Below are 55,070 nucleotides of genomic sequence, written 5' to 3'. Positions count from 1 at the left end.
AACAAAGGTTACGCGCAGTTCTATCGCTCCGGAACTCAACATTAAAAGTGCTCGCCGTTTCGTGGAGTTAATGTCCATGGCGACGATCAGCGATGAAGGCGTGTTCTCTTTGCAAGGCACGGCACTGGCTGAAGCTCTGGCGATCATCGACGAACACAAAACCATTGCTGAGGCTCGCGAAACCTATCGCCTTTCACAGCCAATCCCTACGACAGAGATTATCGGGAAAGTGCTGTATGTGAAGCTAGATGGTAAGGAAATCGGCTCGGCAATAATTTATCGCGGGAAGAACGTCACTCTGGATTTAGGCGATAAAAAAATAATCGCCAGCCAGTCAAAAGCAGTGGCCCACTTCGTTAAGCAATACAAACTACAGCAGGGAAATAATCATGACAGCCACCAATAAACCAATGACCGGCGCTCAGCTTGATGAACTGATGGCTGTCGCTATGCGCATGCAGTCTGACAGTGAAAAGATGGGTGAACGTCCTGTGTCCTTGTTTGCCTATGCGGTTCAGATTGCTGTTTTAGAAATTCTCGAAGTGCGCAGTAAGTACGAAGAACTGCAATCACAAAACGCAGACATGGCAGTACAGCTCGCTAACGCCGAGAGCAAGTGCAGGGAGCTGGCGGCGGAGAATGCTGGGTTGAAAAATGCGCTCGAGTGGCTGTACGAAACGGTATCGTCTGAAAGCGTATCTGTCCCGGATGAGAAATACAGTTCTGTGACAAATGCGGCACAGGTATTGAGCGAAACCCCAGTCACCGACGCTTTCCTGGCTGAAGTGCGGGCCATCGCGCGTAATGAGGGTATCAACTATGCCGCCACTCGTCTCGCTGCTGCATTCAATCATGGTTTCGTTGATAAGCCGCTGGCTGAAGTCTGCGACGTGGTGCGCATGATTCTGGACACCAAAGAAGAACTGGCAAACTCCACGCCGCCAGCTGCTGATGGGATATCTGGCGAGTACGCAGAGAAGTTTCTCGCAGAGTTCGCCGCCCAACTTCGCAAAGGAGCCGCGCTATGAGCAAACCAACCGATGAAGAGATTATCCAAGTGCTTCGCGACCATGGCAATTGCATGACCTATGTGGTCACTCACTGGTTACGCGATAACTACAAGGGAACCAAGACAGCGTATGTGCTGCGCCGCCTGAAAAAGCTTGAGGCTCTCGGTGCAGTGAAGCGAGTGAAAAGCAGTTATGCGGTTCAAATCTGCTGGGAGGCAGCCCAATGAAAGCACTCAACAAACAGGCGCTTCGCCAATTAGCAATCGATGCGCACGAGCTTGGAATCATCAAGCGTTACACAAAAGGCATCGAGGCCAATAAGAGATTCGTTGCCATCGCCACTCCCTTAACCGTGCTGGCGCTGCTGGATGAGCTGGAAGCCGCAGAGAAGCGCAACGCTGAATTACAGAGCGAGAATGCATACATCCGCAATCGGCACAAAGAACTGGACCTGTTAATCGGGAAAAACATTCTAGTCATGCAGGCTGCGATTATCGAATGGCAAGCAACTGGCGACGCGAAGAACGGTTTGGCATGGATTTATAACACGCTGTTTGGGCCCGGTGAATTACCAGACGAAGCAGAGAAAGACGCCCAGGCGTACTTCGACCGTAAATATACCCCGATTGACGAAGAGCTTATGGCGCTTCACAAGTGGTTTTGGGAACAAAGTGAAGCCGAACGTTCCGCCGCTGGCATTGGCGTGAAGGGGGAATGAGATGGATAAATTAATCAAACCTACCACCAAAGGTAAACATGACGGTTCATGTGATTATCTTTGCTCGGACGATGCGCGATTCATCGTTATGCGCGGCGATTATACGGAAGCGGAAATAATTCAGGCTTCTGTGTCCCAAGATGTAATCGACTCGGATGGTGCGGCTGATTTTGCAAGTAGCGCCCGCTATTACCAGTGTTGGTACAAAGTTAGCCCAATAGGTGGTCAGGATGGCTATTCAGGCTGGCATCATCCTCGTGACTCGCCGTGTCGCGGTGCATATTTCGCATCAGTTTTGCAATGGGATTAAGGAGGACTAACCATGGCAACTAACAACCACCCGGCGCACGGTCCTGTATCACTCGATCGACTGCACCAGATACGCGAACACCTGCTGCATGAAACCCGATACTCAAACGGCGGGAACAGAGCCTACATTCTCGCTGATGTATTGAAGGTGATTGATGGGGCTATTGCCCGCGAGCTGGTACTCCGTGAGCATGCAGCGTGGTCACAGGCTACTTTCGGCGATGTCGGTCCAGTTGGTCCGCTGAAGCACCTTTCCAAAGAAGCGCTCGAGGCTGCTGCTGAACCAGGCGACCTTAGCGAATGGGCTGACATGCAATTCCTGTTATGGGATGCGCAACGTCGTGCCGGTATCAGTGACGAGCAGATTACCCAGGCGATGGTGGAAAAGTTGGCGGTTAACAAACAGCGCGAATGGCCTGAGCCGAAAGACGGTGAGCCAAGGCTACATATCAAGGAATCCGACAACTCGTTTGTGGCTCCGGAGGGGACGGCCTGCAAATACTGCGGCGGTACAGGTTATTTCCGTTGGAAAAAATCCGCAAATACCTTCCCGTGTCCATGTATGGGATGCGATTTGCCAGCAGCACCTCTGCAGGAGGTGAAGTGATGCCGCCAGTTAAAGTGGTTGTTATTACCGTGGTGATGCTAGCGATCTGCCAGTTAGTTTCTATGACGGGATATGGCATATGGTGAGCAAGCTAAAACAGCGTCGCATACGCCGACTGAAAGCCGATGTAGCATGGTGGAAATCTGAAGCTGAGTACTGTAAGGCGCGAGTGTTCGAACAGGCAAACGAAATTGCTGAACTAAGAAGCATGGTGATTCGTGTACCAATGCCGGTAATGGTGCCAGTAGAGATACTTCATCAGCTAAATGGGAAGGGATCGAAAGAATATCCATTATGTCGCAATTGCAACGATGGAACCCGTCACGGGTGTTCATCGTGTGCTTACAGAATGAAGTAACCGGGTGCAGCCGGTTTAAGTGGAGAACTAACTATGAGCGGACAAATCCAACGTTTTCTTACTCCAGATGACCTCTATCAATTAACTGGTTATCGTCGCCCTTCCCTACAGTGTAAAGCTCTGAGGGATAGTGGGGTATTTTTTATCCCACGCAAGGACGGAAGGCCAGGAACAACATGGGATCATGTATCAAACCCTGTTGGACTTAAGTTAATAGTGAGCAATCCAGAGGAAGAAGAACCAAACTTTAAGGATATGTAATGTCTAGAGCTCGCAAAAACCCTGAGGATAACTGGATGCCTCCTCGCGTTCGACGGGGAAAATCTGCTTATGAGTTTCGTACAACAGATGGTCGTACCGTCAGGTTGTGCAATCCTGATCTAACAAAATCGCAGGTATGGGCAGCTTACGAAAACTTCATAAACGATTTAAAGGTTGGTACGAACTTCAACGCACTTTGTGAAGAATTCTTTAATTCCGGTGATTTCCACGAGTTAGCAACTGAAACACGTAAAGACTACAGAAAATACGGTTCAAAGGTAAATGTTGTCTTCGGGAAAATGAAGCCGGATAACATCAAGCCAGAGCACATCAGAAAATATATGGATAAACGAGGTGTTAAGAGCAGGGTTCAGGCAAACCGCGAGAAAGCATTTATGTCCAGGGTGTTTCGGTGGGCATACGAACGAGGAAAGGTGAAGATGAATCCTTGCCAGGGCGTAAAGCAATTTAAAGAGCAGGCTCGGACCCGTTATATTAGCGATAGGGAATATGATGCACTTTATAGCGTTGCTTCTATTCCCGTAAAAGTTGCAATGGAGTTGGCATATCTATGTTGCGCCCGCCAGGGAGACATTCTTGACCTCAAAAAGAGTCAATTATTGAGCGAAGGAATTTTAATTCAGCAGAGTAAAACCGCAGTTAGCCAGATCAAGGCCTGGACAAAACGTCTGGAGGATGCCGTTAATCTTGCTGACAGCATTCCTCTTAACAGCGGGATGGTAAGTATTTTTGTCATCCACCAGCCATCAGGTCTGCGATACACACGCGATGCTTTTAATGCGCAATGGATGAAGACTAAAAAACTTGCTGCTGAAAAATATCCAGACCTTGATTTCCAGTTCACTTTTCATGATCTAAAAGCCAAAGGAATTTCTGATCTTGAAGGTACGTTAAGTGAGAAGCAGGAAATTTCAGGTCATAAAAACGCCTCGCAAACAGCGAGATATAATCGAAGAATTTCAGTTGTTCCGGTCGTCGGGGGGCAGTAATGCCCTCTTTTTTATGGCGAAGCTGAATGGCGAAACAATGGTGAATATAGAGCACAAAAACAAAAAAACCACCCGTAGGTGGTTTCACGACACTGCTTATTGCTTTGATTATTCTGTTCTTTCCCATGGTACCCGGAGTGGGACTTGAACCCACACAGCGCGAACGCCGAGGGATTTTAAATCCCTTGTGTCTACCGATTCCACCATCCGGGCTCGGGAAAAAATTGGAGGCGCGTTCCGGAGTCGAACCGGACTAGACGGATTTGCAATCCGCTACATAACCGCTTTGCTAACGCGCCGAAATCTTCTGGCTTTTCAGCCGACATCCGCTATTGCCGATGTCTCTAATTTGGAGCGGGAAACGAGACTCGAACTCGCGACCCCGACCTTGGCAAGGTCGTGCTCTACCAACTGAGCTATTCCCGCATCACCAAGTAACTTTGTTAATCACTTGATTTTGTTATCGTCTGGCAATCAGTGCTGCCGTTCGATGCGTTGCATTCTACTTACCTGACGCAATGAGTCAACGATATTTTTCACCACTAACGATCGTTTGCTGAAATTTGCGTCGAAACGATCACTGATCAAGCAAATCTCCACGTGCAGCGCTCAAATACTGGAACATTGACCACAAAGTCAGTATCGCGGCGACGAAGAAAAGTGCGATCCCAGCATACTCAACCCAGATATTTGGACGCCACAGCAGCCAGGCCAGTGCAGCCATTTGCGAAGTGGTTTTCACTTTACCAATCCAGGATACGGCTACGCTGCTGCGTTTACCCAGTTCGGCCATCCATTCACGTAGTGCAGAGATGATGATTTCACGCGCAATCATTGTTGCAGCGGGGAGCGTCACCCACCAGCTGTGGTAATGCTCTGTCACCAGTACCATCGCAATAGCTACCAGAACTTTATCAGCGACCGGATCGAGGAAGGCGCCAAAACGCGTGCTTTGGTTCCAGCGGCGAGCCAGAAAACCGTCAAACCAGTCTGTGACCGCTGCGATACAGAAGATCAGCGCACAAACAAAGGGAGCCCAGGTGAATGGCAGGTAAAAAGCCAATACAAAGAATGGGATCAGGATGACGCGAAACAGCGTGAGCAACGTAGGGATATTAAATTGCATATGACGGATAACTATCTGTTGTCAGTGAAATTACCCCTATGTTGCTACAGAGGGCCTAATGTTTCAACGAGTAGAAGATCTTTTCTGCCAGAGCTTGCGAAATACCCGGCACTTTTGCAATTTCTTCGATACTTGCATTACGAAGACCTTGCAAACCTCCCATATATTTCAACAACATCTGGCGACGCTTTGGCCCGACACCTTCGATGGTCTCAAGCGTGCTGGTGCTTTTCACTTTCGCCCGCTTTTTACGATGCCCGCTAATCGCATGATCGTGAGATTCATCGCGGATATGCTGGATAACGTGTAATGCAGGCGAATCCGGCGGCAGACTAAAGCCCTCACCTTCCGGCTCAAAGAACAGTGTTTCCAGACCGGCTTTACGATCGGCCCCTTTTGCCACCCCCAGCAAGAGTGGGTGCTGTTTGTCCCAGGGAACGTCCAGTTCAGCAAAAACGGCTTTCGCCTGCCCTAACTGACCTTTACCGCCGTCGATCAATATGACGTCCGGAATCTTACTTTCTTCAATCGCCTTACCATAACGCCGACGTAAGACCTGATTCATCGCCGCATAATCATCACCCGGCGTAATGCCGGTAATATTGTAACGCCGATATTCTGCACGCAGCGGGCCATTGGCATCAAAAACCACGCAGGAGGCTACCGTCTGTTCCCCCATCGTATGGCTAATGTCGAAGCACTCCATACGCTTCACCGCAGGTAACTTCAATACGGAGGCCAGCGCCGTCAGACGTTGCGTAATCGTCGACTGCTGAGAAAGTTTCGTGGTGAGCGCCACTGCCGCGTTGGTCCGCGCCAGCTTCAGATAACGCGCGCGATCCCCTCGCGGTTTCGTCTGCACGTTAATCTTCCGTCCGGCCAGTTCAGACAGAGAGTCTGCCAGCAGGGTTTTATCGCTAAGATTGAAATCGAGCAGGATCTCCCCGGGTAAGGTACGCATCTGGCTCCCCTGCAGATAAAACTGCCCGACAAAGGTTTCGACGACCTCGCCCAGTTCCGTACCACCTGGTACTTTAGGGAAATAGCTGCGGCTGCCCAGCACTTTACCCTGGCGAATAAACAGAACGTGCACACAGGCCATGCCGGCGTCAAACGCCACGCCAATGACATCCAGATCGTCTCCGGTGTTAGAGACAAACTGTTTTTCGGTCACACGGCGTACGGCCTGGATTTGGTCACGAATTCGCGCAGCCTCTTCAAATTCGAGATTTTGGCTGGCCTTTTCCATGCGGGTAATCAGCTGTGTTAACACCTGATCGTCTTTTCCGGACAGGAACAGACGAACATACTCGACCTGCTGAGCATACTCTTCCTCGCTCACCAGACCCGCGACACACGGGCCGAGACAGCGGCCAATCTGATATTGCAGACAAGGTCGAGAACGGTTGCGATAAACGCTGTTTTCGCACTGGCGGATAGGGAATATTTTCTGCAACAGCGCCAGCGTTTCACGCACCGCATAACCGTTAGGGAACGGTCCAAAGTACTCGCCTTTGGCATGCTTTGCCCCACGATGCATCGCCAGACGCGGGTGGGTATCGCCGCTAAGGAATATAAAGGGGTAGGATTTATCATCACGCAGCAATACGTTATAACGCGGCTGATATAGCTTGATGTAGTTGTGCTCAAGCAATAACGCTTCGGTTTCAGTGTGCGTTACCGTGACATCAATCTGCTGGATTTGCGCGACCAGCGCTTCGGTCTTGCGTGACGCAAGATTACTACGGAAGTAGCTGGAAAGCCTTTTTTTCAGGTCTTTCGCTTTCCCGACATAGATAACCGTTCCGGCGGTATCATACATACGATAGACGCCGGGCTGGCTGGTCACGGTTTTCAGGAACGCTTTGGCATCAAACTGATCTGTCACTGGCTTGCTAATGTCTCCGCATTACACAGGCCATGGCGAATTGCCAGGTGAGTCAGCTCTACATCGCCATGAATGTTTAATTTACTGAACATTCGATAGCGATAGCTGTTCACCGTTTTAGGACTAAGATTCAGTTGCTCTGAGATCTCATTAACCTTCTGACCTTTGGTGATCATCAGCATAATCTGCAACTCGCGTTCAGACAAACTGGCAAACGGGGTTTCCGTTTTCTCAGGCTCAATCTGGCTGAGCGCCATTTGCTGAGCGATATCGGAGGCAATATACCGTTGCCCGGAAAAAACCGAACGAATCGCACTCACTACTTCCTGGGGGGCGGCGCCTTTGCTGAGATACCCTGCAGCCCCTGCCTGCATAACTTTTGCAGGTAATGGGTTTTCGGTGTGTACCGTCAACATGATCACTTTAATGTCTGCCGTGGAACGCGCAATTTTGCGGGTTGCTTCCAGACCGCCAATACCGGGCATATTCATATCCATCAGCACAACGTCAACGGAATTTGAGCGGCACCATTTTACCGCATCTTCACCGCAGCACGCTTCGCCGACAACTTTTATGCCTTTTATATCTTCCAGAATGCGTCGTATCCCTGCGCGCACCAGTTCGTGGTCATCAACAAGAAAAACGTTGATCAAAGGAATATCTCCAGAATAGGGATAACGCTACCGATAGTTAATCGGTCCTATGTTAACGGGTTTTATCTCAACTTTGAAATGTAAAAAACGCCCGACTTTCGATTTTGCTCTCGTTTTTGGAAATTAGATTGTACGACGAGTGGAAACTTTCAGTACTGGTAACCTTTTGCCACGGTTATATCTGTGTAGCTGTTTCATAATGGTGACAAAAAGATCATATTCCTTCGCTGAATGCAAACCAGACAGTCAAAGTTGTAACAATAATTAACGAGGAAAATACTCGAAATAAACAACATGTGGAGAAAATATATGCACTGCAACATGTTGTTTATTTTAATGTCCACAACATTGGTCCGCGCAAAAAACAACCACAGATATTTTTAGCCTCGCTTATGGTATACTCCGCCGCCTTAAGATTTGACATCGCACTTTTTCATTGAAACATAACGAGGAAAATAAATGAGTACGCCTGACTTTTCCACTGCTGAGAATAACCAGGAACTGGCCAATGAAGTCACCTGCCTGAAAGCCATGTTAACGCTGATGCTGCAGGCAATGGGTCAAGCCGATGCAGGCCGCGTGATTCTTAAAATGGAAAAACAGCTCGCGCTGATTGAAGATCAATCACAGGCTGCGGTATTTTCCAACACGGTTAAGCAAATTAAACAAGCTTACCGCCAGTAATAAGAAACCGGCTGATAGCAATGCTCTCAGCCGGTTTTGCGTCTGACACTCAGAACGATAATTTACTCAGATAAGCCCGGTTGCCGCGGCATAACAGGCTATCTGCGTTTTGTTTGGCGCGTTGAATTTCTTTTGCATATTCTTCTGGTGGAAGTTCACGGTATTTTCAGAAATCGACAGAATGATGGCTATCTCTGAAGAGGTCTTCCCTTCTGCCGTCCATTTCAATATTTCCTTTTCCCGCTTGCTAAAACGCATCTCTGGCGCCATAACCATGTCATCTTCCAGTCGCGTCAGTACAGACAGACTTTCCCGTACCAAAAGCTGCATCCTGAGCTCCACTTCATCGCTCGCAAGGCGACTGTTACGGATACTTGCACGCGATACAGATAAAAAACCCAACGCCCGGTTAGGCAACATTAAGCATTGCGTCATCCCTTTGCGTAAACCGTGATTGCGCGCGGCGTCCCACAAAGGTTGCGCATCGCGAAACAGAGTATCGTTCCAGGGTAAATGCCCCTGACTGAAGTTTTCAGGTTTCAGCACCGGATCAATGGCAAAATAATTTTCGGACTGATAATGCGCCACCCATGCTTTGGGATAGGTCGTATGAAGTGACGTTTTAGGTCGGGTAAAAGGTACCGGATGACGAACACAGAGCGCGTAAAAATCAAACTCTAAGTGCTGCGTCTGTTGTTGCAATTCCGTATAGACATCCTCTGCCGTCGCCATTTCCTGAAAGCGTAACAGCATGCTCCGTCGCCAGGTGAAGAAATCAAGATCCTGCATACTAAGTGGTAATGCCCCTGAGATTGATAATCATCCAAACATATGAAACAAGCTAACACATAAATGTATTTTATATATGCAAATTATCGGACAAATGAACAATTACTTGAGTATTACTCAACAGCGGAAGTAAGTAACAGAATCAAATGTTAATAATAAAGCAATAATTATAAATAGTTATGCGAAGAGCACTCGCCAGAAACAATCCCGGCGAGTGCCATATACACTATTTATTGCATCAAAAACTTTTCAAGAAACTGACGGGTACGCGGCTGCTGCGGATGTGTGAATAAGGATTTTGCTGGTCCCTGCTCGACTATCCGTCCTTGATCCATAAATATCGCTCTATCGGCGACATCGCGAGCAAAGCTCATTTCATGCGTCACAATTACCATGGTGCGTTTTTCCTGCGCCAGTTGGCGGATGGTATTAAGTACCTCGCCAACCAATTCAGGATCAAGCGCGGAGGTCGGTTCATCAAAAAGAATAACCTCAGGTCGCATCGCCAGCGCTCGGGCAATCGCTACGCGCTGCTGCTGTCCACCCGATAAACGCCGTGGATAGCTGGTTTCTTTACCTGCCAGCCCGACTTTCGCCAGCAATTCACGCGCACGAGCTGTCGCTTCAGCTTTTGGTTCACCTTTGACTATCACCGGCCCTTCAATAATGTTTTCCAGCACTGTCCGATGGGGAAACAAATTAAAGTTCTGGAACACAAAACCGACGTGCTGGCGTAACTGACGAATCAGCCCTTTCTGCTGGGTCAACGAACGCGCGGTATCAATGGTAATCTCACCCACTTTAATGGTGCCCGCCTCCGGTTGCTCCAGCAAATTAATGCTACGCAGCAGCGTGGTTTTGCCCGATCCGCTCGGCCCGATAATCGCTACTACTTCACCAGGTTTGACGTCAAGATCGATCCCATGCAGCACCGTTTGCCCATGAAATTTTTTGACCAGGTTTCTGACTTCGATAGCACTCATTTCGGCTCTCTCTCCTGGCGGTTCAGTTGTTCTTCAAAATAGTTTTGCAGCGCAGAAAGCACCGTCGCCATCACCCAGTAAATCAACGAGGCCGCCAGATACATCGTAAAGACTTCCAGCGTACGCGAGGTAATCAGCTGCGCCTGACGGAACAGTTCCGGTACCTGAATAGTGGCGGCCAAAGAGGTATCTTTCACCAGACTGATAAAGCTGTTGCTCAGCGGCGGCAGCGCAACGCGCGCAGCCTGTGGCAGGATTGCCCGGCGCATGGTCTGCCAGCGCGTCATACCAATACTGGCACCCGCCTCCCACTGTCCTTTGTCGATGGAAGAGATTGCCGCACGCAGGGTTTCCGCAGCGTAGGCGGCTGTATTAAGCGACAAGCCAATCATCGCCGCCGGGATGGGATCAAGCTCAATTCCAAACTGCGGCAGACCGTAATAAATCATAAACAGCTGGGCAATCAACGGCGTTCCGCGAAAGATAGAGATATAAAAACGCGCCAGCCAGCGCACAGGCAGCAGCGGCGACAGACGCATCAACGCCAGGATAAACCCCAGCACGAGGCCAAAAAACATCCCGCCGATACTCAGTTGCAGCGTAAAAACCGCGCCTTTAAGCAGATACGGCAGGGAATCAATTACCAGTTGGATACTTTCATGCATTAGCGTTTTTCGACCTGGTTGTTACACGTGAGGATGGTAGGCAAACAGTGCAGGCGCCCCACCGGTATGGATAAAGAGGATTGGCCCTTCATCTTTGAAGCGCTTCTGGCTGATGCCGTCAATCAAACCCGCCATCGCCTTACCGGTATACACCGGATCCAACAAAATGCCTTCCAGGCGCGCCAGCAGTTTTACTGCCTCCATGCCTTCTTCGTTTGGCGTACCGTAGCCCGGCGCATAATAATCATCCCATAACAGGATATCCGCTGAGGCCGTCAGTTCCAGTTCACGGGCAATATCCTGCTGCAGCGTAACAACTTTGGGTTTTTGATCGGCGACGCTGCGCGAAACGGTCACACCGATAAGCTCGACATCTGGCATCAGTTGCTCCAGCCCCACCGCCAGCCCGGCATGCGTTCCCGCACTGCCCGACGCGACCACCACGGAAGAGAGCGAAACGGCCCCTTCACACTGCTGGGCAATTTCCAGCGCGCTCTCCACATAACCCATCGCCCCCAGAGCATTAGAGCCCCCAACAGGGATCACATACGGGCGGAACCCTTGCGCTTCAATGCGCGTCGCCAGCTCCTGCAACTGCGCATTCGGATCGGTTAGCGCGTCACACATTTCGATCTGCGTATTAAACAGATCCAACAGCAGACGGTTGCCATTGGTGAGATAGTTTTCCGCCGTGGTGCCAATCGGATTTTCCAACAGCGCCACGCAGTGCAGGCCAAGTTTAGCCGCTACCGCCGCCGTCTGGCGAACGTGGTTGGACTGAATCGCGCCTGCAGTTATCAGCGTATCTGCGCCTTCACGCAGCGCGTCTGCGGCCAGAAACTCCAGCTTACGCAGCTTATTGCCGCCCATGGCCATCGGCGTGACGTCATCGCGTTTGATGAAAATATCGCGCCCGAGGTAGTCGGAGAAACGTGGAAGATATTCGAGCGGCGTTGGCGCGCCAATAAATTCCAGACGTGGAAAGCGCGTTAAGTTATGCAGCGGCATACAGCCTCCGGTATTCGTTGTTGTGATGTTCTTTTTATTATGCACGCTCAGGCGCAATGAAATAAAAAAAGGCGCTGTTAAAGGCGCCTTTTTTCATCGGATGCCGATTATTTCGTCACATCCGCTCCAAACCATTTTTCAGACAGGGCTTTCAGCGTACCGTCTTTCTGCATTTCAGCAATGGCCGCATCAACCGCTTTCAGCAGATCTTCATTGCCTTTACGCAGCGCCACGCCTGACTCCTGGCGGGAGAACGCTTCACCGGTCACAGCCAGCGTGTCTTTGGTTTTCTTCACCAGATCCAGCGCCGCCAGACGGTCAACCAGAATGGCGTCGATACGGCCTACACGCAGATCCTGGTATTTAGTCGGGTCGTCATCATAGGTACGAATATCCACGCCCTGCACGTTCTGGCGCAGCCACTCTTCATAGTTGGTGCCCAGACCAACGCCGACTTTTTTACCTTTCAGATCGGCAGCGGTCTTAATAACACCTTCATTGCCTTTTTTCACCAGCGCCTGAATACCAGAAACCGTATACGGGGTAGAGAAATCGTATTTTTTCTTACGTTCGTCAGAGATGGTCACCTGGTTGATGACCACATCAATGCGCTTGGAATCAAGAGAGGCCAGCATACCGTCCCACTTGGTCGGCTTCAGGTTAGCTTTCACCCCAAGGTGCTTGGCCAGTTCTTCGGCGAACTCTACTTCGAAACCGGTCAGCTTGCCGTCATCGCCCTGAAAACTAAACGGGGGATAGGTCCCTTCCAGGCCCACCAGCAGCGTGCCGCGCTCTTTAACTTTATTTAACAGACCTTCATCTGCATAAGTCTTTACGCTCATTCCGGCGACAAGTGCAACAGCCATTACACCCATCAGAGCCTGACGTCCCAGAAGTGCTAATTTCATAGTTACCCCGAATATTGTCATTAGTGACTATCATTTATGACTACAGTGTAAAGCGTTTGCTGTGTTCCACAAACACGACTCTGTTACACCTTATTCGTTTTTAATATATATCAGAACTGGCTGTCCAGGAGGATTTCTGCATATGTCCCATATGGGTATGGGCTTTGAACTGCTCATACTTACGCAAGGCGATGCGGTAATTGTTGGTGCTGGTTTCCGGCAGCCACGGGGCAAGGTTTTCGTCGAGGAACCCTTCCTGCAGCAGGTCATGAGAGATATTTTGTTCGGTCAGGTGATTCCCGAGGCGACGCAGGCGGACAACGTATTCACGTACTGTGCCGTGACTCATTTCGGTCTGCTCAAATAAAAACTGTTTAAAACCGATAATGTCGAAAAAGTCGCTCTGCTCTTTGCAATGCAAATCACCGCAAAAACGACACAGTGCCACCCACTCTTTTTTCTCCTGCTCCCACTCGGCTTCATCCAACAAAGTGTCCAGGCGGGCGATGGCGATTTTATTCACAATTTGCCCGCGACGAACCAGCGTGATCCGGTCGAGCAACTTAAAGCAATGGGCGCAATGCGTCTGGCTGTGTTTGAAATCTTTGAGGTAGCGGCTTAGAGGCCGTCTTTTTGATTGCTGCACCGTCATGAGAACTCCTGGTAGTCAATTCGTAATGCGGCATTGTTCAGGGGTAATGATTACCCCTATAGCTTACCCAGCTTGGTGCGTAGACGTTTGATGGCCTGGCTGTGCAACTGGCTGACCCGTGACTCCCCGACTTCCAGTACCGCGCCAATCTCTTTCAGATTCAGCTCTTCCTGGTAGTACAGCGTTAACACCAGCTTTTCACGCTCCGGCAACGCCTCGATCGCGTCCATCACGCGCTGGCGGAGGTTACCCTCAAGAAGCTGTTGTAACGGGTTTTCCTGCTGATGTTCTTCCGTCACCAGCTCAATACTATCGCCATGCTCTTCCCGCCACTCGTCATAAGAGAAGAGTTGGCTGTTATTGGTATCGAGCAACATCTGACGATACTCTTGCACAGGAATAGCCAGACGCGCCGCCACTTCGGTTTCCGTCGCGTTGCGCCCTAATTCCTGCTCCAGTTGTCCCATCGCCTGTGCCACTTCGCGAGCATTGCGCCGAACGCTACGCGGCACCCAATCCCGGCTACGTAGTTCGTCCAGCATTGCTCCACGAATACGCTGCACTGCGTAAGTGGTAAATGCCGTTCCTTGCAAAGCGTCATATCGGTCAACGGCATTCAATAACCCGATGCCGCCCGCTTGTAGCAGGTCATCCAGTTCTACGCTCGCCGGCAAACGCACCTGAAGGCGCAATGCTTCGTGACGCACCAACGGTACATAACGCTGCCACAGCGAGTGTTTATCCATTACACCTTCAGCGGTATACAGTGAATTCACGATAAACAGCCCTGCGTTAAATGAGTTATCGGCATGATTATCCGTTTCTGCAGGGGTTTTAATCGGGTGAATAGTGGGTGAAATGGGGGGTTATTTAGGGGTTACGGGTAAAGCTAAATATAAAAAACCCCGCCGGAGCGGGGTTTGCGCGATAAGCGTAAATTAACGCAGCAGAGACAGAACGTTCTGCGTGGTCTGGTTAGCCTGCGCCAGAACAGAAGTACCTGCCTGTTGCAGGATCTGAGCACGAGACATGTTAGACACTTCGGTCGCGTAGTCAGCATCTTCAATACGGCTACGAGCAGAAGACAGGTTGTTTACGGTGTTGCCCAGGTTGGTGATGGTAGAATCGAAACGGTTCTGCACCGCACCCAGGTCAGAACGCAACGCATCAACCTGTGCCAGCGCTTTATCCAGAGCTTTCAATGGATCTGTAGTTTTATCAGTTGCTGTTGTTTCTTTAGTGGTAATTTTACCATCCGCAGTAACATGAGCAATTTTACCGGTGCTATCTGTGATACGTCCATCATCCTGCACCTTATATACTGCTGTATTATTATTCGTAAAAGCACCAGCATCATCAACGAATACCGCACCACCAGCATTCACTACAGCACCACCTGTAACTGTGAAGCCATTACTTGTTGTGAAATCTTTTGACCCGATCGCATTTTTAAGCCCATCAGCGGAAATTTTGGCACCCGTGATGTTAATATTGCCTTTGGTTGCAGTAGTACCATCATCACTACCTGCAATAGAAATGCTAGTATTAGAATCTTTGAATGTAATTGTTGAAGCAACTTTTGCGCCACCAGAAGTATTTAATTCAAGGTTAGCAAGTGTTGCATCCTTCAAAGTTCCTGAGCTCGTTTTGGTCAGGTTACCACTAGTATCAATAAAGAGCGCACTGTTATCATCTGCTGCTGTAATTGTGCCATCTTTGGCAATGTTAACATCTTGAGTTGTCCCGCCAATATCGATAGTAGCTTTGGTAACATCCCCAGCTTTCGGTGTTACATAATTCTGGACATCGTTAAGATCTACAGCCGTGGCATCGAATGAATATGTACCGGTTTTAGAATCCAGCTTATAAGCTGTACTAGCCGCTGTACCAAATCCATTGGGCACTGTAGCAGTAACAGTAGTGCCTGTCGGCAAACCACCAAGAACATCACCTGCAGACGCGGTTTTAAATCCAGCATCACCAGTCCAGGTTTTTGCTGTCGCATCATAAGCAAATGAGGCTGCTTTTAGATCTTTATCTGTAGCAACAGCATTAGCAACGCCACCCTTACCGTTAACGTTAAAACCATTCAAACCCAGAGTAGAAGAAGTAATTTCTTTCAGGTCGATGGTGATGGTTTCGCCGTCATTCGCGCCAACCTGAATTTTCATGGAGCTGTCGGACGCCAGTACTTTCACGCCGTTAAACTGAGTCTGACCGGAAACACGGTCAATTTCGCTCAGACGCTGGGTGATTTCATTCTGGATAGAGTCCAGGTCAGACTGGGAGTTGGTGCCGTTGGTTGCCTGAACGGACAGTTCACGTACACGCTGCAGGTTGTTGTTGATTTCGGACAGTGCACCTTCAGTGGTCTGCGCGATGGAGATACCGTCGTTGGCATTACGAGAAGCCTGAGTCAGGCCTTTAACGTTAGCAGTAAAACGGTTAGCAATCGCCTGACCAGCAGCATCGTCTTTGGCGCTGTTGATACGCAGACCGGAAGACAGACGCTCGATAGCGGAGCTCAGGGAAGACTGAGATTTGTTCAGGTTGTTCTGGGTCAACAGCGACAGGCTGTTTGTATTGATGACTTGTGCCATGATCTTTTCCTTATCAATTACAACTTGATGTTATTGGGCTGTTGCCCACGGTTTCTCACCGTAACCCATGTATCGGCACCTTAAATTCGAACTTTAGAAAATTTTTACTTTCCGCCCTCTTTTTTCTTAGCCCCAGAAATACCCGCAATATGCCCCACTATTCTGCGCATTATTTTTACAAAACTATCATTAAACTTTGCGCGCAGATTGCCGATAACCCGCTTAACTACTGTTTGCAATCAAAAGGAATTAGGCATGGCTTCATTTACTTCTCTTGGCGTCGGTTCAAATCTGCCGCTGGATACGTTGCTGAACAACCTGACTATCGCGGAAAAAAAACGCTTAAACCCAATAACTCAACAACAAAGCGATAATACCGCGCGTCTGACCGCCTACGGCACATTAAAAAGTGCACTGGAAAAATTTCAGACTGCGAACACAGCGTTAAATAAAGCCGATCTATTCAAAAGCACAACCGTTACCAGCAGCAGTGAAGATCTGAAAGTGACCACCGAAGCGGGGGCTGCACCGGGTATCTATACCATTAGCGTCACCCAACTGGCACAAGCGCAATCTTTAAGAACCAATTCAGCGACTAAGATTGTGTCAACAAAAGACGCGCTGGGTGACAGTTCAGCAGAAACACGCACCATAAAAATTGCGCAGGAAGGCCGTAAAGAGCCACTGGAAATTAAGCTGAATAAAGACCAGACCTCACTGGATGAGATCAGCAAAGCGATAAACGATGCCGATAGCGGAATTTCGGCCAGCATCGTTAAGGTTAAAGATGGCGACTACCAATTGGTACTGACTGCCAGTGAAGGCGAAGCCAATAAAATGACTATCTCCGTTGAGGGAGACAGCAAGCTAAATGATCTACTGGCATATGACAGCGAAACCGGCACCGGGAATATGAAGGAACAGGTTAACGCTCAAAATGCGAAGTTAACCGTAAACGGTATCGATATTGAACGTTCCAGTAATAAAATTACCGATGCCCCTCAGGGCGTAGTGCTCGATCTGACCAAAAAAGTCACTGATGTTCGGGTCACGGTAACAAAGAATAACGACAAAGCAACCGAAGCCATTAAAGGCTGGGTCGATTCATATAATTCCCTTATCGACACCTTTAATACGCTGACTAAATATAAAGAAGTTGATCCGGGTGCTGAAGCGCAAGACAAAAATAACGGAGCGCTGCTTGGTGACAGTGTTGTTCGTACGATTCAAAGTGGAATTCGTGCACAATTTGCCAACGGTGCCAGTGATGGCGCTTTTAAAACATTAAATGAAATTGGTATTAAGCAGGACGGCGCAACCGGCAAGCTGAAAATTGACGATGATAAGCTGAAAAAAGTCCTGAACGAAAATACAGCCTCCGTGCGTGAACTGCTGGTCGGCGACGGCAAAGAAACCGGTATTACCACCAAAATTGCCACTGAAGTAAAAAGCTATTTGGCTGATGACGGTATTATCGACAGCGCACAAGACAGTATTAACTCAACGCTGAAAAAACTGACTAAACAGTATCTGTCAGTTAGCGCCAGTATTGATGACACCGTGGCACGTTACACGGCACAGTTTACGCAGTTAGACACCATGATGAGCAAGCTCAACAACACCAGTAACTATCTGAGCCAACAATTTACGGCGATGAATAAATCCTGATAACACGAGGTAAGTATGTATACCGCGAGCGGTACCAAAGCCTATGCACAGGTCAGTGTGGAAAGCGCCGTGATGAGCGCCAGTCCGCATCAACTGATTGAAATGTTGTTTGACGGCGCGAACAGCGCCCTCGTGCGCGCTCGCCTGTTTATGCAACAGGGTGATATCGTCGCCAAAGGTGAGGCCTTAAGCAAAGCCATTAACATTATCGACAATGGTCTGAAAGCAGGTCTGGATCAGGAAACTGGCGGTGAAATCGCCACTAACCTGTCTGCGCTGTATGACTATATGATCCGCCGTTTACTGCAAGCTAACTTGCGTAATGATTGTCAGGCTATTGAAGAAGTCGAAGGGTTGCTCGGCAACATTGCAGAAGCCTGGAAACAGATCTCACCGAAAGCATCTTCCCAGGAGTCTCGTTAATGACCTCAGCCGTGGAGTTTATCAACCGTTGGCAGCGCATCGCGTTGCTCAGTCACTCACTGCTGGAACTGGCGCAGCGAGGTGAATGGGACCTTTTACTGGAACAGGAAGTTACCTATCTGCAAAGTATTGAAGTGGTCATGGAAGAGCAAACTCCACCAGGCATTACGCGAAGTATTCAGGACTTAGTCGCCGGGTACATTAAACAGACGCTGGATAACGAACAGTTACTCAAAACGTTGTTGCAGCAGCGCCTGGATGAGCTCAGCAATCTCATCGGTCAGTCAACGCGCCAGAAAACGTTGAATAACGCCTATGGCCGTCTTTCCGGCATGCTGTTAGTCCCCGACGCTCCCACTGCCCCACAATAATTTCCCGTCTCGTCTGAATTATCTTCCATACTCCAGAGGTCGGCCAAACGACTTCTGGAGCACGGAAGATGAAAAATCCCACATTATTGCAGTACTTCCACTGGTATTACCCTGATGGCGGCCAACTCTGGCCCGAACTTGCCGAACGCGCAGGCGGACTCAATGATATCGGCATCAACATGGTATGGTTGCCCCCCGCCTATAAAGGCGCGTCCGGCGGTTATTCGGTGGGTTACGACTCTTATGATCTGTTTGATTTGGGCGAATTCGACCAAAAGGGAACCGTCGCCACCAAATACGGCGATAAGAATCAACTGCTGGCAGCGATAGACGCGCTTAAGCACAATGATATTGCCGTCCTGCTGGATGTAGTGGTCAATCACAAAATGGGCGCAGATGAGAAAGAAAAGATCCGCGTCCAGCGGGTTAACGCCGAGGATCGCACGCAAATAGACGATGAGGTTATCGAATGCGAAGGCTGGACGCGCTACACTTTCCCTGCCCGCGCAGGCCAGTACTCGCAATTCATTTGGGATTTTAAATGCTTCAGCGGCATTGACCATATCGAGAACCCAACCGAAGACGGTATTTTTAAAATCGTTAACGATTACACCGGCGAAGGCTGGAACGATCAGGTTGATGATGAGTTGGGTAATTTTGATTATCTGATGGGCGAGAACATCGACTTTCGTAATCACGCCGTCACCGAGGAACTCAAATACTGGGCGCGCTGGGTGATGGATCAAACCCATTGCGACGGCTTTCGCCTGGATGCCGTCAAGCACATTCCGGCCTGGTTTTATAAAGAGTGGATTGAGCACGTGCAGGAAGTGGCGCCCAAGCCTCTGTTTATCGTCGCAGAATACTGGTCCCACGAAGTCGACAAGCTACAAACCTACATCAACCAGGTAGAGGGGAAAACCATGCTGTTCGACGCCCCTTTGCAGATGAAATTCCACGAAGCGTCCCGCCAGGGCCGCGATTATGACATGAGCCAGATTTTCACCGATACCCTGGTAGAAGCCGATCCGTTTCATGCCGTCACGCTGGTGGCCAATCACGACACCCAACCTTTACAGGCACTCGAAGCCCCCGTCGAGCCGTGGTTTAAGCCGCTGGCCTATGCGCTGATCCTGTTGCGTGAAAATGGCGTACCGTCGGTGTTTTACCCTGACCTCTACGGAGCGCATTACGAAGACACTGGCGGCGATGGCGAAACCTATCCTATCGACATGCCGATCATTGAACAGCTTGATGAACTGATCCTCGCGCGCCAGCGCTTCGCACACGGGGTACAGACGCTCTTTTTCGATCATCCTAACTGTATCGCTTTTAGCCGCAGCGGAACGGACGACGATCCCGGCTGTGTGGTGGTACTGTCAAACGGCGATGACGGGGAAAAGACCATCAATCTCGGCGCCAATTACGGCAATAAAACCTGGCGTGACTATCTGGGAAATCGCGAGGAAAGCGTGGTCACCGATGAAAACGGTGAAGCAACGTTTTTCTGTAACGGCGGGAGCGTCAGCGTGTGGGTCATTGAAGAAGTGATTTAAAACTCAACCCCGGTGGCCATGGGCTACCGGGGCGTACGGCTTATGGCAGTGGCGTAGCCAGCGGCGTTTTCTTTAACGCATCAGCACATTCCTGCGTCGGGCGATCCACCCGCTGCAGCGTCATACCGTCATATTCCAGCGTATTGCCTTCGCGCTCGATCTCATACAGCTCGCGTTTCACCGTCACGTTGGTGAGATCGCCAGAGAGCATCGTCAGTTTCCCCGGCAGCGCGATCACCCGCTGCCACTGGCGACAATCCAGCGTATCGCCCTCTTTCGTTATCACCAGGCTGGCAATCGCTTCAGGGCTTACCAGACTGCGTTGCGGACCTTTTGACTGCCAGTATCCTTCCAGACCGGCTGGCGCTGGCGTTTTCACCACGTCGTTATAATTTTCTACTTCGGCGCATCCGGTAAGCGCCAGAAATACACCAACGATTGCTAATTTTTTCATCATTCATCCTGCATGCGAAGAAAATGGGATTGTGGCATTAAAGGCCTGATGTCGCCAGCCTTTCGGCAGCGTTGAGAAAGATTGATCCAGACGGTATTACCTCTTATTACTCATAGTCAAAAATTCTGAACGGTGTAGTATCCACACTTCTTGTTACATACCTTCTGAGTTCAGAGGCGCAACGCATGTCATGGCAACACTTCAAACAGGCCTGGTTAATTAAATTTTGGGCCCCCGCCCCTGCGGTCATCGCAGCGGGTATTCTCTCCACTTATTATTTCGGCATTACGGGAACCTTCTGGGCCGTTACCGGTGAATTCACCCGTTGGGGTGGGCAAATCCTGCAACTGTTTGGCGTGCACGCCGAAGAGTGGGGATACTACAAGCTGATCCATCTCGAAGGCTCGCCCCTGACCCGCATTGACGGCATGATGATCCTCGGTATGTTCGGTGGCTGTTTTGCTGCCGCACTGTGGGCTAACAACGTCAAGTTACGCATGCCGCGCAGTCGGGTGCGTATTATGCAGGCGATAGTCGGCGGGATGATCGCCGGATTCGGCGCCCGGCTCGCGATGGGCTGCAACCTGGCCGCATTCTTCACCGGCATTCCACAGTTCTCGCTACATGCCTGGTTTTTCGCGCTGGCAACGGCAATCGGCTCATGGTTTGGCGCACGCTTTACCCTGCTGCCGATGTTTCGTATTCCGGTCAAAATGCAGAAAGTTTCCGCCGCTTCGCCGTTAACGCAAAAGCCGGATCAGGCCCGTCGCCGTTTCCGCCTTGGCATGCTGGTGTTTATCGGCATGATCGGCTGGGCGCTACTCACCGCGATGGATAAACCCAAGCTCGGTCTGGCGATGCTGTTTGGCGTTGGGTTCGGTCTGCTGATTGAACGGGCGCAAATCTGCTTCACCTCCGCCTTCCGCGACCTGTGGATTTCTGGTCGCACCCATATGGCAAAAGCAATCATCTTCGGGATGGCGGTCAGCGCCATCGGTATCTTTAGCTACGTGCAACTGGGCGTCGAGCCTAAAATCATGTGGGCGGGTCCAAATGCGGTGATCGGCGGCTTGCTGTTCGGCTTTGGCATCGTTTTAGCGGGCGGATGCGAAACCGGCTGGATGTACCGCGCCGTTGAAGGCCAGGTGCATTACTGGTGGGTTGGGCTGGGCAACGTTATTGGCTCGACCATTCTGGCCTACTACTGGGATGATTTTGCTCCCGCGCTCGCCACCAACTGGGACAAAGTGAATCTGCTCGACACCTTCGGTCCGCTCGGCGGTCTGCTGGTAACCTATCTGTTGTTGTTTGCCGCGCTGATGCTCATTATCGGCTGGGAAAAACGCTTCTTCCGTCGCGCAGGGCTAACGCCTGCCAAGGAGTCTGTATGAAAAATATCGTGCCTGATTATCGCCTCGATATGGTCGGAGAACCGTGTCCATACCCGGCTGTCGCCACGCTGGAAGCGATGCCGCAATTGAAGAAAGGTGAAATTCTGGAAGTGGTGAGCGATTGCCCGCAGTCAATCAACAATATTCCACTGGATGCGCGTAATCACGGCTATACGGTGCTGGATATTCAGCAGGATGGCCCAACGATCCGCTATTTGATTAAGAAGTAACTGGTTGCCGGATGGCCGCTGCGCTTATCCGGCAAACAATCTCTGCACGTTAAACCTACACCTGCATCGACATCACTTCCTGGTAGGCCGACACCAGTTTGTTACGCACCTGAATACCCATCTGCATTGATACCGACGCTTTTTGCATATCGGTCATCACATCATTCAGCGCAATACCCGGTTCACCGAGGGTAAATTTCTCAGCCTGCGTACGGGACGCGGTTTGCACATCGCTGATCCTGTCTAACGCCGCATGCAGTTGTCCGGCAAAACTCACGGTCGGTTGTGGCTGCATATCCTGCATTTTTGCTGACATCGCCGTGGCTTGTAACTGGCTGATGACCCCTTCAATCCCCTGTATTGCCGACATTCTGATCCCCTGGATGATTTTTTACTTAGCTGAGATTACCAGTTAGTCAATAAGATAAAGGCGTTAAATAACGATAAAAAACCACGGTTTTTAACGCATAGAAAAATTCGAAACCGCAAATAATGAGACCGTCAATTTTTCGAGTTTGCTGACCCGGGAGTGAGTCTTGTTCCACTTTGCAAAAAACGCCGTCCACGATAAGCCACGAGGTGCGAGATGAGTGCGACAGCATCGACTGCAACCCAGCTTAAACCTCTCGAGTGGTTAAACCGCCTGCGCGCGAATCCCAGAATTCCTCTGATTGTGGCGGGAGCCGCTGCCGTCGCTATCATCGTGGCGATGGTCCTGTGGGCCAAAACACCTGACTACCGCACACTGTTCAGCAACCTATCCGATCAGGATGGTGGCGCGATTGTCACCCAACTGACGCAGATGAACGTTCCCTATCGTTTTACTGAGGGAAGCGGTGCTATAGAAGTTCCTGCCGATAAAGTTCACGAATTGCGGTTACGTCTGGCACAACAAGGTCTGCCGAAGGGCGGCGCCGTTGGCTTTGAGCTGCTGGATCAGGAAAAGTTTGGTATTAGCCAGTTTAGCGAGCAGGTCAACTACCAGCGTGCGCTGGAAGGTGAATTAGCCCGTACTATTGAAACGCTGGGACCGGTAAAACGCGCCCGCGTGCATCTGGCAATGCCAAAACCGTCGCTGTTTGTGCGTGAGCAAAAAGCGCCTTCAGCCTCCGTGACCGTTAACCTTGAACCGGGTCGCGCACTGGATGAAGGTCAAATCAGTGCGGTCACGCATCTGGTTTCCAGCGCTGTTGCAGGCTTGCCACCGGGCAACGTTACGCTGGTCGACCAGGCGGGTCATCTGTTAACTCAGTCAAACACCAGCAGCCGCGATCTTAACGATGCGCAGTTGAAATACGCCAGCGATGTCGAAGGGCGCGTTCAACGTCGTATTGAATCGATCCTGTCGCCGATTGTCGGCAACGGTAACGTACATGCGCAGGTCACCGCACAACTGGATTTTGCTAATAAAGAGCAAACCGAAGAACAGTACCGTCCAAACGGTGATGATTCCCAGGCCGTGCTGCGTTCACGCCAGTTAAACGTCAGCGAGCAGATCGGTAGCGGAGCGCCAGGCGGCGTACCGGGCGCATTGTCTAACCAACCAGCACCGGCTAATACCGCGCCAATCGCCACCCCTCCGGCTAATCAGCAAAATGCGCAAACCACGCAAACGGCAAATAACAACAATAATTCTGGTCCACGCAGTACGCAGCGTAATGAAACCAGCAACTATGAAGTCGACCGTACCATTCGCCACACCAAAATGAACGTCGGCGATGTACAGCGTCTCTCGGTGGCGGTGGTGGTCAACTATAAAACGTTGCCGGACGGCAAACCGCTGCCGTTAACCGCCGATCAGATGAAACAGATTGAGGACCTGACCCGTGAAGCGATGGGCTTCTCCGACAAGCGTGGCGATACCCTGAACGTGGTGAATTCACCCTTCACGGCGACCGACGATTCCCTTGGCGAGCTGCCGTTCTGGAAACAGCAGGTCTTTATTGAACAGTTGATGACCGCAGGCCGTTGGTTGCTGGTTCTGCTTGTTGCCTGGATCCTGTGGCGTAAGGCTGTTCGCCCGCAGTTGGTTCGCCGCAGCGAAGAAGCAAAAGCGGTACAAGAACAAACGCGTATCCGTCAGGAAACCGAAGAAGCGGTAGAAGTTCGCCTCAGCAAAGACGAACAAACCCAGCAGCGTCGTACGAATCAACGTCTGGGTGCAGAAGTGATGAGCCAGCGTATTCGTGAAATGTCAGATAACGATCCGCGCGTCGTGGCGCTGGTCATTCGCCAGTGGATGAGTAACGATCATGAGTAATGCCCTTACCGGTACCGATAAAAGCGTCATCCTGCTGATGACCATTGGCGAAGATCGCGCGGCTGAGGTGTTTAAACACCTTTCCACGCGCGAAGTTCAGGCGCTCAGTACAGCGATGGCGAACGTACGCCAGATCTCCAACAAACAGTTGACGGAAGTACTGGCCGAGTTTGAGCAAGAAGCAGAACAATTTGCCGCGCTGAATATCAACGCCAACGAATATCTGCGCTCCGTGCTGGTGAAAGCGCTGGGCGAGGAACGCGCCTCCAGCCTGCTGGAAGATATTCTGGAAACCCGCGATACCACCAGCGGCATTGAAACGCTCAACTTTATGGAACCGCAAAGCGCCGCCGACCTTATCCGCGACGAGCATCCACAGATTATCGCCACCATTCTGGTGCACCTCAAACGGGGCCAGGCCGCCGATATTCTGGCGCTGTTCGACGAGCGTTTACGCCACGACGTGATGCTGCGTATCGCCACCTTCGGCGGTGTGCAGCCTGCCGCGCTGGCAGAACTGACCGAGGTACTGAACGGTCTACTCGATGGTCAGAACCTCAAGCGCAGCAAAATGGGCGGCGTGAGAACGGCAGCAGAAATTATCAACCTGATGAAAACCCAGCAGGAAGAAGCGGTTATTACCGCCGTACGCGAATTCGACGGCGAGCTGGCACAGAAAATTATCGACGAGATGTTCCTGTTCGAAAACCTGGTGGACGTCGACGATCGCAGTATCCAGCGTCTGTTGCAGGAAGTGGATTCCGAATCGCTGCTGATTGCCCTGAAAGGTGCCGAACAGCCGCTACGCGAGAAGTTCCTGCGCAACATGTCGCAACGTGCTGCCGATATTCTGCGTGACGACCTTGCCAACCGCGGCCCGGTGCGTTTGTCGCAGGTGGAAAACGAACAGAAAGCCATTCTGCTTATTGTGCGTCGTCTGGCGGAAACCGGCGAGATGGTGATAGGCAGCGGCGAGGATACCTATGTCTAACGAACTGCCGTGGAAAGTCTGGACTCCGGACGACCTCGCCCCACCGATGGCGGAGTTCGTACTGGCCGACCACAGCGAAACGCCGCTGTCAGAAGAAGCTGAAGAGCCACAGCTTTCCGCAGAGCAACAGCTTGAACAGCAGCTCGCACAGCTGCAAATGCAGGCCCATGAGCAAGGGTATAACGCGGGGCTGGCGGAAGGTCGACAAAAAGGTCACGAACAAGGCTATCAGGAAGGTCTGAGCCAGGGGCTGGAGCAAGGCCAGAACCAGGCGCGAGCACAGCATGCGCCTATCCATGCCCGTATGCAGCAGCTGGTGAGTGAGTTTCAGAATACGCTGGACGCGCTGGATAGCGTCATTGCCTCGCGACTGATGCAAATGGCGCTGGAAGCTGCGCGTCAGGTGATTGGTCAGACGCCAATCGTGGATAACGCGGCGCTGATTAAGCAAATCCAACAGTTATTGCAACAGGAACCGCTGTTTAGCGGTAAACCGCAGCTGCGCGTACATCCGGACGATCTCCAGCGTGTGGAGGAGATGCTCGGTGCCACTCTCAGCCTGCACGGCTGGCGGCTACGCGGCGATCCCACGCTGCATCACGGCGGTTGTAAAGTCTCAGCTGATGAAGGCGATCTGGATGCCAGCGTCGCCACGCGCTGGCAAGAACTCTGCCGTCTGGCAGCGCCGGGGGTCGTGTAATGACCACTCGCCTGACTCGCTGGCTCAATACGCTGGACAACTTCGAAGAGAAAATGTCACTGCTGCCTGCGGTGCGTCGTTATGGTCGCCTGACCCGCGCAACCGGGCTGGTGCTGGAAGCCACAGGATTACAGCTGCCGCTCGGTGCCACCTGCGTCATTGAACGCCAGGACGGCAACGAAACCCAGGAGGTCGAAAGCGAAGTCGTGGGCTTTAACGGTCAACGTCTGTTTCTGATGCCGCTCGAAGAAGTCGAAGGCGTTCTGCCCGGCGCGCGCGTATACGCGAAGAACATTGCCGGAGAAGGTCTGCAAAGCGGGAAGCAATTACCGCTTGGCCCTGCTCTGCTGGGTCGTGTGCTGGACGGTAGCGGCAAACCGCTCGACGGACTGCCCGCCCCGGATACCACCGAAACCGGCGCATTGATTACGCCGCCGTTTAACCCGCTGCAACGGACCGCAATTGAACACGTCCTGGATACCGGCGTACGCCCCATCAACGCGTTGTTAACCGTTGGCCGCGGCCAGCGTATGGGGCTTTTCGCCGGTTCCGGCGTCGGTAAAAGCGTCCTGCTCGGCATGATGGCGCGCTATACCCAGGCCGATGTTATCGTCGTGGGTCTGATTGGCGAGCGTGGTCGCGAAGTTAAAGATTTTATTGAAAATATTCTCGGTGCTGACGGTCGCGCACGCTCGGTAGTGATTGCCGCTCCGGCGGACGTCTCGCCGCTGTTACGTATGCAAGGCGCGGCCTACGCCACGCGCATCGCCGAAGATTTTCGCGATCGCGGACAGCATGTATTGCTGATTATGGACTCCCTCACCCGCTACGCGATGGCACAACGTGAGATAGCCCTGGCGATCGGCGAGCCACCGGCAACCAAAGGTTATCCACCCTCAGTATTCGCTAAGTTACCGGCGCTGGTCGAACGGGCCGGTAACGGTATCCACGGCGGCGGTTCAGTCACCGCGTTTTATACGGTACTGACCGAGGGTGACGACCAACAGGACCCGATTGCCGATTCCGCGCGCGCGATTCTGGACGGTCACATTGTGCTGTCTCGTCATCTGGCCGAGGCGGGTCACTATCCGGCCATCGATATTGAAGCCTCGATCAGCCGCGCCATGACCGCGCTCATTAGTGAAAAACACTATGCACGGGTGCGTAACTTTAAACAGTTGCTGTCCAGCTTCCAGCGTAACCGTGATCTGGTCAGCGTGGGGGCGTATGCCAAAGGCAGCGATCCGATGCTGGATAAAGCCATCGCCTTATGGCCGCAGCTGGAAGCATTCTTACAGCAAGGTATTTTTGAACGGGCTGACTGGGAAGATTCTCTACAAGCTTTGGAACTGATTTTCCCTGGTGTGTGATTAAGCAGGAGAGCATAGGTCATGGCACAACATGGTGCATTAGCAACATTGAAAGACCTGGCTGAAAAAGAGGTAGATGACGCTGCTGTCTTATTGGGAGAGATGCGTCGTGGCTGTCAGCAGGCGGAAGAACAGTTGAAAATGCTGATCGATTATCAGCATGAGTATCGCAACAATCTGAACAACGACATGGGCCAGGGTATTACCAGCAATCGCTGGATCAATTACCAACAATTTATTCAGACGCTGGAAAAAGCGATTGAGCAACATCGCCAACAGCTCAATCAATGGACACAGAAAGTAGACCAGGCATTGAACAGTTGGCGCGACAAAAAACAACGATTACAGGCGTGGCAGACGTTGCAGGACAGACAAACCTCGGCGGCGTTACTGGCCGAAAACCGTCTGGATCAGAAAAAAATGGATGAATTTGCTCAGCGCGCAGCTATGAGGAAACCCGAATGATTACTTTACCCCAACTGATTACCACCGACACCGATGTAGCCGCAGGTCTTCAGTCAAGCAAAGCGGTAGATTCACCCGAAGATTTTTTAGCGCTACTGGCTGGCGCATTAGGTGCGGGCGACGCACAAGGTAAAGACGCCCCGCTGTCGCTTGCCGACTTACAGGCGGCCAGCAGTAAGCTGCAAAAAGGGTTGCTGCAAAAAAATGGCGATGCCACACCGTCGGTCAAATTAACCGATCTGCTGGCGCAACAGGAGCTGCAAACCGAGACTTCTCTTGCCGACATGACTGACGCTCAGCAACTGTTGTCCGCTCTCACGCCTTCACTGAAAGCGAATGCCCTGACGACACTGGGCAAAGTCGCTCAGCAGGACGAAAAAAACACTACGCTGAGTGATGACGATCTCGCCAACCTGAGCGCGTTGTTCGCCATGCTGCCAGGACAACCACTGGCTACGTCTGCCGTCGACAGCGCACCAGCCCCTGTTGATGCGGCGCTTTCCGCATTGTCACGAGGCGCGGTACACGGCGCGGCGACTGATAATGCAGCCGAATTACTGCCGGGTGATGCCAAAAAAGGCAAAGCGGATATCACGATTGCTGGCGGTGGTGCTAATCAGGCAAACAACCCGGCATTAACCCCGCTGACGGCGGCAGCGAACGCCAGAACTGAAATCGACAGCACCCCGTCACCGACCAGCATTGGCATGACTGCGGCCCCGCTAAGTAGCCCACAAACACACGCACAACCATTACCGACGGCCGCGCCGGTGTTAAGCGCTCCGTTAGGTAGCCATGAATGGCAGCAATCGCTGAGCCAGCACGTCACCTTGTTCACGCGCCAGGGCCAGCAAAGCGCAGAGCTGCGTCTGCATCCGCAGGACCTGGGTCAGGTACATATTTCGCTCAAGCTGGACGATAACCTCGCACAGTTACAAATGGTTTCACCGCACAGTCACGTGCGCGCCGCACTGGAAGCCGCATTACCGATGCTGCGTACACAGTTGGCTGAAAGCGGGATCCAACTGGGGCAAAGCAACATCAGCAGTGAAAGCTTCGCTGGCCATCAGCAGTCTTCCGGACAGCAACAGCAGTCTGGTCGCGCTCAAGGACAAGACATTTTTGCCGCTGAAGATGACGCAATACTGGCAACCCCAGCCTCGCTGCAAGCCGCTGCCCGCGGCGATGGCGCAGTAGACATCTTCGCCTAACGCCAGAGGTAGCATGATTATCCGCGTCTTTTCCACGCTTTGTCGTGGACAGGACACGGGATAATCAGCCCATAAGCTGTACCGAAACAGGAAGCCCGTATCTGATGACTGACTCCGCGATTAACAAAAAAAGTAAACGCGCTATTTGGATCCCTCTGCTGGTATTAATTACCCTCGCCGCCTGCGCAACTGCAGGTTATAGCTACTGGCGCATGCAGCAGCAGCCTTCCGCCAGCGTCAAAGCGGAACCGGCTCCACCGCCAGCCCCGGTGTTCTTTGCGCTGGATACCTTTACCGTCAATCTGGGTGATGCAGACCGTGTGCTGTATATCGGTATCACACTGCGCATGAAAGATGAGGCGACACGTTCACGTCTTAACGAATATCTGCCGGAAGTGCGCAGCCGCTTGCTGCTGCTATTTTCTCGTCAGAATGCGGCCACACTCGCCACCGAGGAAGGTAAGCAACAGCTGATTACCGCCATCAAAGAGACGCTGGCGACTCCGCTTGTTGTTGGACAACCGAAACAGGTTGTCACCGACGTTCTTTATACAGCTTTTATTCTGCGGTAAAGACATGGGCGACAGTATTCTTTCTCAGGCAGAAATCGACGCATTGCTGAACGGCGATAGCGAAACCAAAGACGAACCCATTTCAGGTATCGCAAAAGAAAGCGATATTCGTCCTTATGATCCCAACACTCAGCGTCGCGTGGTACGTGAGCGTTTACAGGCGTTGGAGATCATTAACGAACGCTTCGCGCGCCAGTTCCGTATGGGGTTATTTAACCTATTGCGCCGTAGTCCGGATATTACCGTGGGTGCGATCCGTATCCAGCCTTACCACGAATTTGCGCGCAACTTGCCGGTTCCGACCAACCTGAACTTAATCCACCTGAAGCCGCTGCGCGGTACGGGTCTGGTGGTGTTCTCACCAAGTCTGGTATTTATCGCCGTAGACAACCTGTTCGGTGGTGACGGTCGTTTCCCGACGAAAGTGGAAGGCCGCGAATTTACGCACACAGAACAGCGCGTTATCAACCGCATGCTGAAGCTGGCGCTGGAAAGCTACAGCGACGCGTGGAAGGCCATCAACCCGCTGGAAGTGGAATACGTCCGTTCTGAGATGCAGGTGAAATTTACCAATATCACCACCTCCCCGAACGACATTGTGGTGAACACCCCGTTCCACGTTGAAATTGGCAACCTGACCGGTGAATTTAACATCTGTCTGCCATTCAGCATGATTGAGCCGTTGCGTGAGCTGCTGGTGAATCCGCCGCTGGAAAACTCGCGTAATGAAGATCAGAACTGGCGCAATAATCTGGTGCGTCAGGTTCAGCATTCTGAGCTGGAGCTGGTGGCAAACTTTGCCGACATTCCGCTGCGGCTATCCCAGATTTTAAAACTGAAACCCGGCGATGTACTGCCGATTGAAAAACCCGACCGCATTATTGCTCATGTGGACGGCGTGCCTGTGCTGACCAGCCAGTATGGCACTGTAAACGGTCAGTATGCGTTACGCGTAGAACATCTGATAAACCCGATTTTGAATTCGCTGAATGAGGAACAGCCCAAATGAGTGATATGAATAATCCGTCCGATGAGAACACTGGCGCATTGGACGATCTGTGGGCTGACGCGTTAAACGAGCAAAAAACCACGCCCACCAAAAGTGCGGCCGATGCGGTATTCCAGCAGTTAGGTGGCGGCGACGTCAGCGGTGCTTTGCAGGACATCGACCTGATCATGGACATTCCGGTCAAACTGACCGTCGAACTGGGCCGTACCCGCATGACCATCAAAGAGCTGCTGCGCCTGACGCAGGGGTCGGTTGTCGCCCTGGATGGTCTGGCAGGCGAACCGCTGGATATCCTGATCAACGGTTATCTGATTGCCCAGGGCGAAGTCGTCGTGGTCGCGGATAAATACGGTGTGCGTATCACTGACATTATCACCCCATCTGAACGTATGCGCCGTCTGAGCCGTTAATCATGAATACCCAGGCTACCGTTTCTCAACCCGCCGCCGTTTCCGGTTCACCGCTGGTGCAGGTAAGCGGCGCGCTGCTCGGGATCATCGTCTTGATCCTGGCGGTCGCCTGGGTCATTAAACGTCTGGGGTTTGCCCCCAAAAGTGCCGGTACGCGCGGGCTAAAAGTCGCGGCCAGCACCTCATTGGGTCCACGTGAGCGCGTGGTGATTGTCGAGGTCGAAGATGCCCGTCTGGTACTGGGTGTCACAGCCTCGCAGATTAACGTCCTGCACACCCTGCCCCCGGCACCTGCCGATGCGGAAGAAAAAACGGCCTCCCCTGCGGATTTCCAGGCCATGATGAAGAGTTTGCTTAAGCGTCCTGGGAGATCCTGATGCGCCGTTTGTTATCCCTCACGCTGGCAGGTTTGTGGCTTTTCAGTCCCGTTGCCCTCGCCCAACTCCCGGGTCTGGTTAGTCAGCCGTTGCCGGGCGGCGGACAAAGCTGGTCTTTGCCCGTGCAGACACTGGTGTTCATCACCTCGCTGACGTTCCTGCCTGCAATTTTGCTGATGATGACCAGCTTCACCCGCATCATCATTGTTTTCGGTCTCCTGCGAAATGCGCTGGGTACCCCCTCTGCACCACCTAACCAGGTGCTACTGGGCCTGGCGCTCTTTTTGACCTTTTTCATCATGTCGCCGGTGATCGATAAAATCTACGTCGACGCATATCAACCGTTCAGCGAAGAGAAGATCTCCATGCAGGAAGCTATGGAGAAAGGCGCCCAGCCGCTGCGTGAGTTTATGTTGCGCCAGACCCGTGAAGCCGATCTGGCCCTCTTCGCGCGCTTAGCAAACAGCGGTCCATTACAGGGACCAGAAGCCGTGCCGATGCGAATTTTGCTACCCGCTTATGTCACCAGTGAGTTGAAAACAGCATTCCAGATAGGTTTTACCATTTTTATTCCGTTTCTGATTATCGACCTGGTGATCGCCAGCGTACTGATGGCGCTCGGGATGATGATGGTACCGCCAGCCACAATCGCGTTGCCGTTTAAGCTGATGCTGTTTGTGTTGGTAGACGGTTGGCAGCTACTTGTCGGCTCGCTGGCACAAAGCTTTTACAGTTAGAGGCGCGAAATGACTCCTGAATCGGTCATGATGATGGGCACAGAGGCGATGAAAGTCGCCCTGGCCCTTGCTGCGCCTTTGCTGTTGGTCGCTCTCGTCACAGGTCTTATCATCAGTATTCTGCAGGCGGCGACCCAGATTAACGAAATGACGCTGTCCTTCATTCCCAAAATTGTCGCGGTGTTTATTGCCATCATTGTTGCTGGCCCGTGGATGCTTAACCTGCTGCTCGACTACGTGCGTACGCTGTTCAGCAATATCCCCTACATCATCGGGTAGACAACGCTATGTTGCAGGTGACCAGCGTTGAGTGGCTCCACTGGCTGAATTTATACTTCTGGCCTTTGCTGCGCATACTGGCGCTCATCTCAACGGCCCCCATCCTCAGTGAACGAGCCATCCCCAAACGGGTAAAGCTGGGGCTGGGGTTGATGATAACTGTCGTTATCGCCCCATCAATTCCCGCCGTTGACGTCCCCATCTTTTCGATCGGCGCACTATGGCAGGCAATGCAACAAATCCTGATCGGTATCGCTTTAGGCTTCACCATGCAGTTTGCGTTTGCCGCAGTACGTACCGCCGGGGAATTAATTGGCCTGCAAATGGGCCTTTCCTTCGCGACATTCTTCGATCCCGGTAGCCGTCTGAATATGCCGGTTCTGGCACGACTGATCGACATGCTCGCCATGCTGCTGTTCCTGACCTTTAACGGCCATTTATGGCTGATTTCGCTGCTGGTAGATACTTTTCATACTCTGCCCATCGGTGGCAATCCGGTGAACAGTAATGCGTTTCTCGCGCTGACACGGGCGGGTAGCCTGATTTTCCTCAACGGGCTAATGCTGGCCCTGCCGGTAATGACGCTGCTACTCACGCTGAACCTCGCACTTGGTTTGTTAAATCGCATGGCGCCACAGCTGTCGGTTTTCGTCATCGGCTTTCCTCTCACTCTGACCGTAGGTATTTCACTGATGGCGGCGCTAATGCCATTAATTGCGCCATTCTGCGAACGATTATTCAGTGAAATTTTTAATTTACTGGCCGATATCGTCAGCGAAATGCCTGGAAAATAATAACCCTTAATTTTTATCCTGCTTTACTAAGGATTGTCCTAATTTTAAAAAGTGACAACATCCACCAGGATATCTCTGTCGCGGCTTATTTGTTTTTGCCTCACTCACATAACGCAACATTCACTTTACTTTAAGATGTTTCCTGGCAAATTATACGCAACTTTACGGGATAGTAAATTCGCCTGAAAAACAGCGAAAGCGTCATCTTGGGTCGTTATTATTCCGTTTAGTTGTGATGAAATAATCAGGTAAGGGGAATTATCGTTACGCATTGAGTGAGGGTATGCCATGTCAACGATTATTATGGATTTATGCAGTTACACCCGACTAGGGTTAACCGGGTATCTGGTAAGTCGGGGAGTGAAAAAAAGGGAAATCAACAACATTTCCAACGTTGATGAACTCAGTCTCGCCTGTGTCTCTCAACAACCCGCTGTGGTGTTTATTAATGAGGACTGCTTTATCCACGATCCTGCTAATAGCCAGCAAATAAAGCAAATCATTAATCAGCATCCCAGCACATTATTTATTGTGTTTATGGCAATTGCCAATGTGCATTTTGATGAATATCTACTCGTCAGAAAAAATTTATTGATTAGTTCTAAATCGATTAAGCCTGACTCACTGGATAAACTACTTGGCGATATTCTGAAAAAAGAAGTAGATATTGCTATTGATGTGAATCTGCCGACATTATCATTAAGTCGAACTGAATCCAGCATGCTGCGTATGTGGATGGAGGGTCAGGGAACAATACAGATATCAGATCAAATGAATATCAAAGCCAAGACGGTGTCATCCCATAAGGGGAATATAAAACGAAAGATTAAGACGCATAATAAGCAAGTTATCTATCACGTTGTGAGGCTTACGGATAACGTCACCAATGGTATCTTTGTGAATATGCGCTAAGACGTTCTGACTGGTGGCGACTCCACCAGTCAGAATCAAACAGCGGAACTCATCTCACTCCACTTTTTCCACAAAGATACCATCCTGATGACCTGATTCATTAAAGAACCAGATACCGAGCGGGTAGTCTTCCAGCGAAACCAGGTACATGGTGCCTTCACTAAACTCTTCGATTGCCAGTACCACGCCCGGTCGACGAGGACCGCCGTCCGTTTTGACTGTGACCCGATCATTCACCTTCATAGTTTTCCTCCTGTGGCTTTGTGCCAGTGTAGAACAAATTCCTTTTTCTGGCAGCGCTGTGCACGCGCGATTGCGGGTTTTATCGACGGTCTATACTTAAGTTGCGCGTATCTGATGTTTGGGTACGCTCCCCCGGTATCCTTAACGGTTGAGAGGTATGAGGATGAAAACCGCGAAAGAGTACAGCGATACGGCCAAACGTGAAGTCAGCGTCGATGTGGACGCGCTGCTAAAGGCAATCAACGAAATCTGCGAGAGTGAAATTCATCGCAGCCAGGATGACCCGGAGCGCGTTAGCGTCGACGGGCGAGATTACCATACATGGCATGAACTGGCCGATGCGTTCGAGCTTGATATCCATGACTTTAGCGTGTCGGAGATCAATCGCTGACTGAGGGCGAAAAAAATCCCGGCCCTTATCGGGTCGGGATCAAGCTTGCTTATGCAAGAAGCACTTGTAAATTCGTTACACCAGAAAATCTGATGTGAACCAAACCTTATCTGCAATTTTTTTGCCTGACAAGTAAATAATTCTCACCAAAATGATAAATATAACTAATGGGTGAGAGATCACCAGGTTACGGTCGAGTCAAATGTTCAGGCATCCTGACAGAGCTGTCTTCGCTCGCCCGGCACCACCAGTTCATCTTCACGGAATGCTTCCCGTTTAACGCCAAAGCCGTCGTACCAGCGACACTCCACCATTCCGCTGGCATACCCGGTAACGATCATACGTGGGCCACCCTCTTTGGAGGTGACTTCCTCACTGACAGAAAAGACCATACCTGCCTCCTGTATCAAGAGAAACCTTTACACCTTAGATGACAAAGAGGCGTTTTGCATAATCAGTCCTGTAACAATTAGTGCGAAACTCCGCGCAGTCTGGCGACAGCTTTCACCAGCAGAACGACAATCCCACCGATGATAAAGCCGAGCACCAGGTTAAGCAGGGTCGGAAGCATTAGCGAAATCAATGTACTTTGCTGTTGAGCAAAATGTTCAATCGCATGATGCAGCGGTGATATTCCGTGTACCACAATACCGCCCCCCACCAAAAACATCGCCAATGTACCGACCACAGAAAGTGTTTTCATCAGCCAGGGGGCAACCACCAGCAACCCTTTCCCCAGCGACTGGGCAAGTTGGCTACGTTTTTCTGCCAGCCAGTACCCGATGTCGTCAAGCTTAACGATAATCCCGACCAGACCATACACGCCCACGGTCACCACTAACGCGATACCCGATAACACCAACACCTGATTCAGCAAAGGTGCATCCGCTACAATACCCAGCGTAATCGCAACAATCTCGGCAGACAAAATGAAGTCAGTACGTATTGCCCCTTTGATTTTATCTTTCTCAAAGGTGAGTGGATCCTGTGCGGCCAGAGCAGCCAGACGCTGCTGACGCTCTTCCGGGCTTTCTTTGTGCTTACGCGCCTCCAGGGTATGCAGAACCTTTTCTACCCCTTCAAAACAGAGAAACGCCCCACCTACCATTAATAAGGGGGTGATCGCCCAGGGAATAAATGCGCTTATCAATAGCGCCAACGGTACAAGGATAACTTTGTTTACAAACGACCCCTTCGCCACGCTCCAGACCACCGGGAGTTCACGGTTCGCCCGCACGCCCGATACCTGCTGCGCATTAAGCGACAGATCATCTCCCAGCACGCCCGCGGTTTTTTTCGCGGCCAATTTTCCCATCACTGATATATCATCCAGCAGCGTGGCGATATCATCGAGTAAGGTTAGTAAGCTACTTCCTGCCAAAATTTTGACCCTCAATATTATTTTTTTGCAGTCATAAGTATGAAGTAAAACACGCCATGCTGAAACTGACCTTTCTGGTCAACAAGTTTTTAACATCGACACGTAATTATAAATCTCGCCAGTAAGATAGTTTTGACGTTTACTATGTTGCACCTTTTTATTTCTACCGTGAGGGATTATGCGTTTCAGGCAATTGTTACCGCTTTTCAGTGCGCTATTCGCGCTGTACATCATTTGGGGTTCCACGTACTTCGTTATTCGCATTGGTGTTGAAAGCTGGCCGCCGTTAATGATGGCAGCCGTACGTTTTCTCTCTGCGGGAATTTTGTTAACAAGTTTTTTACTTATTCGCGGGCATAAGCTCCCCCCCTTACGCTTAATCCTGAACGCCGCGTTAATTGGTATCCTGCTGCTGGCTGTGGGTAATGGACTGGTCACCGTCGCAGAACATCAAAATGTCCCTTCCGGTATTGCCGCCGTGGTGGTCGCCACCGTCCCGCTATTTACGCTGTGTTTTAGCCACTTTTTTGGCATCAAAACGCGCAAACTGGAATGGTTGGGAATAGCGATTGGGCTCGCAGGGATCATCATGCTGAACAGCGGAGGCAATTTAAGTGGCAATCCGTGGGGCGCTATTTTAATCCTGATCGGTTCGATAAGCTGGGCGTTTGGCTCGGTGTACGGTTCACGCATTACGCTGCCCGTTGGCATGATGGCCGGAGCCATTGAAATGTTAGCAGCCGGTATTGTGCTGATGTGCACATCGATACTCTCCGGGGAAAAACTGACCACCATGCCAACATTTTCAGGCTTTATGGCGGTGGCTTACCTGGCCCTGTTTGGCTCCATTATTGCCATTAATGCGTATATGTTCTTGATCCGCAATGTCAGCCCGGCGCTAGCCACCAGCTACGCCTACGTCAATCCGGTTGTTGCGGTGCTGTTAGGTACCGGTCTGGGGGGAGAAAGACTGGCCCCTATCGAATGGCTGGCGCTCGGAGTGATCGTGTTTGCTGTGGTGCTGGTAACGTTGGGGAAATACCTGTTCCCTGTTAAAGCGGATGCCGTCGCGAGTTCGTCGGAAAAAACATTACAGTAAATGAATTCCGAGAGTGTCGATCTGCGCGGTGTCGCCACCGCCGCAGATCCACTCGATGACACGTTCAGATAACGCTTCATCATCCAGCTTTTCGCGACCACGCAGGGCGCACTCCCAGACAATCAGTACGCGCCAGCCAAGAGCCTGCAATTTTTCACAATCCCGCGCATCGCGTTGGACATTTTTGCCTATTTTTTCCAGCCAGAATTCCGTTCGTGTCGCGGGGACTTTAAACAAATAGCAATTGTGGTGGTGCCAGAAACAACCGTGAGTAAAAATCACACAATGATAATCATCCACCACAAAATCGGGGCGACCGGGTAACGTCGCATCCTGCACGCGAAACGTTACCCCCTGCTCTGTCAGCACGCTGGCAAGGCGTTTTTCAATTGCGGTATCGCGGGTGGCTATCGCCCGCATATTTTTACTGCGTGTTGCTTTATCGTGAACGTCTGCCATGCAGGTTCTCTTTCTCGCGAATAGCAACTGCCTGCCTGATTTTTGGCTCCAGCAGCCTGGCCACCGCCGCAAATGCCGGAACGATCACCGAATTACCAAACTGGCGATAAGCCTGAGTATCTGACACGGGGATCCTGAACTGATAGCCTTGCGGAGATTCAAACCCCATCAGGCGCGCGCACTCTCTGGGCGTAAGTCTGCGTGGGCGGTGTCGCTGATTCTGCGGATCGTCAAAATCTTTTTCACCTAGCGCCATATCCCAGCCACGGTCAATCAGGATCTCCGCCCCATCCTTATAATAACGCGCAGATAATGTGCGCGTTACGCTATCAGGGTTACCGGGATACACCATGCCATAGCCAAATCCATTTCCCCGCGCCTGATGCTTTTTCGCATAGCGGTAGAGGTATTTCCACAGCACCGGCGTCAGCACATATTTCGCATCGACGGTCGGCTCAAGCAGTTCCGCCAGCGTAGTACGCCGCTGCGGATAACGCGTGACAATATCCCGCAGCGTGAAGTCTGATTTCAAATTCAGATCGCGTCGGAAACCGACAAGCACGATACGTTCGCGATGTTGAGGCAAAAAATGTTGCCCATCGATAATTTTCGGATCATCCGGACCGTTATCTGCCGCATCTGCCACGTCATAACCCAGCTCGTCCAGCGTCTGCATAATGATGCGAAACGTTTTGCCCTGATCGTGACTCTTCAGGTTTTTGACGTTTTCGAGCACAAATATTGCTGGTCGACGAGCGTCGATAATGCGCACCACGTCAAAAAAGAGTGTGCCTTGTGTATCGCAGGCAAAACCGTGGGCCCGCCCTAACGCATTTTTCTTTGACACTCCGGCCAGGGAGAAGGGCTGACAAGGAAATCCCGCCAGCAGTACATCATGTTCTGGAATGTGCTGGCGAATATGTTCTGCCGCCTGCTGGTCGCTCACCCCATCCTGATGGCTCAGCGTGACATCACGAATATCTTCATTAAAGTGATGCTGGAAGGGATCGCAATAGTTGTTCGCTTTGTAGGTGCGCACCGCATGCTTGTTCCACTCGCTGGTAAACACGCACTGCCCACCAATTGCCTCAAAGCCGCGACGAATCCCGCCAATGCCGGCAAACAGATCGATAAATCGAAAGGCATAATGCGGATGATGCGCAGGTGGCGTCGGCAGCAAGGAATTCAGATAAGTAAACTCATTGTCGCTGAGGCGATGCCATGTTTCGTTCGCCACCACTCGCTTAAAGATGGCCGGACTCCAGCGGTTCTCGCCAACACCGTTCAGATAAGCAACCAGGGTTTTCACGTCATATATTTCAAGCAACTTAGCCAAAATCACCTGCGCGGCGGCCTTGTTATCATCTGTCATCGGGTTCATGGAGCCTGCTACTGAAAAATTATCCTGCATACATTTAACCGGCCGAAATGGATAACCGACAGATTAACATAAAATAGTGCGATTGACGTTGCGGCTGCACTGGCGACTAACGTGCTTTAAAGGGTTGAATCGCGTCAAGATCCAGCATTTCATACTCTCCTTTTAACTCCGCACTCAGCTTCGCCATATACGTCAGTAAGAAGTCAGCATTATGCTGCGCTAAATGTCGTCCTTGTTCAGTTTGCATCGTCGACGGCAACGTCAATAACTTGGTCTGGAAGTGATCGAGCGCGTACTGTTTGTCGTCAAGGCCACGCTGGCGGGCAAACGGATCTTCCGCATCAAATAGCGCCACGCCTAACGCACCAGACACAGCAAATACGCGCGCTAGACCGATAGCCCCCAGCGCCTCAAGCCGGTCCTCATCCTGCACGATTTTCGCTTCAAGGGTTTCTGGTGCAATTTTGGCGCTAAAACTGTGCGCCTCAATGGCATGGCACACGGCAGGTATTCTTTGTTGTGGAAAATCCGGAAAATCGCGCATCAAAATGCGACGCGTTTCCAGAGCTGCCAGTACCGACGAACGATGACGCTCAGGATGGTTCTTTGGCAGGCTGACGAGATCATGGAAGTAGCACGCGGTCAGCACCACTAGCCAGTCTACAGTAGCATCTGTACTCAGCTTTTGCGCCGTCATCCATACACGACGAAAGTGAAAGATGTCATGCGCAGCATCTTGTCCGGAATGGTTATCAGCTAACCAAGCTTCAAATTGCGACTGCCAGTCGTGCAGTTTCATGCTATCTCCCTTTGTAGAAAGAAAATCACCTTAGCAACAATTTTCATTGCAAACCACTGCCTGCCCCATTACATAATTAATTTTTATTATCACACCGAAAATAAAACCCACATGAATTTATAAAAACCATAATCTCAATATCAACAACCATATTATATGAATAATAAAGACAAATACTTCCCACAAATAAAATTCAAGTTGCAAATAAATAACTAGACACACATAACGCATTGATTAAAAAATTATTTTCGTGGCAAATAACAATGTAATATACATACATTTATAGTTATAAAAACACACTCAAGAAATATTTAGAAATATTTTAAATATATTTGTTACATGTTATATTTTAAATTAAATGAACTTCATAGATAGTATCCAAATGTAGTTGCTTGGATAGTGCTACATATTCATTTTAATTATCATGCAAAGGGAATACATAATGAAAAGAAAAGTATTGGCACTGCTTCTCCCTGCTTTATTAGCTGCAGGCGCAGCAAATGCGGCTGAAATCTATAATAAAAACGGCAATAAACTGGATCTGTACGGAAAAGTCGATGGTCTGCGTTATTTCTCTGATAACCCTGGCGACGATGGCGATCAGACCTATGCCCGTCTGGGTTTTAAGGGCGAAACACAGATCAACGACATGCTGACCGGTTATGGTCAGTGGGAATACAACATTAAGGCCAACGGTACCGAAGGTGACAAAGGCGATTCCTGGACTCGTCTGGCCTTTGCCGGTTTAGGTTTTGGTCAAAACGGTACTTTCGACTACGGTCGTAACTACGGCGTCGTGTACGACGTTGAAGCCTGGACCGATATGCTGCCAGAATTCGGTGGTGATACCTACACTCAGACCGACGTTTACATGCTGGGTCGTACCAACGGCGTTGCTACCTATCGTAATAAAGGCTTCTTTGGTCAGGTTGATGGCCTGAACTTTGCCCTGCAGTATCAGGGTAATAATGAAGGCGAAGGCACCTGGAGCGGCCAGGAAGGTTCCGGTAATAGCGAAGGTCGTAAACTGGCGAAAGAAAACGGCGACGGTTTCGGTATGTCCACCTCCTATGACTTCGACTTCGGTTTAAGCCTCGGTGCGGCGTATTCCAGTTCTGATCGTACTGATGACCAGGTTGCTCGCGGTTACCAGGATGGTATGAACAAGCGCAACAACTACGCTGGCGGCGAAACAGCTGAAGCCTGGACTGTTGGCGCGAAGTATGACGCTAATAACGTTTACCTGGCAGCCATGTATGCAGAAACCCGCAATATGACCTATTACGGCGGCGGCAACGGTGAAGGTAATGGTGGCATTGCTAACCAAACCCAGAACTTTGAAATTGTAGCTCAGTACCAGTTCGATTTCGGTCTGCGCCCATCCATCGCTTACCTGCAGTCTAAAGGCAAGGATTTAGGGGGTCAGGAAGTGAGCCATGGTAACTGGCGTTACGTCGACAAAGATCTGGTCAAATATGTTGATGTGGGTATGACTTACTACTTCAACAAAAACATGTCCACCTATGTCGATTATAAAATCAACTTGCTGGACGAAGACGACAGCTTCTATGAAAGCAATGGTATCGCAACTGACGACATCGTTGCCGTTGGTTTAGTCTATCAGTTCTAATTACGACAAAAATACGCAAGCCCGCTTCATACCAAGCGGGCTTTTTCACCGCACAGGGATAAGCTCTGCTAACAGCGCCAGATATCCGACACTCTTTTAGAATTAATGCGGGGAAGATTTTGAAAAAATATTGATAACCAGAACCCCAGCGCAAATCAGGAACATGCCTGCGATCGCCGGGAAATCCAGCTTTTGCCCACTTACCAACCAGCCCAAAAGGCTGATTAATACGATTCCAGCACCTGACCAAATTGCGTATGCAATACCCGTTGGAATCGTCGACAGCGTCTGAGCGAGAAGATAAAAAGCAGTGCAGTAGCACACAATGGTTGCGGCAGATGGCCATAGACGTGTAAATCCGTCAGAGAACTTCATCAGGGTTGTACCTATTACTTCAGCTACAATGGCCCCGGCAAGGAAAATGTATGAATTCAAAATCTGGCCCCATGTGACAATCTAAGATAATTATCGTATCACAAAGGGTTAAGTGAGTTTATCCAAAACAAGTCGTGGGCATAACCCCAACAAATATTGCAATCTTGCCACCGTCTTGTGCGTCCGCTCATCGCTCAAAGATAACTGTCAGATTTATTCTCGAGGCTTGTTGCTAATTTCTCTGACGGCCTGGTTTCTGGGGCTATCTTCTTCTAGCATAAAAGCCAAAATAACTTTAGCTACCCTGCCCCTGGTTTAACTTTGAGCCGCAGGAAAAAAACTTGATAGAAACGAGAAAGGACAAACAACTATTCTCAGATCACAAAACTGAACGCCAGGTTGCGGTTTATGACAGAAAAGTGAAAATTTCCCCCACACTGGATCTTCCAGTATTGGGCAAATCAGAACATGATGATGGCGAGCTTTATACTAAGCGAATATATCAACACTATACCAAGTGTGACATGCGTCGTTGAAAGGAATTGAGCTAAGTGTTTGAATAGTGGCGGAGAGAGGGGGATTTGAACCCCCGGTAGAGTTGCCCCTACTCCGGTTTTCGAGACCGGTCCATTCAGCCGCTCTGGCATCTCTCCGTTTTGGCGGTTGCCATGATGCCAGGTAATTTGGCATTTTAACAGACCCCGTTCCGTCAATTTCGTTCAAGTGACGAGTTTGCGAGCAAAACGATGATTAAGTGGCCCTGGAAAGAGCAAGAAACAACCCGGAGTGACGACTGGCCGTGGGACGACGCCCTGGCTATTCCTCTTCTGGTGAATCTCACCGAGCAAGAACAAGCCAGACTTATCGCCCTGGCCGAGCGCTTTTTACAGCAAAAAAGATTGGTAGCGCTTCAGGGGTTTGAACTTGACCCGCTGAAAAGTGCGCGCATTGCGCTGCTTTTCTGTTTGCCTGTCCTGGAATTAGGGGTCGAGTGGCTCGACGGGTTTCATGAAGTTCTCATCTACCCTGCCCCGTTTGTCGTGGACGATGAATGGGAAGACGATATTGGGCTGGTGCATAATCAACGGGTTGTACAGTCCGGGCAGAGCTGGCAGCAAGGTCCGATAATCCTTAACTGGCTCGACATTCAGGATTCTTTTGATGCCTCCGGCTTTAATCTAATCATCCATGAAGTGGCACATAAGCTTGATATGCGTAATGGCGACCGCGCCAGCGGTATTCCGGCGATCCCTCTGCGAGATATTGCCGGTTGGGAGCACGACCTGTATGCCGCAATGAATAATATTCAGGATGAAATTGATCTGGTCGGTGAAACCGCGTGCAGTATAGATGCTTACGCAGCAACCGACCCGGCCGAATGCTTTGCCGTTCTATCGGAGTATTTCTTCAGTGCTCCTGAATTATTTGCGCCACGTTTTCCGGCCTTATGGCAGCGTTTTATTCAGTTTTACCGCCAGAACCCCATGGAGCGGTTACGCGATACCCGCTAAGATGGTCATTATCGCTCAGCAAATGTGCATTAACGCTGAATTTGAAGATTAATTAAGCAATTGAAATGACGCGCTAATTTTACTGTTGACACCTCATGGTAAGGTCAGTAATATGCGCCTCGTTCACACGATTCCTCTGTAGTTCAGTCGGTAGAACGGCGGACTGTTAATCCGTATGTCACTGGTTCGAGTCCAGTCAGAGGAGCCATATTTAAGAAGCCTGCTTAGGAAACTAAGCAGGTTTTTTGCTTTTTCGGTCGCTATAAAATCCCCTCTGATAAGCACCCTGCCTGCTCTGCACCCCGTTACATGCCGCATCACAACGTTGATTAAAGTTATGTAAATGTAAATCGTTTAAACTTTGCAATTATTGTAAGTGCTAGTGATTATCATTTATTGTACGCGAGCCAAAGGAACGAGCCCTCGCTCGGTTCACTGTACGTTCCAATTACTCTGGGATATAAACGATGAATTCTCTGCCTCGCGCCGGACTGCGCCGTATCACACTTGCCTCTTCCCTGGTCTTCTCAGTTAGCCTACCGGCTTTCGCTCAGGAAACGTTAACGCTCTATACAACCCGCGAACCGGGTCTGATCCAGCCTTTACTTGATAGCTGGACCAAAACCAGCGGCATCAAAGTCAGTACGGTCTATATCAAGGACGGTATGCTTGAGCGCGTTAAAGCTGAAGGTAAAAATTCACCTGCCGACCTGCTGATGACCGTCGATGCCGGTAATCTCATTGATTTAGTGGAAGCGGGTGTAACTCAGCCAGTAGAGTCAGAAGCACTGAAAACCGCTATTCCAGCTAATCTGCGCGGTGCAGATAATCAGTGGTTTGCGCTGTCGATGCGTGCCCGCGTGCTGTATGCCGAGAAGTCACTGCCAATCGATAACTGGCATTACGAACAACTCGCCAGCCCTGAGTACAAAGGTAAAGTCTGTATTCGTTCCGGACAGCACCCGTATAACACGGCGCTGATCGCCGCAATGATTGCTCATCACGGCGAAGCAAAGACCGAAGAATGGCTGCGCGGTGTGAAAGCTAACCTGGCGCGTAAAGCTACCGGTGGCGATCGCGATGTTGCTCGCGATATCCTCGGCGGTATTTGCGATATTGGTCTCGCCAACTCCTATTACGTCGGCCATATGAAAAATGCCAAAGAAGGCAGCGATGCGCGTCAATGGGGCGATGCGATTAAAGTCGTTAAACCTACCTTTGAAAATGGCGGTACACACGTCAACATCAGTGGTGCAGCTGTAGCCCGCTATGCGCCAAATAAAGCCGATGCCGTTAAGCTGATGGAATATCTGGTTTCCGCACCTGCCCAGCAGCAATATGCGAAAGCGAACTTCGAATACCCGGTACTGAAAGGCGTGACGCTTGACCCGGTTATCAACGCAACTATTGGCGAAATCGACGTCGATAAAACACCATTAACCGAAATCGTTAAATATCGTAAACAAGCTAGTCTGCTGGTAGATAAAGTTGGATTCGATCAATAAACCTCTGCAGTTTCCGACGTTACGCGGCCTGGTTTCCGGGCCGCAGTCATTATTAACGCCGCTACATCTTGGCGCACTGTGCGTAGCGCTTGGCGTTTTGACACCGATCATTGCGCTGATTTGGCAGGCTACCCAGGCCGATTTATCTCACTGGGATAATCTCCTGACGTATGTACTACCTGCCGCACTAAAAAATACCGTGCTGTTATTAGCCGGTGTCGCGGTGATGGTCGGCGTGATTGGCGTAGGCAGCGCATGGGCGGTAACGGCATGGGATTTCCCTGGACGTAAAATACTTAGCTGGGCGTTACTGTTGCCGCTGGCGATGCCGACCTACATTGTGGCCTTTGCGTGGCTCGATCTGCTGCATCCGATTGGCCCCCTGCAAACCTTTATCCGTTTTTTACTGGGTTTTGACAGCCCAAGACAGTTCCGTCTGCCAGATTTACGCTCACTTTCCGGCGCAATCATCCTACTCGGATTGGTGCTTTACCCATACGTGTATCTGACAACCCGCGCCATGTTTATTAGCCAACCGGCCCATTTACTGGAAGCCGCACGCACACTGGGATGCAGCGCGACCGGAACCTTCTTTCGTGTTGCATTGCCCATGGCCCGTCCGGCACTGGCCGTTGGGATCAGCCTGGCACTACTGGAAACGCTCAACGATATCGGCGCATCGGAGTTTCTCGGGGTACAGACGTTAACCGTTACCGTGTACACCACATGGATCTCGCGTTCTGATTTATCTGCCGCGGCACAAATTGCCAGCATGATGCTGATGTTTATATTCCTTATTCTGACGCTGGAATTTTATGGTCGCAGAAAACAAGGATTCAGCAGTCGCAGCCTACGGGAAATTCAACCTACGCGCGTGCAGGGCTGGCGTGGCTGGCTGCTCGGTGGCGTTATTTCACTGCCTGTCCTGCTGGGTTTTCTGGCTCCGGTTCTGTTTTTAATGTGGGAAAGCGCCAAACGCATAGGTGATGAAAATCCGCTTTCCTCTTCGTTACTGTCAGCATTACAAAATACGCTATCGCTGGCGGCGGGAACCACGCTGGTGGTGGTTTGCGTCAGTATGTTGGTGGCCTGGAGCGCGCGTCATAGCGCCGCCGACAACGCCATGCCAGGATTTCGTCGCGGCGTGATGCGTCTGGCTTCTTTAGGCTATGCGGTCCCCGGCACAATTCTGGCAATTGGTTTTTTGACACCCGCCATGGCGGTCGACCGCTGGCTGGCCGATTTACTGGATGTTCGTGGTCTGCCGCTGATGTCCGCCGGGATCCTGCTGGTAATTTGTTGTGCCATGCGATTCCAGGCGATTGCCATTGGCGCACTGGATTCTGGTCTGGGCCGTATCCCCCCCTCGCTGGAACAGGCGTCTCGTCTGTTGGGTGAGAATGGTGCGGGGACGTTTGCACGGGTCCATTTTCCCCTGCTGCGTCCAGCGTTAGTCAGCAGTGCCCTGCTGGTTTTTGCCGATGCCATGAAAGAACTGCCAACAACGTTGCTTTTGCGCCCGGTCAATTTCGAAACGCTGGCAACATTGTTGTATGCGGAAGCCGCCCGTGGAACCTATGAAGAAGGTGCTATCGCCGCGCTAATGATTGTGTTAGCTGGCACGCTACCGGTTATTTTGTTGGTGCGTCATCAAATGACTCGCCGTGGTTAAGAGAGCAACAATGTCAGAAATTGCATTACGACTCCAGGATGTACACGTTACTTATGGCAACAGCCAGCAATCGGTACTGAGCGGATTTTCAATGTCGGTACATAAAGGTGAAATCGCCTGTCTGCTGGGCGCTTCAGGCTGCGGGAAAACCACGGTGCTACGCGCAGTTGCCGGATTTGAACGCCTGCAAAACGGAGAGATCTATGTGTCACAGCGCCGTGTTGCCGGTCCCGGCATTCATCTGCCACCGGAAAAACGTCATGTCGGCATGGTCTTCCAGGAATATGCGTTATTCCCCCATCTGACCGCGCAGCAAAATGTGGCCTTTGGATTGCGTCGCATGCCGCGTGAGGAACAACAGGCCAGAGTGACTGAGCTGTTGAAAATGGTGGAGTTACACAGCCATGCCAACCGCTATCCGCATGAGCTTTCAGGCGGACAACAACAGCGTATCGCCCTTGCGCGCGCGTTGGCGCCACATCCGGAAATCCTGTTGCTCGATGAACCCTTCTCCAGCCTGGATAAGCGCACACGTGAACGTCTTGGCAACGAGGTACGGGATATTTTGCGCGCCGCCGGGCAAACGGCGCTGTTGGTTACCCACAGCGAACACGAAGCTCAACTAATGGCAGACCATATTGGCGTGGTAAAAATGGGGCAGTATCAAATAAAAAAAGCGACCCATCCGACCTGAAGGTCACCAGGGTCGCCCTGAAAATTAATAATGTTTCTGTACCAGGCTGATGTTCACCGGCATACCGGAACGTCTTTCCAGTGCCTGGCTTCCGCGGCTCACATCCACGTCATTCCCACTGATAAAGGTGCGCAGAGCGGGAGTGACGGGCAAGGGAACCTTTCTGTCAGACTCGTATTCCGAACGATTTCGCGACAGCGGCTCATGCACTTCCACCCAACGACTACCGTCCGGCTCTTCGCTGTATTTCACCGGTCGGTCAATTAATTGTACACGGGTCCCTACAGGCACCGTATCAAACAGGTACTTGATGTCGTCATTCCGCAAACGGATACACCCCTGGCTTACCCGCAGACCAATACCGAAATTGGCATTTGTCCCGTGAATGGCATAAAGCCTGCCGATATAAATTGCATACAGGCCCATCGGATTTTCTGGCCCGGCAGGAACAAATGCGGGCAAGCTTTCCCCGCGAGCGGCGTATTCGCGTCGGGTATTTGGCGTCGGTGTCCAGCTTGGCGCTTCCTGCTTACGCTCTACCGCCGTCACCCAGTTGCGCGGCGTTTCTCTACCCGCCTGACCAATGCCAATGGGTAAAACCTCAACCGTATTGCTGCCAGCAGGATAATAGTAAAGCCGCATCTCGGCGACGTTGATGACAATCCCCTCGCGTACGGTATCCGGTAATATCAGTTGCTGCGGCACAACCAGCGTTGAACCCGATTTAGGCAGAAAAACATCGACGCCCGGATTGGCTTCAAGCATATTGCTCAACCCCTGCCCGTATTGAGCGGCAAATGCTTCCAGCGGCTTGGTATTTCCTGGTGGAACCGTAACAGTCAAAGGGCTACCCACCAGGCGACTGCCCTCTGGCGGCAATGGATAACTCACCGCCTGCGCGCCCTGACTCGCAAGCAGCATAATGAGTGAACAAAGCAGTTTTACACGACGCATCTTTTTCCTTTCCTTCGTCGCAGCAGATATCCGTTAATTATAGCTTTTATTATCTGTTTTAGTGGGTTACGACATATTTGCGCATAAAAAAACCTCGCCAACAGGCGAGGTTCAGGTTGAGCGGTAACTACGCTTCCTTACCATCCGGAAGCACGATGTTACTGGCGGCTAACTGCCCCATATTGTTGTACATCGCACAAGCAGCCTCAACAATTGGCATCGCCAACGCGGCCCCACTGCCTTCGCCCAAACGCATCCCCATATTCAGATACGGATCCAATTCAAGATGCGCCAGCGCGGTACGGGCGCCCTTCTCAGCGGAGAAATGTGACGGGATTAGGTAGGGTTTAATTTGTGGTGCAATCTGGCAGGCCGCCAGCGCAGCGGAATAAGAAAGAAAACCATCCAGCACGACCGGCAGGCCGCAGGAGGCCGCCCCCAACATAACCCCTGCCATGCCGACAAGATCGAACCCACCAACTTTAGCCAGCACATCGACACCGTCATGGCGATCCGGCTGATTGACGGCAATTGCCCGACGCACAACGTCTACCTTATTCCCCACCCGAGAAAGAGGAAGGTTAGCGCCAATACCCACGACTTCCTCAGCATCACTGCCGGTAAGCACGCTAACAATGGCCGCCGCAGGTGTAGTATTTGCCATACCAAGCTCACCGACACCAAACAGCGTCACACCGTCTTTGGCCAGTTCATGGGTATAGCGAATGACTTCCAGCAACAACTCCTCGGCCTGCGAACGGCTCATTGCCGGGCCTTCGGCTATATTGCCGCAGCCGCGTGCCACACGCATATTCACCACGCCGGGAATAGGTTCAGCATCAATCCCCACATCTATCACATGGACCTTCGCCCCCGCCTGAGCGGCGAGGACGCAGACGCCGGTCGTTCCACGCGTCATATTGGCAGCCTGTATAGCCGTGACAACTTTAGGTGAAACGGCAACCCCTTCATCCCACACGCCGTGATCGGCGCACATCACCAGCATCGCTTTGCCATTCACATGCGGCCCCCCCTTCAGGCCAGGCATCCCGGCCAATTGCACGGCGAGAGATTCGAGTCGCCCCAAACTTCCCGGCGGCTTAAGCAAGCCGTCGATATGCTGCTGCGCGCGCAGCATCGCGGCACTGTCAGGTAATGGGATCGCGCGGAGTAAAGAGGTTAAAGTCTGCATAAGGGTTCCAGTATGTGGGCTGACTCAGAGCAGAGCCAGCAAGAAAATCAACTCGCCAAGTTCAATGGCAGCGCCCAGCGTATCGCCGGTTTGCCCACCCAACGTGCGTTTTAATAACTGCCCAAGAATAAAAATCGCCACCATTGTGACAACCAGCGCTGCCACGCCGCGCATGCCGGGAAGCAGCACGGCGGCAAGGATCGCCGCCAATCCCAACGTAACGCAGGTTTGACGCCCGGTGACTTTACCAATAAAAACGTTGCCCAGCCCTTCTTCGCGGACATAGCGATGCCGATACATCAGCAACACCGCCGTTCCTCGCCCGGCGACACATGCCGCCGCCAGCGCAGCCAGCATCGGCGTGCCACGCAAAGCCAGTTCGCTCACCACCAGCACCTTCGCCAGTAAAACGAAAATTAACGCCAGTCCACCGTGGGTTCCCAGACGACTGTCGCGCATGATTTCCAGCATCCGCTCGCGTCGGCGCGCCGAAAAAATGCCGTCACAGGTATCCGCCAGACCATCCAGATGAAATCCCCCGGTCAATAACGCCAGCGTCAGCACCGCAAAAAGAGCGGCCAACGGTATACCGCACCAGGTCTGGAGCGCCATGAAGACCAGCCCCGTCAACCCTCCCAACACGACGCCAATCAGGGGAAACATCACAATACCGCGGGAATAGTGCTCGAAATCCAGTCCTTGCGACCAGCGAGCAGGAACGGGCAAGCGACTGATAAAAGAGAGCATTGCCCAGAACAACTTACTCATTTAATTTTGACTCCAATTCCTGATACCACCAGCCAGACCTCATCAGCCGCCGCCGCCAGTCGCTGGTTCACGCGTCCTGCAATATCACGAAAATGCCGCGCCAGACGGTTCTCCGGCACAATCCCCATTCCCACTTCGTTAGTGACCAACACGATCTTTGCCGGGCAGCGCTGACAGGCTGCAATCAGCGAACGGATTTCACCTTCGATAGACTGTTCCATCGCCGCGTAATCCCAGCTGTCCGGATCGCTATCACCGCCTAGCGCAAACAGCAGGTTGGTCACCATCGTAGTGATGCATTCAAGCAGAATGGCTTCCTGAGGATCGTTCGCGGCCGTAATCAGTTCATCAAGATGTTGCCAACGTTCGGCTGTACGCCAGTGCGCAGGACGTCCATCGCGATGATGCTGAATTCGCGCAGCCATCTCCTCATCAAAAATCTGCGAAGTCGCAATATACAAAACGTTTGGGGAATCAGCGATCAGCGCTTCCGCATGCCGACTCTTACCGCTTCGCGCGCCGCCAGTAACCAGAATCATCATACTGGCTCCCGGTGTTGCTGCATGATGGTATAAATTTTCTCAATATCGATGTGTTGCCGCATCGCATCCGCCAGCAGATCAAACTGCTGCGATTTATATTGCGCGTAATGGAAGGTGGAATCCAGCGGAGCTAACCCTTTACGTTCTCGCAGGCCATTGACCAACGCACGGGTGAAATCATCGCTGTCGAAAAGACCGTGAAGATAGGTGCCGAACGCCAGACCATCCGCAGTGACCGCGCCGTCAACAACGTTGCCGCCGTCTTTGTGCAACGTCATCACCGACTGACATTCATCGGTTAATGCTGTTTCACCCATATGAATTTCATAACCGCGAACGGATAACCCCGCTGTGCCCGCCAGCCAGTCAGGCAGCGATGAGGACATTTGCCCCTTAACCAGGGTCGTGGTTTTGTGCTGAGCAAAATGGGTGACAGTATTGAGCAAGCCCAGCCCCGGCAGCGTACCGAGTCCTGACTCCACTTCATCAATGATGGTATCGCCGAGCATTTGATAACCGCCGCAAATCCCCACCACCGGTACGTTATTACGATGCAATTGCACGACGCCATGCGCCATCCCGCTTTCACGTAGCCACACCAGATCGCCAAGGGTATTTTTGCTGCCGGGCAAAATCACCAGATCGGCCCCCGCCAGCTCTTCAGGCTGGCGAACATAGCGCACACGCACATCCGGCTGCGCAGCAAGCGCATTGAAATCCGTAAAGTTAGAAATGTGCGGGATTTGCACAACGGCGATGTCGATGTCGCGTTTATCAGTGCGCAAATACTTGCCCTTTTGCAGTGCAACGCCATCTTCATCTTCCAGATCAACATCAAGCCATGGCATCACGCCCAGCACCGGAACACCGGTCAGCGCTTCAATTTGCTCGATACCGGAGTGCAGCAGCGTCACATCACCGCGAAACTTATTGATGATCACCCCTTTTACGCGTGCGCGTTCGTGATCGTGCAACAGCGCCAGCGTGCCGTAAATGGAGGCGAATACCCCACCACGATCGATATCCGCTACCAAAACGACAGGGCACTGCGCCATTTCTGCCATGCCCATATTGACGATATCGCGATCGCGCAGGTTAATCTCTGCCGGGCTCCCCGCACCTTCCAGCACCAGCACATCGAACTCCTGCGCCAGGCTGTTATAAACTGACAGGATCTGTTCCCGCAGACGTGGTTTGTACTCGTGGTAACTCACCGCGTCCATATCAGTCGCTACTTTGCCCATCAGCACTACCTGCGCTTTGCGATCGCTGGTCGGTTTAAGCAGAACCGGGTTCATACGCACATCTGGCGTAATACCTGCGGCTTCAGCCTGAAAAATTTGCGCGCGGCCCATTTCTTTTCCCTCTGGCGTAATGCCAGAGTTCAGCGCCATGTTCTGCGATTTGAACGGTGCGGTATGCAGTCCATCCTGATAAAAAATACGACACAGCCCGGCGACCAATACGCTTTTACCTACATCAGATGCCGTTCCCTGCAACATTATTGCCTGCGTCATGACGCCTCCTTCAGTGCGTTCTCTCGCATACAGCTAAAAAATTCAGCCTCTGTTTTACACAGAGGGAAGCCCAACTCGGTATGCAGCTTCACCAGCCAGGGCTGAGTTAATCCCGCTTGTTCAATAAGATCCGTACGGGCGAAAACGTCGCCTGGCGTGCCGTGCGTGAGTACTTCGCCCCGGCGTAAAACGTACACCGCATCGCTGACTTCATAGATAAGATCGATATCATGGCTTGAAATTACGACATGGTTTCCTTGCGCTACGATGCGTTTGATAATCTCAATCATCTGCGTGCGGCCTGACGGGTCGAGGCCCGCAGTAGGTTCATCCAGCAGCAGATACTGCGCCTGCAACACCAACGCCCCGGCTATCGCTACGCGTTTTTTTTGCCCATGGCTTAAACACTGAATGGGCTGATGGCGAAAATGCTGGGCGTCGACCAGCGTAAGCGCATCTTCCACGCGTCGGGCGATTTCAGCCTCATCCACCCCGAGATTGCGCAGGCTAAAGGCGATATCGCTGTCGATATCGGTATAAAAGATTTGCTGATCGGGGTCCTGAAATACCGTTGCCACCTGTTGACGCAGCGCCAGCAGGCCGCGTTTGCTGTAATCCAGCGGTTTGCCCTGCCACATCACCGCGCCTTGCTGTGGGCGCAATAAGCCACTCAGGTTCATAAACAGCGTGGATTTCCCGCAACCATTAGCGCCTACCAACCCGGTGACGGCATACGTAGAAAAATCCAGCGTTAGCCCTTTGAGGATCGGGTCATCCTGATAGCGAAACCAAAGCGCTGAGGTGGCAAGCATACTTTTCCTTACAGGTGAAAATCACCCTGATAAAGTTTGATATCCAGTGTGGTGGTCATTTGCTGGTAGCGGATCAACACGCGGGTGAACAGCAATCCCACCAGCATTGCCAGAGAGCGGTAGCCCAACGGCAAGCTACGATAACCAAAACGCAGCGTTTGTGCGCGGTGAATAGCCAGCGCCTCGTCTAAGAGAATAAAAATAAACCGCCAGGTCAGCAGGATCTGTTCAGTTAACAGGCGAGGAACGTGCGCGCGTTTGAGTAGGATAATTAATTGCGGAAACGGCAGATTCAGTACCAGCCAGAAGGTTGCCGCCAGCGCTGCAAGGCTGCGCCAGAACGTCTCATTCGCTGTCACCAGACCTGGTGCACTGATTCCCAACCAGTAACTTCCCACAGGTATGCTGGCCAACAGCGTCTGTGGATCGCGGCTGATGCTAAACAGGATGGTCACTACGCCAACCGCCAGAAAACCAAACGGTAATGCCATCCAACGGCACCAGCGCCAGAAGGAAATACGCAGCAGCCAGCAGCTCAGCGCGGCAATCAATAACAGCTCAATACCCTGCCCCAACGGGGGCAGAGTAAACGCCAGAATCATCATCACCAGCCAGAGCAGAAATTTCCGCACTGGCGAGACATGAACCCAACGGCTTTGATAGCTAAGCCTGTCAAGCCCGGTCATCACGGCGTTGCCTGCCCTTGGTATAACCCAGGATATAGAAAATCACGGCTGCGCCCAGCGATCCCTGAAGTGTAAACAGCAGACTTTCAATTTCACCGCTTGCCGGTTCATACAGCGGCTGGAACCAGGGTTCATAATGCGGGGCAATAGCCTGAATCTGACTCTCCGCCTCACCGTCTGAACCGCCGTACTCTCCACCGTGGTTGATAAAGAACGGCAGGATCACCAGCGCCACTACCATGCCCAATATAATCAGCGTCTTTTTCATCGTTAATGTCCTTGTGCGGTTATTAACTGGCGTTTGGTTAGCTGATCGTAAATCAGCACGGTGAGTAACCCTTCCGCAATCGCGATTGGGATCTGCGTCAGACAGAAAATCCCCATGAACTTAATGATTGAACCGGTAGCGCCAGCAGAGGGATCCGGGAACGCGATGCCCAGCTGTACCGACGTCACGAAATAGGTGACGAGATCCGCCAGCATCGCGCACAAGAAGACGCAAACGTCACGACGCAGCCCTGCACGGCAGGCCATTTTCCACACCATGTAACCCACTACCGGGCCAATTACCGCCATCGACATGCCGTTCGCGCCGAGCGTCGTTAAACCACCGTGTGCCAGCAGCAGTGCCTGGAACAGCAGAACGATCGCCCCGAGGATGGCTACTACGCCAGGTCCAAACAGGATAACTGCCAGGCCTACGCCGGTAGGGTGTGAACAACTTCCGGTAACGGAAGGAATTTTCAGCGCCGACAGCACAAAAATAAAGGCGCCGCACAGTGCCAGTAAGACTTTCTGGTGGTTATCTTCCTGCACGATTTGGCGCAGGCGCACCAGCCCGTACCACAGGCAGGGTAAAAACAGCAGCCACCATGCCAGCGCCCACATCGGCGGCAAGAAACCTTCCATAATGTGCATGGCGAACGCTTGCTCAGGAACAATCATCAGTAATAGCGCCGCAGCCAACCCGCTGAAAGACAGCTGTTTTAGCTGTTGTTCAAGCTTCATTGTGCATACTCCCACTGTTTGTTGACCAGAATGGTCGAGAAA

General features: G+C 51.5%; 66 protein-coding genes, 5 tRNA genes and 1 pseudogene (2 of these 72 running past the window's edge). 38 read left to right on the top strand and 34 right to left on the bottom strand.

Features of this window, described 5'->3' with window-relative positions; all coding sequences use genetic code 11:
- The 8 genes from GFB57_RS13870 to GFB57_RS13835 all read left to right on the top strand — a co-directional run.
- Positions 1-406, top strand: partial view of a chromosome partitioning protein ParB gene (locus GFB57_RS13870; protein WP_290366813.1) — the 3' portion only. It extends 635 nt beyond the left edge of the window; 406 of the gene's 1,041 nt are visible here — the last part of the coding sequence; the start codon falls outside the window, past its left edge; it ends in the stop codon at positions 404-406.
- Positions 390-1,028, top strand: coding sequence for a hypothetical protein (locus GFB57_RS13865; protein WP_290366812.1), 639 nt, complete (start codon positions 390-392; stop codon positions 1,026-1,028). Before GFB57_RS13870 ends, GFB57_RS13865 begins: the two co-directional genes overlap by 17 nt.
- Positions 1,025-1,237, top strand: coding sequence for a hypothetical protein (locus GFB57_RS13860; protein WP_080860872.1), 213 nt, complete (start codon positions 1,025-1,027; stop codon positions 1,235-1,237). Before GFB57_RS13865 ends, GFB57_RS13860 begins: the two co-directional genes overlap by 4 nt.
- The gene (locus GFB57_RS13855) at positions 1,234-1,728 is read left to right on the top strand and encodes an ead/Ea22-like family protein (RefSeq protein ID WP_290366811.1); all 495 of its coding nucleotides are present in this window, start codon (positions 1,234-1,236) and stop codon (positions 1,726-1,728) included. The genes GFB57_RS13860 and GFB57_RS13855 overlap by 4 nt, the downstream gene beginning before the upstream one ends.
- Before the next feature lies 1 nt (position 1,729).
- Complete coding sequence (locus tag GFB57_RS13850) at positions 1,730-2,038, top strand: hypothetical protein (protein ID WP_057520408.1); 309 nt, start codon at positions 1,730-1,732, stop codon at positions 2,036-2,038.
- A 12-nt stretch (positions 2,039-2,050) separates the two neighbouring features.
- Positions 2,051-2,644, top strand: coding sequence for a DUF550 domain-containing protein (locus GFB57_RS13845; RefSeq protein WP_290366810.1), 594 nt, complete (start codon positions 2,051-2,053; stop codon positions 2,642-2,644).
- Between the two features lie 391 nt (positions 2,645-3,035).
- Positions 3,036-3,263 (top strand): DUF4224 domain-containing protein, encoded by a 228-nt coding sequence (locus GFB57_RS13840; RefSeq protein ID WP_065944714.1) that lies wholly within the window; start codon positions 3,036-3,038, stop codon positions 3,261-3,263.
- Entirely contained in the window at positions 3,263-4,273 is a 1,011-nt protein-coding gene (locus GFB57_RS13835) for a tyrosine-type recombinase/integrase (RefSeq protein ID WP_032207808.1), read from the top strand. The genes GFB57_RS13840 and GFB57_RS13835 overlap by 1 nt, the downstream gene beginning before the upstream one ends.
- Before the next feature lie 126 nt (positions 4,274-4,399).
- Here GFB57_RS13835 and GFB57_RS13830 read toward each other — a convergent pair.
- From GFB57_RS13830 to uvrY, 6 genes are all read right to left on the bottom strand, one after another.
- Positions 4,400-4,486, bottom strand: a tRNA-Leu gene (locus GFB57_RS13830).
- A gap of 12 nt (positions 4,487-4,498) precedes the next feature.
- A tRNA-Cys gene (locus GFB57_RS13825) sits at positions 4,499-4,572 on the bottom strand.
- A 51-nt stretch (positions 4,573-4,623) separates the two neighbouring features.
- Positions 4,624-4,699, bottom strand: a tRNA-Gly gene (locus GFB57_RS13820).
- Between the two features lie 151 nt (positions 4,700-4,850).
- Positions 4,851-5,399 (bottom strand): CDP-diacylglycerol--glycerol-3-phosphate 3-phosphatidyltransferase, encoded by a 549-nt coding sequence (gene pgsA, locus GFB57_RS13815; protein ID WP_003030490.1) that lies wholly within the window; start codon positions 5,397-5,399, stop codon positions 4,851-4,853.
- 55 nt (positions 5,400-5,454) lie between these two features.
- On the bottom strand, positions 5,455-7,287 hold the full coding sequence (gene uvrC / locus GFB57_RS13810) for an excinuclease ABC subunit UvrC (protein ID WP_003030488.1): 1,833 nt from the start codon (positions 7,285-7,287) through the stop codon (positions 5,455-5,457).
- Positions 7,284-7,940 (bottom strand): UvrY/SirA/GacA family response regulator transcription factor, encoded by a 657-nt coding sequence (gene uvrY / locus GFB57_RS13805; protein WP_003030486.1) that lies wholly within the window; start codon positions 7,938-7,940, stop codon positions 7,284-7,286. Before uvrY ends, uvrC begins: the two co-directional genes overlap by 4 nt.
- Positions 7,941-8,399: 459 nt before the next feature.
- Between uvrY and GFB57_RS13800 the strand changes: the two genes are divergently transcribed.
- Positions 8,400-8,624: a DUF2594 family protein gene (locus tag GFB57_RS13800; RefSeq protein WP_003030482.1), complete on the top strand. Its 225-nt coding sequence runs from the start codon at positions 8,400-8,402 to the stop codon at positions 8,622-8,624.
- Between the two features lie 66 nt (positions 8,625-8,690).
- Here the strand turns inward: GFB57_RS13800 and sdiA are convergent, their stop codons facing one another.
- The 8 genes from sdiA to GFB57_RS13760 form a co-directional block, all read right to left on the bottom strand.
- Entirely contained in the window at positions 8,691-9,413 is a 723-nt protein-coding gene (sdiA, locus tag GFB57_RS13795; RefSeq protein WP_003030480.1) for a transcriptional regulator SdiA, read from the bottom strand.
- A 230-nt stretch (positions 9,414-9,643) separates the two neighbouring features.
- On the bottom strand, positions 9,644-10,396 hold the full coding sequence (tcyN, locus tag GFB57_RS13790; RefSeq protein ID WP_003030477.1) for an L-cystine ABC transporter ATP-binding protein TcyN: 753 nt from the start codon (positions 10,394-10,396) through the stop codon (positions 9,644-9,646).
- A complete protein-coding gene (tcyL, locus tag GFB57_RS13785; protein ID WP_003030474.1) occupies positions 10,393-11,061 on the bottom strand; it encodes a cystine ABC transporter permease in 669 nt (222 codons plus the stop codon). Before tcyL ends, tcyN begins: the two co-directional genes overlap by 4 nt.
- 21 nt (positions 11,062-11,082) lie before the next feature.
- Entirely contained in the window at positions 11,083-12,069 is a 987-nt protein-coding gene (dcyD, locus tag GFB57_RS13780; RefSeq protein ID WP_003030471.1) for a D-cysteine desulfhydrase, read from the bottom strand.
- Between the two features lie 107 nt (positions 12,070-12,176).
- Positions 12,177-12,977: a cystine ABC transporter substrate-binding protein gene (tcyJ, locus tag GFB57_RS13775; RefSeq protein WP_003030469.1), complete on the bottom strand. Its 801-nt coding sequence runs from the start codon at positions 12,975-12,977 to the stop codon at positions 12,177-12,179.
- Between the two features lie 100 nt (positions 12,978-13,077).
- A complete protein-coding gene (fliZ, locus tag GFB57_RS13770) occupies positions 13,078-13,629 on the bottom strand; it encodes a flagella biosynthesis regulatory protein FliZ (RefSeq protein ID WP_003030467.1) in 552 nt (183 codons plus the stop codon).
- Positions 13,630-13,685: 56 nt separating this feature from the next.
- Complete coding sequence (locus GFB57_RS13765) at positions 13,686-14,405, bottom strand: RNA polymerase sigma factor FliA (protein ID WP_003030465.1); 720 nt, start codon at positions 14,403-14,405, stop codon at positions 13,686-13,688.
- 162 nt (positions 14,406-14,567) lie between these two features.
- Positions 14,568-16,229, bottom strand: coding sequence for a FliC/FljB family flagellin (locus GFB57_RS13760; protein WP_290366809.1), 1,662 nt, complete (start codon positions 16,227-16,229; stop codon positions 14,568-14,570).
- Between the two features lie 255 nt (positions 16,230-16,484).
- On the opposite strand from GFB57_RS13760, the gene fliD reads away from it, so the two are divergent.
- The 4 genes from fliD to amyA all read left to right on the top strand — a co-directional run bounded on the left by fliD (position 16,485) and on the right by amyA (position 20,247).
- The gene (gene fliD / locus GFB57_RS13755) at positions 16,485-17,897 is read left to right on the top strand and encodes a flagellar filament capping protein FliD (RefSeq protein WP_003030462.1); all 1,413 of its coding nucleotides are present in this window, start codon (positions 16,485-16,487) and stop codon (positions 17,895-17,897) included.
- A 15-nt stretch (positions 17,898-17,912) separates the two neighbouring features.
- The gene (gene fliS, locus GFB57_RS13750; RefSeq protein ID WP_003030459.1) at positions 17,913-18,320 is read left to right on the top strand and encodes a flagellar export chaperone FliS; all 408 of its coding nucleotides are present in this window, start codon (positions 17,913-17,915) and stop codon (positions 18,318-18,320) included.
- Complete coding sequence (gene fliT / locus GFB57_RS13745; protein WP_003030458.1) at positions 18,320-18,691, top strand: flagella biosynthesis regulatory protein FliT; 372 nt, start codon at positions 18,320-18,322, stop codon at positions 18,689-18,691. The genes fliS and fliT overlap by 1 nt, the downstream gene beginning before the upstream one ends.
- Positions 18,692-18,759: 68 nt before the next feature.
- Complete coding sequence (amyA, locus tag GFB57_RS13740; protein ID WP_003030456.1) at positions 18,760-20,247, top strand: alpha-amylase; 1,488 nt, start codon at positions 18,760-18,762, stop codon at positions 20,245-20,247.
- Between the two features lie 40 nt (positions 20,248-20,287).
- Here the strand turns inward: amyA and yedD are convergent, their stop codons facing one another.
- Positions 20,288-20,701: a lipoprotein YedD gene (yedD, locus tag GFB57_RS13735; RefSeq protein WP_003030454.1), complete on the bottom strand. Its 414-nt coding sequence runs from the start codon at positions 20,699-20,701 to the stop codon at positions 20,288-20,290.
- 164 nt (positions 20,702-20,865) lie between these two features.
- Between yedD and yedE the strand changes: the two genes are divergently transcribed.
- A complete protein-coding gene (gene yedE, locus GFB57_RS13730; RefSeq protein ID WP_322911064.1) occupies positions 20,866-22,092 on the top strand; it encodes a selenium metabolism membrane protein YedE/FdhT in 1,227 nt (408 codons plus the stop codon).
- Positions 22,089-22,322, top strand: a complete 234-nt coding sequence (gene yedF, locus GFB57_RS13725) for a sulfurtransferase-like selenium metabolism protein YedF (protein ID WP_003030450.1) — start codon at positions 22,089-22,091, stop codon at positions 22,320-22,322. Before yedE ends, yedF begins: the two co-directional genes overlap by 4 nt.
- Before the next feature lie 55 nt (positions 22,323-22,377).
- On the opposite strand, the gene fliE is transcribed toward yedF, so the two are convergent.
- Positions 22,378-22,692, bottom strand: coding sequence for a flagellar hook-basal body complex protein FliE (gene fliE / locus GFB57_RS13720; protein WP_003030448.1), 315 nt, complete (start codon positions 22,690-22,692; stop codon positions 22,378-22,380).
- Positions 22,693-22,908: 216 nt separating this feature from the next.
- Between fliE and fliF the strand changes: the two genes are divergently transcribed.
- From fliF to rcsA, 14 genes are all read left to right on the top strand, one after another.
- The gene (fliF, locus tag GFB57_RS13715; protein ID WP_003030446.1) at positions 22,909-24,582 is read left to right on the top strand and encodes a flagellar basal-body MS-ring/collar protein FliF; all 1,674 of its coding nucleotides are present in this window, start codon (positions 22,909-22,911) and stop codon (positions 24,580-24,582) included.
- Entirely contained in the window at positions 24,575-25,573 is a 999-nt protein-coding gene (fliG, locus tag GFB57_RS13710; protein ID WP_003030443.1) for a flagellar motor switch protein FliG, read from the top strand. Before fliF ends, fliG begins: the two co-directional genes overlap by 8 nt.
- Positions 25,566-26,273 carry a flagellar assembly protein FliH gene (fliH, locus tag GFB57_RS13705; protein ID WP_003030441.1) on the top strand — a complete coding sequence of 236 codons (708 nt, stop codon included), beginning with the start codon at positions 25,566-25,568 and terminating at the stop codon, positions 26,271-26,273. Before fliG ends, fliH begins: the two co-directional genes overlap by 8 nt.
- Positions 26,273-27,643 carry a flagellar protein export ATPase FliI gene (fliI, locus tag GFB57_RS13700; protein ID WP_003030440.1) on the top strand — a complete coding sequence of 457 codons (1,371 nt, stop codon included), beginning with the start codon at positions 26,273-26,275 and terminating at the stop codon, positions 27,641-27,643. Before fliH ends, fliI begins: the two co-directional genes overlap by 1 nt.
- A gap of 21 nt (positions 27,644-27,664) precedes the next feature.
- Positions 27,665-28,108 (top strand): flagellar export protein FliJ, encoded by a 444-nt coding sequence (fliJ, locus tag GFB57_RS13695; RefSeq protein WP_003030438.1) that lies wholly within the window; start codon positions 27,665-27,667, stop codon positions 28,106-28,108.
- The gene (gene fliK / locus GFB57_RS13690) at positions 28,105-29,319 is read left to right on the top strand and encodes a flagellar hook length control protein FliK (RefSeq protein WP_003030436.1); all 1,215 of its coding nucleotides are present in this window, start codon (positions 28,105-28,107) and stop codon (positions 29,317-29,319) included. Before fliJ ends, fliK begins: the two co-directional genes overlap by 4 nt.
- A gap of 104 nt (positions 29,320-29,423) precedes the next feature.
- Entirely contained in the window at positions 29,424-29,891 is a 468-nt protein-coding gene (gene fliL / locus GFB57_RS13685; protein WP_003030435.1) for a flagellar basal body-associated protein FliL, read from the top strand.
- 4 nt (positions 29,892-29,895) lie between these two features.
- On the top strand, positions 29,896-30,900 hold the full coding sequence (gene fliM / locus GFB57_RS13680) for a flagellar motor switch protein FliM (RefSeq protein ID WP_003030434.1): 1,005 nt from the start codon (positions 29,896-29,898) through the stop codon (positions 30,898-30,900).
- Positions 30,897-31,310 carry a flagellar motor switch protein FliN gene (fliN, locus tag GFB57_RS13675; RefSeq protein WP_003030433.1) on the top strand — a complete coding sequence of 138 codons (414 nt, stop codon included), beginning with the start codon at positions 30,897-30,899 and terminating at the stop codon, positions 31,308-31,310. Before fliM ends, fliN begins: the two co-directional genes overlap by 4 nt.
- Positions 31,310-31,687: a flagellar biosynthetic protein FliO gene (gene fliO, locus GFB57_RS13670; protein ID WP_085952515.1), complete on the top strand. Its 378-nt coding sequence runs from the start codon at positions 31,310-31,312 to the stop codon at positions 31,685-31,687. Before fliN ends, fliO begins: the two co-directional genes overlap by 1 nt.
- Entirely contained in the window at positions 31,687-32,424 is a 738-nt protein-coding gene (gene fliP, locus GFB57_RS13665) for a flagellar type III secretion system pore protein FliP (protein WP_003030427.1), read from the top strand. The genes fliO and fliP overlap by 1 nt, the downstream gene beginning before the upstream one ends.
- A gap of 9 nt (positions 32,425-32,433) precedes the next feature.
- Positions 32,434-32,703 (top strand): flagellar biosynthesis protein FliQ, encoded by a 270-nt coding sequence (gene fliQ / locus GFB57_RS13660; protein WP_003030425.1) that lies wholly within the window; start codon positions 32,434-32,436, stop codon positions 32,701-32,703.
- 8 nt (positions 32,704-32,711) lie between these two features.
- Positions 32,712-33,497 (top strand): flagellar biosynthetic protein FliR, encoded by a 786-nt coding sequence (gene fliR / locus GFB57_RS13655; RefSeq protein WP_003030424.1) that lies wholly within the window; start codon positions 32,712-32,714, stop codon positions 33,495-33,497.
- A gap of 288 nt (positions 33,498-33,785) precedes the next feature.
- On the top strand, positions 33,786-34,409 hold the full coding sequence (gene rcsA / locus GFB57_RS13650; RefSeq protein WP_003030421.1) for a transcriptional regulator RcsA: 624 nt from the start codon (positions 33,786-33,788) through the stop codon (positions 34,407-34,409).
- Positions 34,410-34,463: 54 nt separating this feature from the next.
- Here the strand turns inward: rcsA and dsrB are convergent, their stop codons facing one another.
- Positions 34,464-34,652, bottom strand: coding sequence for a protein DsrB (gene dsrB, locus GFB57_RS13645; protein WP_003030419.1), 189 nt, complete (start codon positions 34,650-34,652; stop codon positions 34,464-34,466).
- Positions 34,653-34,815: 163 nt separating this feature from the next.
- On the opposite strand from dsrB, the gene yodD reads away from it, so the two are divergent.
- Complete coding sequence (yodD, locus tag GFB57_RS13640) at positions 34,816-35,043, top strand: YodD family peroxide/acid resistance protein (RefSeq protein ID WP_003030417.1); 228 nt, start codon at positions 34,816-34,818, stop codon at positions 35,041-35,043.
- Between the two features lie 206 nt (positions 35,044-35,249).
- Here yodD and GFB57_RS13635 read toward each other — a convergent pair whose 3' ends face one another.
- Positions 35,250-35,435 carry a DUF2158 domain-containing protein gene (locus tag GFB57_RS13635; protein ID WP_003030415.1) on the bottom strand — a complete coding sequence of 62 codons (186 nt, stop codon included), beginning with the start codon at positions 35,433-35,435 and terminating at the stop codon, positions 35,250-35,252.
- A 77-nt stretch (positions 35,436-35,512) separates the two neighbouring features.
- The gene (locus GFB57_RS13630; RefSeq protein ID WP_169316136.1) at positions 35,513-36,427 is read right to left on the bottom strand and encodes a DUF808 domain-containing protein; all 915 of its coding nucleotides are present in this window, start codon (positions 36,425-36,427) and stop codon (positions 35,513-35,515) included.
- A 175-nt stretch (positions 36,428-36,602) separates the two neighbouring features.
- Between GFB57_RS13630 and yedA the strand changes: the two genes are divergently transcribed.
- Complete coding sequence (yedA, locus tag GFB57_RS13625) at positions 36,603-37,523, top strand: drug/metabolite exporter YedA (RefSeq protein ID WP_003030412.1); 921 nt, start codon at positions 36,603-36,605, stop codon at positions 37,521-37,523.
- On the opposite strand, the gene GFB57_RS13620 is transcribed toward yedA, so the two are convergent.
- From GFB57_RS13620 to GFB57_RS13610, 3 genes are all read right to left on the bottom strand, one after another.
- Positions 37,515-37,982: a very short patch repair endonuclease gene (locus GFB57_RS13620; protein ID WP_003030411.1), complete on the bottom strand. Its 468-nt coding sequence runs from the start codon at positions 37,980-37,982 to the stop codon at positions 37,515-37,517. The genes yedA and GFB57_RS13620 overlap by 9 nt on opposite strands.
- Positions 37,963-39,393, bottom strand: a complete 1,431-nt coding sequence (locus GFB57_RS13615) for a DNA cytosine methyltransferase (protein WP_032933152.1) — start codon at positions 39,391-39,393, stop codon at positions 37,963-37,965. The genes GFB57_RS13620 and GFB57_RS13615 overlap by 20 nt, the downstream gene beginning before the upstream one ends.
- 76 nt (positions 39,394-39,469) lie before the next feature.
- Positions 39,470-40,162: a phosphohydrolase gene (locus tag GFB57_RS13610; RefSeq protein WP_003030409.1), complete on the bottom strand. Its 693-nt coding sequence runs from the start codon at positions 40,160-40,162 to the stop codon at positions 39,470-39,472.
- A gap of 442 nt (positions 40,163-40,604) precedes the next feature.
- Here GFB57_RS13610 and ompC point away from each other — a divergent pair, with 442 nt between their 5' ends.
- The gene (gene ompC, locus GFB57_RS13605) at positions 40,605-41,792 is read left to right on the top strand and encodes a porin OmpC (protein WP_003030408.1); all 1,188 of its coding nucleotides are present in this window, start codon (positions 40,605-40,607) and stop codon (positions 41,790-41,792) included.
- Between the two features lie 102 nt (positions 41,793-41,894).
- On the opposite strand, the gene GFB57_RS13600 is transcribed toward ompC, so the two are convergent.
- The gene (locus GFB57_RS13600) at positions 41,895-42,227 is read right to left on the bottom strand and encodes an EmrE family multidrug efflux SMR transporter (protein WP_003030310.1); all 333 of its coding nucleotides are present in this window, start codon (positions 42,225-42,227) and stop codon (positions 41,895-41,897) included.
- 290 nt (positions 42,228-42,517) lie between these two features.
- On the opposite strand from GFB57_RS13600, the pseudogene GFB57_RS13595 reads away from it, so the two are divergent.
- Positions 42,518-42,703: pseudogene (locus GFB57_RS13595) on the top strand (hypothetical protein); the annotation flags it as partial.
- Positions 42,704-42,730: 27 nt separating this feature from the next.
- Here GFB57_RS13595 and GFB57_RS13590 read toward each other — a convergent pair.
- Positions 42,731-42,820, bottom strand: a tRNA-Ser gene (locus GFB57_RS13590).
- 93 nt (positions 42,821-42,913) lie between these two features.
- On the opposite strand from GFB57_RS13590, the gene mtfA reads away from it, so the two are divergent.
- From mtfA to GFB57_RS13565, 5 genes are all read left to right on the top strand, one after another.
- Positions 42,914-43,678, top strand: coding sequence for a DgsA anti-repressor MtfA (gene mtfA, locus GFB57_RS13585; protein ID WP_003030306.1), 765 nt, complete (start codon positions 42,914-42,916; stop codon positions 43,676-43,678).
- A 132-nt stretch (positions 43,679-43,810) separates the two neighbouring features.
- Positions 43,811-43,886 (top strand) — tRNA-Asn (locus GFB57_RS13580).
- 259 nt (positions 43,887-44,145) lie between these two features.
- A complete protein-coding gene (locus GFB57_RS13575) occupies positions 44,146-45,183 on the top strand; it encodes an extracellular solute-binding protein (protein ID WP_003030303.1) in 1,038 nt (345 codons plus the stop codon).
- Positions 45,167-46,855, top strand: a complete 1,689-nt coding sequence (locus GFB57_RS13570; RefSeq protein ID WP_003030300.1) for an iron ABC transporter permease — start codon at positions 45,167-45,169, stop codon at positions 46,853-46,855. Before GFB57_RS13575 ends, GFB57_RS13570 begins: the two co-directional genes overlap by 17 nt.
- Before the next feature lie 10 nt (positions 46,856-46,865).
- Complete coding sequence (locus GFB57_RS13565; protein WP_003030299.1) at positions 46,866-47,549, top strand: ABC transporter ATP-binding protein; 684 nt, start codon at positions 46,866-46,868, stop codon at positions 47,547-47,549.
- A gap of 24 nt (positions 47,550-47,573) precedes the next feature.
- On the opposite strand, the gene ldtA is transcribed toward GFB57_RS13565, so the two are convergent.
- From ldtA to GFB57_RS13515, 10 genes are all read right to left on the bottom strand, one after another.
- Positions 47,574-48,503, bottom strand: coding sequence for a L,D-transpeptidase (gene ldtA / locus GFB57_RS13560; RefSeq protein WP_003030298.1), 930 nt, complete (start codon positions 48,501-48,503; stop codon positions 47,574-47,576).
- Between the two features lie 127 nt (positions 48,504-48,630).
- The gene (gene cobT / locus GFB57_RS13555; RefSeq protein WP_008324731.1) at positions 48,631-49,695 is read right to left on the bottom strand and encodes a nicotinate-nucleotide--dimethylbenzimidazole phosphoribosyltransferase; all 1,065 of its coding nucleotides are present in this window, start codon (positions 49,693-49,695) and stop codon (positions 48,631-48,633) included.
- A gap of 24 nt (positions 49,696-49,719) precedes the next feature.
- Positions 49,720-50,463 carry an adenosylcobinamide-GDP ribazoletransferase gene (gene cobS / locus GFB57_RS13550; RefSeq protein ID WP_003030295.1) on the bottom strand — a complete coding sequence of 248 codons (744 nt, stop codon included), beginning with the start codon at positions 50,461-50,463 and terminating at the stop codon, positions 49,720-49,722.
- Positions 50,460-51,005: a bifunctional adenosylcobinamide kinase/adenosylcobinamide-phosphate guanylyltransferase gene (gene cobU, locus GFB57_RS13545; RefSeq protein WP_003030294.1), complete on the bottom strand. Its 546-nt coding sequence runs from the start codon at positions 51,003-51,005 to the stop codon at positions 50,460-50,462. The genes cobS and cobU overlap by 4 nt, the downstream gene beginning before the upstream one ends.
- Positions 51,002-52,522 carry a cobyric acid synthase gene (locus GFB57_RS13540; RefSeq protein WP_003030293.1) on the bottom strand — a complete coding sequence of 507 codons (1,521 nt, stop codon included), beginning with the start codon at positions 52,520-52,522 and terminating at the stop codon, positions 51,002-51,004. Before GFB57_RS13540 ends, cobU begins: the two co-directional genes overlap by 4 nt.
- Positions 52,519-53,334 (bottom strand): energy-coupling factor ABC transporter ATP-binding protein, encoded by an 816-nt coding sequence (locus tag GFB57_RS13535; RefSeq protein WP_003030291.1) that lies wholly within the window; start codon positions 53,332-53,334, stop codon positions 52,519-52,521. The genes GFB57_RS13540 and GFB57_RS13535 overlap by 4 nt, the downstream gene beginning before the upstream one ends.
- 8 nt (positions 53,335-53,342) lie before the next feature.
- The gene (locus GFB57_RS13530) at positions 53,343-54,020 is read right to left on the bottom strand and encodes an energy-coupling factor ABC transporter transmembrane protein (protein ID WP_003030290.1); all 678 of its coding nucleotides are present in this window, start codon (positions 54,018-54,020) and stop codon (positions 53,343-53,345) included.
- Positions 54,007-54,288 carry an energy-coupling factor ABC transporter substrate-binding protein gene (locus GFB57_RS13525; protein ID WP_003030289.1) on the bottom strand — a complete coding sequence of 94 codons (282 nt, stop codon included), beginning with the start codon at positions 54,286-54,288 and terminating at the stop codon, positions 54,007-54,009. Before GFB57_RS13525 ends, GFB57_RS13530 begins: the two co-directional genes overlap by 14 nt.
- A 2-nt stretch (positions 54,289-54,290) precedes the next feature.
- A complete protein-coding gene (cbiM, locus tag GFB57_RS13520) occupies positions 54,291-55,028 on the bottom strand; it encodes a cobalt ECF transporter S component CbiM (RefSeq protein WP_003030287.1) in 738 nt (245 codons plus the stop codon).
- Positions 55,025-55,070: the final stretch of a cobalt-factor II C(20)-methyltransferase gene (locus tag GFB57_RS13515; protein WP_003030285.1), read on the bottom strand. The gene runs 668 nt beyond the window's last position; the window shows 46 of its 714 coding nt (coding positions 669-714); its start codon lies beyond the right edge, outside the window — the gene reads right to left on this strand; the stop codon is at positions 55,025-55,027. Before GFB57_RS13515 ends, cbiM begins: the two co-directional genes overlap by 4 nt.

The organism is Citrobacter sp. S39 (genome assembly GCF_009495675.1).
Taxonomy (GTDB): Bacteria; Pseudomonadota; Gammaproteobacteria; order Enterobacterales; family Enterobacteriaceae; genus Citrobacter; species Citrobacter freundii.
Note: the sequence above shows the minus strand (reverse complement) of the source record. Positions and strands in the feature narration are given on the sequence as shown.

Coding starts and splice junctions, on each gene's coding strand:
- GFB57_RS13865 (WP_290366812.1), top strand. CDS start 390: ATGACAGCCACCAATAAACCAATGACCGGCGCTCAGCTTGATGAACTG.
- GFB57_RS13860 (WP_080860872.1), top strand. CDS start 1,025: ATGAGCAAACCAACCGATGAAGAGATTATCCAAGTGCTTCGCGACCAT.
- GFB57_RS13855 (WP_290366811.1), top strand. CDS start 1,234: ATGAAAGCACTCAACAAACAGGCGCTTCGCCAATTAGCAATCGATGCG.
- GFB57_RS13850 (WP_057520408.1), top strand. CDS start 1,730: ATGGATAAATTAATCAAACCTACCACCAAAGGTAAACATGACGGTTCA.
- GFB57_RS13845 (WP_290366810.1), top strand. CDS start 2,051: ATGGCAACTAACAACCACCCGGCGCACGGTCCTGTATCACTCGATCGA.
- GFB57_RS13840 (WP_065944714.1), top strand. CDS start 3,036: ATGAGCGGACAAATCCAACGTTTTCTTACTCCAGATGACCTCTATCAA.
- GFB57_RS13835 (WP_032207808.1), top strand. CDS start 3,263: ATGTCTAGAGCTCGCAAAAACCCTGAGGATAACTGGATGCCTCCTCGC.
- pgsA (WP_003030490.1), bottom strand. CDS start 5,399: ATGCAATTTAATATCCCTACGTTGCTCACGCTGTTTCGCGTCATCCTG.
- GFB57_RS13800 (WP_003030482.1), top strand. CDS start 8,400: ATGAGTACGCCTGACTTTTCCACTGCTGAGAATAACCAGGAACTGGCC.
- sdiA (WP_003030480.1), bottom strand. CDS start 9,413: ATGCAGGATCTTGATTTCTTCACCTGGCGACGGAGCATGCTGTTACGC.
- tcyN (WP_003030477.1), bottom strand. CDS start 10,396: ATGAGTGCTATCGAAGTCAGAAACCTGGTCAAAAAATTTCATGGGCAA.
- tcyL (WP_003030474.1), bottom strand. CDS start 11,061: ATGCATGAAAGTATCCAACTGGTAATTGATTCCCTGCCGTATCTGCTT.
- dcyD (WP_003030471.1), bottom strand. CDS start 12,069: ATGCCGCTGCATAACTTAACGCGCTTTCCACGTCTGGAATTTATTGGC.
- tcyJ (WP_003030469.1), bottom strand. CDS start 12,977: ATGAAATTAGCACTTCTGGGACGTCAGGCTCTGATGGGTGTAATGGCT.
- fliZ (WP_003030467.1), bottom strand. CDS start 13,629: ATGACGGTGCAGCAATCAAAAAGACGGCCTCTAAGCCGCTACCTCAAA.
- GFB57_RS13760 (WP_290366809.1), bottom strand. CDS start 16,229: ATGGCACAAGTCATCAATACAAACAGCCTGTCGCTGTTGACCCAGAAC.
- fliD (WP_003030462.1), top strand. CDS start 16,485: ATGGCTTCATTTACTTCTCTTGGCGTCGGTTCAAATCTGCCGCTGGAT.
- fliS (WP_003030459.1), top strand. CDS start 17,913: ATGTATACCGCGAGCGGTACCAAAGCCTATGCACAGGTCAGTGTGGAA.
- fliT (WP_003030458.1), top strand. CDS start 18,320: ATGACCTCAGCCGTGGAGTTTATCAACCGTTGGCAGCGCATCGCGTTG.
- amyA (WP_003030456.1), top strand. CDS start 18,760: ATGAAAAATCCCACATTATTGCAGTACTTCCACTGGTATTACCCTGAT.
- yedD (WP_003030454.1), bottom strand. CDS start 20,701: ATGAAAAAATTAGCAATCGTTGGTGTATTTCTGGCGCTTACCGGATGC.
- yedF (WP_003030450.1), top strand. CDS start 22,089: ATGAAAAATATCGTGCCTGATTATCGCCTCGATATGGTCGGAGAACCG.
- fliE (WP_003030448.1), bottom strand. CDS start 22,692: ATGTCGGCAATACAGGGGATTGAAGGGGTCATCAGCCAGTTACAAGCC.
- fliF (WP_003030446.1), top strand. CDS start 22,909: ATGAGTGCGACAGCATCGACTGCAACCCAGCTTAAACCTCTCGAGTGG.
- fliG (WP_003030443.1), top strand. CDS start 24,575: ATGAGTAATGCCCTTACCGGTACCGATAAAAGCGTCATCCTGCTGATG.
- fliH (WP_003030441.1), top strand. CDS start 25,566: ATGTCTAACGAACTGCCGTGGAAAGTCTGGACTCCGGACGACCTCGCC.
- fliI (WP_003030440.1), top strand. CDS start 26,273: ATGACCACTCGCCTGACTCGCTGGCTCAATACGCTGGACAACTTCGAA.
- fliJ (WP_003030438.1), top strand. CDS start 27,665: ATGGCACAACATGGTGCATTAGCAACATTGAAAGACCTGGCTGAAAAA.
- fliK (WP_003030436.1), top strand. CDS start 28,105: ATGATTACTTTACCCCAACTGATTACCACCGACACCGATGTAGCCGCA.
- fliL (WP_003030435.1), top strand. CDS start 29,424: ATGACTGACTCCGCGATTAACAAAAAAAGTAAACGCGCTATTTGGATC.
- fliM (WP_003030434.1), top strand. CDS start 29,896: ATGGGCGACAGTATTCTTTCTCAGGCAGAAATCGACGCATTGCTGAAC.
- fliN (WP_003030433.1), top strand. CDS start 30,897: ATGAGTGATATGAATAATCCGTCCGATGAGAACACTGGCGCATTGGAC.
- fliP (WP_003030427.1), top strand. CDS start 31,687: ATGCGCCGTTTGTTATCCCTCACGCTGGCAGGTTTGTGGCTTTTCAGT.
- fliQ (WP_003030425.1), top strand. CDS start 32,434: ATGACTCCTGAATCGGTCATGATGATGGGCACAGAGGCGATGAAAGTC.
- fliR (WP_003030424.1), top strand. CDS start 32,712: ATGTTGCAGGTGACCAGCGTTGAGTGGCTCCACTGGCTGAATTTATAC.
- rcsA (WP_003030421.1), top strand. CDS start 33,786: ATGTCAACGATTATTATGGATTTATGCAGTTACACCCGACTAGGGTTA.
- dsrB (WP_003030419.1), bottom strand. CDS start 34,652: ATGAAGGTGAATGATCGGGTCACAGTCAAAACGGACGGCGGTCCTCGT.
- yodD (WP_003030417.1), top strand. CDS start 34,816: ATGAAAACCGCGAAAGAGTACAGCGATACGGCCAAACGTGAAGTCAGC.
- GFB57_RS13635 (WP_003030415.1), bottom strand. CDS start 35,435: ATGGTCTTTTCTGTCAGTGAGGAAGTCACCTCCAAAGAGGGTGGCCCA.
- yedA (WP_003030412.1), top strand. CDS start 36,603: ATGCGTTTCAGGCAATTGTTACCGCTTTTCAGTGCGCTATTCGCGCTG.
- GFB57_RS13620 (WP_003030411.1), bottom strand. CDS start 37,982: ATGGCAGACGTTCACGATAAAGCAACACGCAGTAAAAATATGCGGGCG.
- GFB57_RS13615 (WP_032933152.1), bottom strand. CDS start 39,393: ATGCAGGATAATTTTTCAGTAGCAGGCTCCATGAACCCGATGACAGAT.
- GFB57_RS13610 (WP_003030409.1), bottom strand. CDS start 40,162: ATGAAACTGCACGACTGGCAGTCGCAATTTGAAGCTTGGTTAGCTGAT.
- ompC (WP_003030408.1), top strand. CDS start 40,605: ATGAAAAGAAAAGTATTGGCACTGCTTCTCCCTGCTTTATTAGCTGCA.
- mtfA (WP_003030306.1), top strand. CDS start 42,914: ATGATTAAGTGGCCCTGGAAAGAGCAAGAAACAACCCGGAGTGACGAC.
- GFB57_RS13575 (WP_003030303.1), top strand. CDS start 44,146: ATGAATTCTCTGCCTCGCGCCGGACTGCGCCGTATCACACTTGCCTCT.
- GFB57_RS13565 (WP_003030299.1), top strand. CDS start 46,866: ATGTCAGAAATTGCATTACGACTCCAGGATGTACACGTTACTTATGGC.
- ldtA (WP_003030298.1), bottom strand. CDS start 48,503: ATGCGTCGTGTAAAACTGCTTTGTTCACTCATTATGCTGCTTGCGAGT.
- cobT (WP_008324731.1), bottom strand. CDS start 49,695: ATGCAGACTTTAACCTCTTTACTCCGCGCGATCCCATTACCTGACAGT.
- cobS (WP_003030295.1), bottom strand. CDS start 50,463: ATGAGTAAGTTGTTCTGGGCAATGCTCTCTTTTATCAGTCGCTTGCCC.
- cobU (WP_003030294.1), bottom strand. CDS start 51,005: ATGATGATTCTGGTTACTGGCGGCGCGCGAAGCGGTAAGAGTCGGCAT.
- GFB57_RS13540 (WP_003030293.1), bottom strand. CDS start 52,522: ATGACGCAGGCAATAATGTTGCAGGGAACGGCATCTGATGTAGGTAAA.
- GFB57_RS13535 (WP_003030291.1), bottom strand. CDS start 53,334: ATGCTTGCCACCTCAGCGCTTTGGTTTCGCTATCAGGATGACCCGATC.
- GFB57_RS13530 (WP_003030290.1), bottom strand. CDS start 54,020: ATGACCGGGCTTGACAGGCTTAGCTATCAAAGCCGTTGGGTTCATGTC.
- GFB57_RS13525 (WP_003030289.1), bottom strand. CDS start 54,288: ATGAAAAAGACGCTGATTATATTGGGCATGGTAGTGGCGCTGGTGATC.
- cbiM (WP_003030287.1), bottom strand. CDS start 55,028: ATGAAGCTTGAACAACAGCTAAAACAGCTGTCTTTCAGCGGGTTGGCT.